General features: G+C 43.8%; 34 protein-coding genes, 3 tRNA genes and 1 pseudogene. 17 read left to right on the top strand and 21 right to left on the bottom strand.

The genetic code is table 11. The features are described 5' to 3' along the window. The first annotated feature begins 193 nt into the window (after nucleotides 1-193). The 3 genes from RDP42_RS08475 to RDP42_RS08465 are packed head-to-tail and all read left to right on the top strand — an operon-like array spanning nucleotide 194 to nucleotide 1831. Nucleotides 194-1141, top strand: coding sequence for an SPFH domain-containing protein (locus tag RDP42_RS08475; RefSeq protein ID WP_308763323.1), 948 nt, complete (start codon nucleotides 194-196; stop codon nucleotides 1139-1141). A gap of 38 nt (nucleotides 1142-1179) precedes the next feature. Continuing rightward, nucleotides 1180-1383, top strand: a complete 204-nt coding sequence (locus RDP42_RS08470) for an Arc family DNA-binding protein (protein WP_308763322.1) — start codon at nucleotides 1180-1182, stop codon at nucleotides 1381-1383. Then, entirely contained in the window at nucleotides 1376-1831 is a 456-nt protein-coding gene (locus RDP42_RS08465; RefSeq protein ID WP_308763321.1) for a hypothetical protein, read from the top strand. The genes RDP42_RS08470 and RDP42_RS08465 overlap by 8 nt, the downstream gene beginning before the upstream one ends. Nucleotides 1832-2004: 173 nt before the next feature. On the opposite strand, the gene RDP42_RS08460 is transcribed toward RDP42_RS08465, so the two are convergent. Both RDP42_RS08460 and aroB read right to left on the bottom strand, forming a co-directional pair. Next, a tRNA-Pro gene (locus RDP42_RS08460) sits at nucleotides 2005-2079 on the bottom strand. A gap of 119 nt (nucleotides 2080-2198) precedes the next feature. Then, the gene (gene aroB, locus RDP42_RS08455; RefSeq protein ID WP_303915177.1) at nucleotides 2199-3260 is read right to left on the bottom strand and encodes a 3-dehydroquinate synthase; all 1062 of its coding nucleotides are present in this window, start codon (nucleotides 3258-3260) and stop codon (nucleotides 2199-2201) included. Nucleotides 3261-3360: 100 nt separating this feature from the next. Between aroB and RDP42_RS08450 the strand changes: the two genes are divergently transcribed. The 3 genes from RDP42_RS08450 (at nucleotide 3361) to cls (ending at nucleotide 8287) form a co-directional block, all read left to right on the top strand. Then, the gene (locus RDP42_RS08450; RefSeq protein ID WP_308763320.1) at nucleotides 3361-3768 is read left to right on the top strand and encodes a hypothetical protein; all 408 of its coding nucleotides are present in this window, start codon (nucleotides 3361-3363) and stop codon (nucleotides 3766-3768) included. An 85-nt stretch (nucleotides 3769-3853) separates the two neighbouring features. Beyond that, the gene (locus tag RDP42_RS08445; RefSeq protein ID WP_308763319.1) at nucleotides 3854-6751 is read left to right on the top strand and encodes a TonB-dependent receptor; all 2898 of its coding nucleotides are present in this window, start codon (nucleotides 3854-3856) and stop codon (nucleotides 6749-6751) included. Between the two features lie 102 nt (nucleotides 6752-6853). Continuing rightward, complete coding sequence (gene cls, locus RDP42_RS08440) at nucleotides 6854-8287, top strand: cardiolipin synthase (RefSeq protein ID WP_308763318.1); 1434 nt, start codon at nucleotides 6854-6856, stop codon at nucleotides 8285-8287. On the opposite strand, the gene RDP42_RS08435 is transcribed toward cls, so the two are convergent. Genes RDP42_RS08435 through RDP42_RS08425 form a run of 3 tightly spaced genes read right to left on the bottom strand, consistent with a single transcriptional unit; the run spans nucleotide 8247 to nucleotide 10318 of the window. Next, on the bottom strand, nucleotides 8247-8813 hold the full coding sequence (locus tag RDP42_RS08435) for an RsmD family RNA methyltransferase (RefSeq protein WP_303915165.1): 567 nt from the start codon (nucleotides 8811-8813) through the stop codon (nucleotides 8247-8249). The genes cls and RDP42_RS08435 overlap by 41 nt on opposite strands. Continuing rightward, nucleotides 8804-9628, bottom strand: a complete 825-nt coding sequence (locus RDP42_RS08430) for a DUF3822 family protein (protein ID WP_308763317.1) — start codon at nucleotides 9626-9628, stop codon at nucleotides 8804-8806. The genes RDP42_RS08435 and RDP42_RS08430 overlap by 10 nt, the downstream gene beginning before the upstream one ends. 3 nt (nucleotides 9629-9631) lie before the next feature. Beyond that, on the bottom strand, nucleotides 9632-10318 hold the full coding sequence (locus RDP42_RS08425; protein WP_204475444.1) for a hypothetical protein: 687 nt from the start codon (nucleotides 10316-10318) through the stop codon (nucleotides 9632-9634). A gap of 93 nt (nucleotides 10319-10411) precedes the next feature. On the opposite strand from RDP42_RS08425, the gene RDP42_RS08420 reads away from it, so the two are divergent. Then, nucleotides 10412-11833 carry an AAA family ATPase gene (locus RDP42_RS08420; protein WP_308763316.1) on the top strand — a complete coding sequence of 474 codons (1422 nt, stop codon included), beginning with the start codon at nucleotides 10412-10414 and terminating at the stop codon, nucleotides 11831-11833. A 65-nt stretch (nucleotides 11834-11898) separates the two neighbouring features. Here the strand turns inward: RDP42_RS08420 and kbl are convergent, their stop codons facing one another. Next, the gene (kbl, locus tag RDP42_RS08415; protein ID WP_308763315.1) at nucleotides 11899-13089 is read right to left on the bottom strand and encodes a glycine C-acetyltransferase; all 1191 of its coding nucleotides are present in this window, start codon (nucleotides 13087-13089) and stop codon (nucleotides 11899-11901) included. A gap of 131 nt (nucleotides 13090-13220) precedes the next feature. Here kbl and RDP42_RS08410 point away from each other — a divergent pair, with 131 nt between their 5' ends. Then, nucleotides 13221-14174 (top strand): NAD-dependent epimerase/dehydratase family protein, encoded by a 954-nt coding sequence (locus RDP42_RS08410; RefSeq protein WP_308763314.1) that lies wholly within the window; start codon nucleotides 13221-13223, stop codon nucleotides 14172-14174. A gap of 76 nt (nucleotides 14175-14250) precedes the next feature. Here RDP42_RS08410 and RDP42_RS08405 read toward each other — a convergent pair whose 3' ends face one another. The 9 genes and pseudogenes from RDP42_RS08405 to rsmI form a co-directional block, all read right to left on the bottom strand. Continuing rightward, the gene (locus tag RDP42_RS08405) at nucleotides 14251-15771 is read right to left on the bottom strand and encodes a right-handed parallel beta-helix repeat-containing protein (protein WP_308763313.1); all 1521 of its coding nucleotides are present in this window, start codon (nucleotides 15769-15771) and stop codon (nucleotides 14251-14253) included. A 77-nt stretch (nucleotides 15772-15848) separates the two neighbouring features. Continuing rightward, nucleotides 15849-17492 carry a RagB/SusD family nutrient uptake outer membrane protein gene (locus tag RDP42_RS08400; protein ID WP_308763312.1) on the bottom strand — a complete coding sequence of 548 codons (1644 nt, stop codon included), beginning with the start codon at nucleotides 17490-17492 and terminating at the stop codon, nucleotides 15849-15851. 37 nt (nucleotides 17493-17529) lie between these two features. Continuing rightward, nucleotides 17530-20541: a TonB-dependent receptor gene (locus RDP42_RS08395; protein ID WP_308763311.1), complete on the bottom strand. Its 3012-nt coding sequence runs from the start codon at nucleotides 20539-20541 to the stop codon at nucleotides 17530-17532. Nucleotides 20542-20696: 155 nt separating this feature from the next. Next, nucleotides 20697-23363, bottom strand: a complete 2667-nt coding sequence (locus tag RDP42_RS08390; protein WP_308763310.1) for a response regulator — start codon at nucleotides 23361-23363, stop codon at nucleotides 20697-20699. Beyond that, on the bottom strand, nucleotides 23347-24096 hold the full coding sequence (locus RDP42_RS08385; RefSeq protein ID WP_308763309.1) for a two-component regulator propeller domain-containing protein: 750 nt from the start codon (nucleotides 24094-24096) through the stop codon (nucleotides 23347-23349). The genes RDP42_RS08390 and RDP42_RS08385 overlap by 17 nt, the downstream gene beginning before the upstream one ends. A 45-nt stretch (nucleotides 24097-24141) precedes the next feature. Next, a pseudogene (locus RDP42_RS08380) lies at nucleotides 24142-24282 on the bottom strand (two-component regulator propeller domain-containing protein); the annotation flags it as partial. Further along, nucleotides 24276-24803, bottom strand: a complete 528-nt coding sequence (locus RDP42_RS08375; RefSeq protein ID WP_308763308.1) for a two-component regulator propeller domain-containing protein — start codon at nucleotides 24801-24803, stop codon at nucleotides 24276-24278. The gene RDP42_RS08375 and the pseudogene RDP42_RS08380, both read right to left, overlap by 7 nt. 190 nt (nucleotides 24804-24993) lie before the next feature. Next, nucleotides 24994-25848 (bottom strand): hypothetical protein, encoded by an 855-nt coding sequence (locus RDP42_RS08370; RefSeq protein ID WP_204475435.1) that lies wholly within the window; start codon nucleotides 25846-25848, stop codon nucleotides 24994-24996. A 25-nt stretch (nucleotides 25849-25873) separates the two neighbouring features. Then, complete coding sequence (rsmI, locus tag RDP42_RS08365) at nucleotides 25874-26548, bottom strand: 16S rRNA (cytidine(1402)-2'-O)-methyltransferase (protein ID WP_204475434.1); 675 nt, start codon at nucleotides 26546-26548, stop codon at nucleotides 25874-25876. Nucleotides 26549-26735: 187 nt separating this feature from the next. Here rsmI and RDP42_RS08360 point away from each other — a divergent pair, with 187 nt between their 5' ends. From RDP42_RS08360 to RDP42_RS08345, 4 genes are all read left to right on the top strand, one after another. After that, nucleotides 26736-27359 carry a thymidine kinase gene (locus tag RDP42_RS08360; protein WP_303915138.1) on the top strand — a complete coding sequence of 208 codons (624 nt, stop codon included), beginning with the start codon at nucleotides 26736-26738 and terminating at the stop codon, nucleotides 27357-27359. Between the two features lie 106 nt (nucleotides 27360-27465). After that, nucleotides 27466-27538, top strand: a tRNA-Lys gene (locus tag RDP42_RS08355). An 831-nt stretch (nucleotides 27539-28369) separates the two neighbouring features. Then, nucleotides 28370-28825: a ferritin-like domain-containing protein gene (locus RDP42_RS08350; RefSeq protein ID WP_308763307.1), complete on the top strand. Its 456-nt coding sequence runs from the start codon at nucleotides 28370-28372 to the stop codon at nucleotides 28823-28825. A gap of 90 nt (nucleotides 28826-28915) precedes the next feature. Continuing rightward, a complete protein-coding gene (locus RDP42_RS08345) occupies nucleotides 28916-29407 on the top strand; it encodes an RNA polymerase sigma factor (protein WP_308763306.1) in 492 nt (163 codons plus the stop codon). Nucleotides 29408-29475: 68 nt separating this feature from the next. Here the strand turns inward: RDP42_RS08345 and rplS are convergent, their stop codons facing one another. Further along, nucleotides 29476-29829 (bottom strand): 50S ribosomal protein L19, encoded by a 354-nt coding sequence (gene rplS / locus RDP42_RS08340; RefSeq protein WP_022352866.1) that lies wholly within the window; start codon nucleotides 29827-29829, stop codon nucleotides 29476-29478. A 224-nt stretch (nucleotides 29830-30053) separates the two neighbouring features. On the opposite strand from rplS, the gene RDP42_RS08335 reads away from it, so the two are divergent. From RDP42_RS08335 to RDP42_RS08320, 4 genes are all read left to right on the top strand, one after another. Beyond that, nucleotides 30054-30836, top strand: coding sequence for a 5'-nucleotidase (locus tag RDP42_RS08335; protein WP_308763305.1), 783 nt, complete (start codon nucleotides 30054-30056; stop codon nucleotides 30834-30836). A gap of 14 nt (nucleotides 30837-30850) precedes the next feature. Then, nucleotides 30851-31693 carry a metallophosphatase gene (locus RDP42_RS08330; RefSeq protein WP_308763304.1) on the top strand — a complete coding sequence of 281 codons (843 nt, stop codon included), beginning with the start codon at nucleotides 30851-30853 and terminating at the stop codon, nucleotides 31691-31693. A 14-nt stretch (nucleotides 31694-31707) separates the two neighbouring features. Next, nucleotides 31708-34677: a glycoside hydrolase family 3 N-terminal domain-containing protein gene (locus RDP42_RS08325; protein WP_308763303.1), complete on the top strand. Its 2970-nt coding sequence runs from the start codon at nucleotides 31708-31710 to the stop codon at nucleotides 34675-34677. A gap of 131 nt (nucleotides 34678-34808) precedes the next feature. Continuing rightward, nucleotides 34809-34976: a DUF362 domain-containing protein gene (locus RDP42_RS08320; RefSeq protein WP_007557742.1), complete on the top strand. Its 168-nt coding sequence runs from the start codon at nucleotides 34809-34811 to the stop codon at nucleotides 34974-34976. A 297-nt stretch (nucleotides 34977-35273) separates the two neighbouring features. Here the strand turns inward: RDP42_RS08320 and RDP42_RS08315 are convergent, their stop codons facing one another. The 5 genes from RDP42_RS08315 to RDP42_RS08295 form a co-directional block, all read right to left on the bottom strand. Continuing rightward, entirely contained in the window at nucleotides 35274-36467 is a 1194-nt protein-coding gene (locus RDP42_RS08315) for a pyridoxal phosphate-dependent aminotransferase (protein ID WP_204475426.1), read from the bottom strand. Nucleotides 36468-36553: 86 nt separating this feature from the next. Continuing rightward, on the bottom strand, nucleotides 36554-37255 hold the full coding sequence (locus RDP42_RS08310; RefSeq protein ID WP_308763302.1) for a Bax inhibitor-1/YccA family protein: 702 nt from the start codon (nucleotides 37253-37255) through the stop codon (nucleotides 36554-36556). A gap of 9 nt (nucleotides 37256-37264) precedes the next feature. Beyond that, nucleotides 37265-38479 carry a bifunctional 3,4-dihydroxy-2-butanone-4-phosphate synthase/GTP cyclohydrolase II gene (locus RDP42_RS08305; RefSeq protein ID WP_204475424.1) on the bottom strand — a complete coding sequence of 405 codons (1215 nt, stop codon included), beginning with the start codon at nucleotides 38477-38479 and terminating at the stop codon, nucleotides 37265-37267. Between the two features lie 14 nt (nucleotides 38480-38493). Beyond that, on the bottom strand, nucleotides 38494-40386 hold the full coding sequence (locus RDP42_RS08300) for an LptF/LptG family permease (protein ID WP_308763301.1): 1893 nt from the start codon (nucleotides 40384-40386) through the stop codon (nucleotides 38494-38496). A gap of 77 nt (nucleotides 40387-40463) precedes the next feature. Continuing rightward, nucleotides 40464-40847, bottom strand: a complete 384-nt coding sequence (locus RDP42_RS08295; RefSeq protein ID WP_303915117.1) for an START-like domain-containing protein — start codon at nucleotides 40845-40847, stop codon at nucleotides 40464-40466. A 317-nt stretch (nucleotides 40848-41164) separates the two neighbouring features. Between RDP42_RS08295 and RDP42_RS08290 the strand changes: the two genes are divergently transcribed. Beyond that, nucleotides 41165-41238 (top strand) — tRNA-Met (locus RDP42_RS08290). Nucleotides 41239-41241 lie beyond the last annotated feature (3 nt).

Raw genomic sequence — 41241 nt, 5'->3', positions numbered from 1 at the left:
GGGAAAGTCGGGGCGTTGTCATAAAAAAAGAGGGTATGCATTTTGACACACCCTCCTTTTCATATTTGGATGAGCCAACATTCACGGTTATAGATTGTTAAAGATAAGAAACAATAAGCTTCGGCATTTGGATTTTTACTTGAAGGATAATATATTTGTGATATCAAAATAATACCACTTAAATCTGATGGATATGGAAACGAAGGAAGTAAAATTCAGTGGCTTCAAGATGAACGGCTTTTTAGCTCTTTTCTTATTTTTATTTGTATGGGCAGGATTGACTGCATGGTGTTTTACCGTAGGAGAAACTCTTTTTTATGCATTGGGAGGAGTGATGGTGCTATTGTGGATCATTTTAAACTGCGGGTATATGCAGTTGGAGCCCAACGAAGCACGCGCCATGGTCTTTTTTGGAAAATATAAAGGCACATTTAAAGAAACAGGATTCTTTTGGGTGAATCCGTTCATGGACAAAAAGAAGCTGTCACTTCGTGCCCGTAACCTGGATGTGGAACCTATAAAGGTGAATGACAAGATTGGTAATCCTATTTTAATTGGGCTGGTATTGGTGTGGCGGTTGAAAGACACCTATAAAGCCATGTTTGAGATTGATGCACAGACCATGGCCAGTACGGGAGACGGGAAGTCGGCCAATGTGGGAAGTGCGGTGGCCAACCGTATGAATGCCTTTGAGAACTTTGTGAAGATACAGAGTGATGCAGCCTTGCGTCAGGTGGCTGGACAGTATGCGTATGATGATAATGAAACAGCAACCAATGAGTTGACACTTCGCTCGGGAGGGGAGGAAATCAATGAGCAGTTGGAGCAGAAGTTGAATGAACGTCTGGCAATGGCTGGCATGGAAGTGCTGGAGGCCCGCATCAATTATCTGGCCTACGCTCCGGAAATTGCAGCGGTCATGCTTCGGCGCCAGCAGGCTTCGGCTATCATCAGTGCCCGTGAGAAAATCGTAGAAGGAGCCGTTTCAATGGTTCACATGGCACTGGACAAATTGTCGAAAGAGGAGATTGTGGAGTTGGACGAAGAAAAGAAAGCCGCTATGGTAAGCAATTTGCTTGTGGTACTCTGTGCGGATGAGGCTGCCCAGCCGGTGTTGAACACAGGTACACTGAATCATTAAAAATTTGGTCGTTTAATTTTAAGTGAGGATAGATAATAGTGCCCAAAAAAGAAAATACAACCAAGAGCTTTGTGCTGCGGGTAGACGCTGCCACGATGGATGCGATAGAGAAGTGGGCAGCTGATGAATTCCGCAGTACCAATGGCCAATTGCAGTGGATTATCAATGAGGCCTTGCGTAAAAGCGGGAGATTGAAGAAAAGTAACCGGAAAAAATTAGAGGGAGAAGAAGCTGATGATTAATTTGGGATTTTATTCAGGGAGCGGTCGTGATGTCCGGTATCAGCGGAGCATGTTCGACTATTTGCTGACAGGAATCGCTTTTCTGCCGGTATTGGCGGGTTGGATATATATACTGTACCGAAGTGAACAGACAGGTGGACTGTTTTTTCAGGAAAACGGTGCGGCAGGTTTTGTGATGTTGCTTTTATTTTTAGTGCTGGGTTGTAGTATGTTTGTACCCGCCCGATACTATAGATTTGCCTTTCGGGTAACAGAGGCAAATGTGGGACGGCAATATGTGTTGGCTATCCGGTTATGCCAATTTTGGAATGTGGCAATTGGCTGTCTGAATTTAGGGAAGTTGCTTGCTAAGACCTGTGAGAATGCAATTTATATCTCTGTGTTCGGTGTGGTACTGATGGCCTTTACGTTTGTGGTTTATTCTGTATTGGCTTATAAAATGCGTTGAGGGGAAGGAAAGTATATTCCCCTTCCCTAAATAGGTGGTGGCTTTTGGGTCTTGTTGGTTTACTTCTTGGTTTACTTTTGGGTTTAATTTGCTCGATTAAACCGTCACTTACAGCGATATGCCTAAAAACAAAAAAGCATCAATAATCATCAGATTATCAATGCTTTTTCCAGTCGGGGTGACTGGATTCGAACCAGCGACCACACGCCCCCCAGACGCGTACTCTAACCGGGCTGAGCTACACCCCGAATTGCGGATGCAAAGGTAGTGCTTTATTCGGAATAAGCAAACTTTTTCCGCAATTATTTCGTCCAATTTTAAAATTCAATTTGACTGTCAGGAAAAGGCCCGTTGGGTTACAAGGGGCCTATCCCATCGTTTCGCGATAAAAATCCAGCAGTTCGTAGATTTCTTCCTGTGAGGCGGTCTGATTAATTCGGATATCCCCAATTCCTCCCAGCAGGGTAAAGTTGATTACACCGGAAGCTACATTTTTCTTGTCATGCTTCATCAGGTCGTAGAGAGTATCATAATCATCGCAGGTGAAGTACAGGTTGCCATAGTTTTCTTTGATGAACTGGATGGTAGTGCGCAATGCTTCTTTGGGAAAGCCACAACGGAGGTGGGAAAGATAGAGTTCGCAAACCATTCCCCAGGCTACGGCATAACCATGAAGCACTGGATGTTCCGTCTTTAAGGAAAAGCTTTCGAAAGCATGCCCGATGGTATGTCCGAAATTCAAAGCTTTCCGTATGTTTTGTTCGTAAGGGTCTTTTTCCACGATGTCTTCTTTCACCTGTACGGACTCTCCGATGAGATTTTGCAGTTGGGAGTAGTCGATGTGGTTCAAGTCGAATTTGAGCAATTCGCTCCAGTGTGCCTGGTTACTGATGAGGCCATGTTTCAGCATTTCCCCGTAACCGGAAAGCAGATTCTGTGGGTCAAGAGTTTTCAGAAATTCGCTGTCAATCAATACTTGGTCGGCAGGGTAGAAAGAGCCGATTTCATTCTTCAGGTCGTTGAAGTTGATGCCCGTCTTGCCGCCTACGGCTGCATCGACCATGGAGAGCAGGGTGGTCGGGATATTGATGCAGGCAATGCCCCGCTTGAAAGTGGCTGCGGCAAAGCCTCCTAAGTCGGTCACCATTCCGCCTCCCAGGTTAATCAGGAGAGTATGGCGTGTGGCTCCTCGGCTGCTGAGCTGGTTCCATACGTAGGCCAGCGTTTCTAAATTTTTATGTATATCTTCCGGACCGATGACAATCTGTTCAGCCTCTTTCAGGCAGGGAATGTCTTGCAGTAAGGGAAGGCAGAAACGGCAGGTATGTTCATCGGTAAGGATAAAGATCTTGTCGTATGAATGGGCGGATATCTTCTGGCTGAGTTCCGCGGTGAAATTTTGGCAAATGATAACTTCCTGTTTGCTCATAAGTGTATTTGTTTTAGCCGCAAATTTAGAAAAAAAGTTAGAAGATGTCGGATATTGCCTTACAATTAAGTATTTTTGTGCCAATAAAATAAATTAAGTTATGAAAGGAATTTTACCGGCTTCGTGCCGTTTGTTAGGGTATGTATTGCTGTTGCTGGCGGTATTTGTACCTTTATTGATGTATATGTTCGGGCAGGTGGACGACGGAAATCTGCTGTATGTGAAAATGGGAATGAAACTGGTGATTTGGATTTCACTATTTATGATTTTCCTGGCCCGGATGAAAGATGAGGAAGAGGAGGGAGCTTCTATTCGCCGGAAGGCGATGGTGATTTCGCTTTATTTGTGGGGGATTTATTATGTAGTGATGCTGGTGAAGTCGGCGTACGACGGGAATTTGCAGGAAGCAGATAATTCCGTGGGTATTGTATATATGGTAATCAATGTGTTTTGCAAGGAATTCTTGATGCAGAAAGCGAGAATAGAGAAGAATTTCAGACGAAAATAAATAAAAAAAGAAGATAGAGGGTTAAACCTTTTTCCATGATGATTGTCAAAGGTACAATTAATCAATGGAAGAAAAAGGAAAGGCAATGAAAAGATTTTTATTGGGATTGCTGCTGATGGTTGGGGTAGCCATCTCTGCTTTTGCACAAAGCGGGGGCAGCCGAGGTTCCGTTTCTGGAACGGTGATAGACAAGGGAGACAATTCGCCTGTGATTCAGGCTACAGTGCAACTCCTTTCAGTGAAGGACAGCTCGATGGTAGTGGGAAATGTGACGGACTTGAACGGTCATTTTTCTTTATCAGTACGTCCAGGTAAGTATTTGTTGAAAATTTCATACATTGGTTATTCGCCTTATTTCAAGCAAGTAGTTCTGTCCAGGAACAATCTGAGAGCGAATGTAGGTAAAGTACCATTGGAGGCGGATGCCATTATGTTGGCAGAGGCGGTGGTAGTGGCAGAAGCTCCGGAAGTGACGGCTGCAGAAGACACGTTGGTGTATAACAGTTCTGCATACCGTGTGCCGGAGGGCTCAGCTTTGGAGGAACTGGTGAAGAAACTGCCGGGAGCCGAGGTAGACGAGAGCGGAAAGATTACCATCAATGGTAAGGAAATCAAGAAAATCATGATTGACGGAAAAGAATTCTTTGCAGACGATCCGAATATCGCCATGAAGAATCTGCCGGTGAATATCATTGATAAGGTACGTGCATACGACAAACAGTCAGATTTGGCTCGGGTGACAGGTATTGATGATGGAGAGGAAGAAACCGTGCTCGACTTGAGTGTGAAACCGGGAATGAACAAAGGCTGGTTTGGTAATGTGGACTTAGCCGCCGGAACAAAGGACCGTTATAGTGGCAAGGTGATGTTGAACCGTTTTGTGGGGAACAATCAGTTTACTGTCATCGGTTCTATGAACAATGTGAACGACAATGGTTATCCCGGTGGTGGAGGTGGTTTCCGCTGGGGTGGACAAAATGGATTGACCAGTATCAAGATGGGTGGTTTTAACTTTAGCACTCAGAGTGAAAAACTGGAAACTGGTGGTAGTGTAAATTATAATTATAAGGATGCAGATATTATTAGCAAGCAGGCTTCGGAAACATTCGTTTCTTCTGCAAGTAGTTCGTTCAAGAACGCGCTGACGTCTAACCGGAACAAAACTACTTCGTTGACGGCTGATTTCCGCATTGAGTGGAAACCGGATACCATGACCACGGTAATCGTTCGTCCGCGTCTGACTTACGGAAAAGACAATAATGGAAGTGGCACCCATTCATATACCTTCAATCAGGATCCGGGATATTCTACCGATGAGATTCTGAATGCAGGGGATAACTTGTCTGATCTGATTCCAGAAGAGAATATCGTCAATACGATTCTCCGTAACAGCCTGCAAAAGGGTAGCGATTTTAATGTGGGAGGTTCGGCCATGATTAACCGTCGCTTAGGAAAGGCAGGTCGTAACATTACTTTCCGTGGTACTTATAATTATACGAACAGCTCGAGCGAACAGTTTTCTGAATCTAAAACAGACTATTTCCAGAAAACGGAAGCGGATCTTACGGAAAAAGACCTGGAGGAGGTTTTGAACCGTTATATCACCACTCCGACTTTGAACTACAATTACGGTGCACGCTTTACGTATAGTGAACCTATTTTCAAGGGTGGTTTCCTGCAGTTCAGCTATAATTTCCAGTACAAGCGTTCGAAGAGTGACAATTCAACTTATACGATGCCTGAAGACTGGGTTATTAGCCAGGGATTCGGGGGTGATTACATGGGAGAACTGGATACGCAGAATAGTAAGAGTGCCCAGTATACTTATTATAACCATCAGGCAGATATTTCATTGCGATGGATTCGTGAAAAGATGCGTTTGAATGTCGGAGCTTCTTTCCAGCCGCAGAAATCAAAATTGACTTACAAGAAGGATCAGTTGGATACCGCTACAGTGCGTCGCGTCTTCAACTTTACTCCGACCTTTGATTTCCGCTATAATTTTTCGAAGACGAGCCAGTTGCGAATCAACTACCGTGGAAGAAGCTCTCAGCCGAGTATGACCGACTTGCTTCCGATTGAAGATACTACCGACCCGTTGAATATCCGTCGAGGAAATCCGGGGTTGAAGCCGGCATTTACAAACACTTTCATGGCTTTCTATAATACTTTCAATACGAAAACGCAGCGGGGTATTATGACGCATTTCCGCTTTGAGAATGTGATGAACAGTATCAGTAACCGAAGTATTTATGACCAGTCGACTGGTGGAACGATTACCCAGCCGGACAACATTAACGGGAACTGGAATTTGTTTGGTATTTTAGGGTCGAATACGGCTTTGAGAAACAAGAAATATACCATCAATACGTTTACCATGGCTCGCTATAACAACATTGTAAGTTATATGAGCGACATGCAGTCGCAGGGCCTTTCAGACAAGAACAAGACTCGTCAGTTGTCATTGAGTGAACGTTTGAGAGGTACTTACCGGAATGACTGGTGGGAATTTTCATTGAATGGTTCTCTGGCTTACACTCACTCACGAAACAGCTTCAAGGAAGAAAACAACATGGATACTTACCAGTTCTCTTATGGGGCCAGTACGAATGTCCGCTTGCCGTGGAACATGTCGCTTGCTACTGATATTTCACAGAACTCACGTCGTGGATATGCAGATGCAAGTATGAACCGTGATGAATTGATTTGGAACGCACAGATTTCGCAGGATTTCCTGAAGGGTAATGCTGCTACGGTCAGCATCCAGTTCTATGATATCTTGCGTAATCAGAGTAATATCAGCCGTGTCATCAGTGCCGCTATGCGAAGTGATACAGAATACAATGCCATTTACAGTTACTGTATGATTCACTTTATTTACCGCCTGAATCTGTTTGGCGGTAAAGGGGCCGGTCCTCGTATGGGAGGTCCTGGAGGCCCTGGATTTGGTCCTGGAGGAGGACATGGACCGCGTAGATTCTGATGTCAGGAGATAAGAAGTACCGCAAAAGTTGTATCCGACTTTTGCGGTATTTTTTTTGCCTTTATCTAAATATCTTGTATTTTTGTTGGAAACCAAAGTTTGATGGATGTAGCAGTCTGGAATAGTATCTTTGTGGCCGCAGCCTATTTCCTCTATTTTGCAGTGATACTGACGACCATCTTTGTCGTGATTCTTGATAACCGTAGCCCGGTAAAGACCATGGCATGGATTTTGGTACTTTTCTTTCTTCCACTTGCTGGATTGATTCTCTATTTGTTTTTTGGAAGGAGTACGCGAAAGGAACGGTTGATAAGCCGGAAAGGATATGCACGTTTAAGTAAGCGCCCCATGGCAGCCTATCAGGCACAGTTATCGGTAGGAGGTGAACATGGGAAGCAGCGGCTGATGGATTTTTTCAATCGGGTCAATAATGCCTTGCCTTTTGCCGGAAATAAGGTAACGGTGTACACGGATGCAGTATCTATGTTGTCTGATTTGTTGAAGGCCATTCACCAGGCACAACATCACATTCACATGGAATTTTATATTTTTGAAGACGATGCAGTGGGCAGATTGGTTCGTGATGCCTTAATCGACCGTGCTCGTGCGGGAATAAAGATACGGGTTCTGTACGATGATGTGGGCTGCTGGAAAGTCCCGCATGATTTCTATGAGCAGATGCTTTGCGAGGGTATTGAAGCACTCTCGTTCTTGAAGGTCCGCTTCCCTCAGTTTACCAGTAAGGTGAACTATCGGAATCATCGGAAGATTGTGGTGGTGGATGGGAACGTAGGTTTTATCGGAGGCATGAATCTGGCTGAACGTTATGTAAAGGGATTGGGAAAAGGAGTGTGGAGAGATACACATGTACGATTGGAGGGAAAGGCTGTATATGGACTTCAGACAGCTTTCCTGACCGACTGGTATGCCATTGACCGTACCTTACTGACATCTGAAGCTTATTTCCCGAAGATTCCAGTTCAGGGCAGGGTATTGGCGCAGATTGTGACTTCCGACCCAGTGGGAGAGTGGCGTGACATCATGCAAGGATTGATGATGGCAATCTGTGGTGCCAGAAGATATTTCTATGTGCAGACCCCTTATTTTCTACCGAGTGAGGAGATTATGGCGGCTTTGCAGACGGCGGCCTTGGCAGGCGTGGATGTGCGGATTATGTTACCTAAGAGAGGGGATTCGTGGTTAATTCACAAAGGGTCGTTGTCTTATTTGTCGGAAATGATGAAGGCTGGTGTCAAGATTTATTTGTATAAGAAAGGTTTCCTGCATTCCAAACTCATGGTATGTGATGATGTACTTTCCACGGTAGGGTCAACCAATATGGACTTTCGCAGCTTTGAACATAATTTTGAAGCCAATGCCTTCTTTTATGATAAAGAGACGGCACTGGCTTTACGTGAGATTTTCCTGGCTGATCAGAAGGATTGCATCTTACTTTCGGCCAGAGTTTGGGAAAAGCGTTCCTGGGAAAATAAGGTTACAGAGTCGGTTGTTCGTCTGTTTGCTCCTTTGCTCTGAAAAACGAGAAATTGACGCTACCGTAGTGACGGTGCTCAAAGAAGCAGGGATGTTGTTCAAAACTGAGATTCTTGCCATGCTCCAACACAAAAATTCCTTCAGGTTTCAGCAGGTTGTACTGAAAAATCAGGTCAGGAATGCGGGCCAGGTTCTCCAGGGCATACGGAGGGTCGGCAAAGATAAAGTCGAACTGCATGCCGCATTTCTCAATGTATTTGAATACATCGGCTCTTAACGGAAGGCATTTGTCTGTCTTGACTTCTTTCATGACCTTGCTGATAAAGGCGTGATGCTGTGGGTCTTTTTCCACAGATATCACTTGGTCACAGCCCCTGGATACCAGTTCGATGCTGATGCTTCCGGTTCCGGAAAACAGGTCAAGGGCAGTCACTCCGTCTTCAAAATCAATGTAGTTGTTGAGTACGTTGAACAGGTTCTCTTTGGCAAAGTCCGTGGTCGGGCGTGCCTTGAATGTATGAGGGACGTCGAAACGTCTTCGTTTGTATATTCCGCTTATTACTCGCATGAAGTTAAAGATAGCATGTCAAATGGAATCTGCTTGATGTGGCTGAGGGGCAAATCGTTGAATTCCATTTGTGGATTAATGATATAAAGTTTTCGTATGTATTTCCGTAACACAGGAAGTAATTCTTCCCACTGGGCTGCTTGTGTATTGCTGTGGATGTATAAAGCATCTTTTTCCTGGTCAAATCCGGCTTGTTGCCACACATTGAGCAAATAGTAGCATGAGTCGTGTAGACTGGAAGTTGGATATGAGTTCAGTAAGGTCAGTTTTTCTTTTTCAAATCCAATCACTTCCATGCTTTCCGGGTGGAGAATGGCAAACAATTTCCGTCCTTCATTCTGCTTGCATTTATGTGAGAAGAATTCCGTGAGCGGACTGACGGAAGCAAACAGGCGTGCGTTGGGAAAATGTTCTGTCAGGAATAAGTGGGTCAGCTTATCCAGCCCGAAAAGAATCACCACATTGCTCTTGCCTAAGATATTGCAGAGTATCACCTCATTGCTTTGGGTGGGAAGATTCTGATAGAATAAAAGTTCGGTCTGTTCGTCTTCATATAATTCCAACGGAACAGTCGTGTAGCGTGAGGTATGGATCAGGATATTGACTTGCTTGAAAGGGTGTTTCAATTCTTCTGTTTCTGTCAGATAGGCTTTCACATTGGCCGCCATAGAACGTTGTGTATTGACAGGTGAAGAACTGAAATAGGCTTCACTCTCGTACAGAGGGTGATAGATAGAAAAAGAAAATCCATCCGTACTAAGACGGATGGATAATATATATTGCTCTGATTTATTAAAATCAATGGGTTGGGCCATAAATTATTCCCAGTTTCCAGCGTTGTTATTCGGCTGTTCGATGTCACCAACTTTCAGACCGCAGTATTTACCCAGTTTAGTCTGCATATCTTTCAAGTTAATCAGTTCCTGTTCGTTCAGACCTTTCAGATATACATCGTAAGAAACCTGTGCCTGGAACAAGTTCAAAGGAGCACCAGATTTAGTAGTGTCCTGACGGACAGCCATTTCAAATTTAGCACCGTTTCCATAAGGAACATAAGCCAAAGAGTCAGGATTGAATCCTTTTTCAAAGATTGTATCCATTACGGCTACCCACATGGTATCACGACGGAAGTTCTGCAGACCTTCTTTTTCTACTTCACTCCAGTTACCAGTCTTTTTGGCTTTATTAATCAATTCCATGGCTTTCTTTTCAGTCATACCATTGTTCAGCTGGTCATCAGTCAATGAACCCACTTTCATGATGAACGGAAGTTTTGCAGTCTTAACGAAAGCAATCAAGCTATCGAAGTTAGCTGTATAGGCTCCATTGTGAACTGAACGATATTCCTGCTGAGCTTTACGGATATCAATCAGACGAGCAATAATTGCTTTTTCTCTGACTTTCTTTTCATTGTCGAAATTGATAGGGCCCATAATACTGCCGTAGCATATATATACCAAGCAGATAACACAGATGGCCAACACAAGATTAATAACTGTTTTCATGATAATATTGTTTTTTTAGTTTATATTCGTAGCGCAAAAATAAATAATTTACTTGAACCACGTCAATCTTAGGTAAACTTTTTATACGGCTTTATGTTAAATAATGATTTATCGCAGCAAATTAAGCGAAATTTTTCCTATAAACCAACAGAAGAGCAGGAAAATGCGGTGAAAAGTTTTGCAGATTTTATGTTATCAGCTTCTGAAGATGCTGTTTTTCTGATGAAAGGGTATGCGGGGACGGGTAAGACCACATTGACGGCCGCGTTGGTACAGACGCTCGATCAGCTGCAGTGGAAAACAGTGTTGCTGGCTCCCACAGGAAGGGCTGCGAAAGTATTCTCTTCTTATGCGGGGCATCCGGCTTATACGATACATAAGAAGATATACCGCCAAAAGGTGTTTTCCAACGAAACCGATAACTTTGTAGCCAACCAGAACCTGCATCGTCATACGTTGTTTGTGGTAGACGAGGCTTCCATGATTTCGAATGAAGGGCTGTCTGGAGGGCATTTTGGCAGTGGCCGTTTGCTGGATGACTTGGTGCAGTATGTATATAATGGTATGGGATGCCACCTGATGCTGGTGGGGGATACAGCACAGCTGCCTCCGATAGGGGAGGAAGAAAGTCCGGCTCTTTCAGCAGCTATGTTGCAGGGATATGGATTGGATGTGACTGAATGTGTACTTACAGAGGTGGTGCGTCAGAGAGAGGCATCGGGTATCTTATGGAACGCGACTGCGTTGCGGGCACATATCGTGGAAGAGGATTTCTTTGAGTATCCGCGCATTCGTTTCAATGGATTTCCGGATATTTGCCGTGTACCGGGGGATGAATTGATTGAAGCCATCAATGATTGTTATGATCATGTCGGTCTGGATGAAACCATTATTATTTGTCGTTCCAACAAACGCGCTTCCTTGTATAATAAAGGAATACGAAACAGTATTTTGTTTCGGGAGGATGAGTTGAATGGGGGAGATGTGTTGATGATTGCAAAGAATAATTATTTCTGGGGAACCGATTGTAAGGAATTTGATTTTATTGCCAATGGCGATGTGGCAGTGGTACGACGGGTACGTCGTATTCGAGAGATGTATGGATTCCGTTTTGCCGATGTGTTGCTGTCCTTTCCTGATTATGGAGACTTGGAGCTGGAAACGAAAATCTTGTTGGATACGTTGCATTCAGAATCTCCTTCTCTTTCGAAAGAAGAAAACGACCGGTTATTTTATACTATCCTGGAAGATTATGCTGATTTGCCAACGAAGCGGGAACGGATGAAAAAAATGAAAGAAGATCCTTATTATAATGCGTTGCAGGTGAAGTATGCGTACGCTGTGACCTGTCATAAAGCTCAAGGTGGGCAATGGAAACGGGTGTTTCTGGATCAGGGATATCTGACGGAAGGGATGCTTTCACCCGATTATTTCCGCTGGCTTTATACCGCTTTTACTCGGGCGACTGAGAAATTGTATTTAGTGAACTGGCCGGCAGCTCAAATTGAAGAATAGGAAAGGCTGTCCTTTCATTCTGAGAAAAGACAGCCTTTCGAAAGTGTGATTTTTTAAGTAAAAGGTTATTTAATGACGTTCAGTTCTTTTCCTACTTTGATGAAGGCTTGGATGGCCTTGTCCAAGTGGCATTGTTCATGACCGGCAGAAAGCTGTACACGGATACGGGCTTGTCCTTTCGGTACTACCGGATAATAGAATCCAGTGACAAAGATGCCTTCATCCTGCATGCGGGCTGCAAATTCTTGTGAAAGTTTGGCATCGTACAGCATAACTGCGCAAATGGCACTCTGTGTAGGTTTAATATCGAAGCCTGCTGCAATCATCTTGTCACGGAAGTAGTTGACATTGGCTATCAGCTTATCGTGCAAAGCGTTGCTTTCTTTCAGGATACGGAACATTTCCAAGCTTGCTCCTACGATGGCTGGAGCCACAGAGTTGGAGAACAAGTAAGGGCGAGAGCGTTGACGTAACATGTCGATGATTTCTTTCTTTCCGGTAGTGAATCCACCCATGGCACCACCAAAAGCTTTTCCAAGGGTACCGGTGAAGATATCAATTTTGTCGTACACATTGAACTGTTCTGCCACACCGTGTCCCGTAGGCCCTACGACACCTGCTGAATGAGATTCATCCACCATAACCAGTGCATTGTATTTCTCTGCCAGTTCGCAAATCTTGTCCATCGGGGCTACGTTGCCGTCCATGGAGAATACGCCGTCGGTAGCGATGATGCGGTGGCGTTGTGCTTGTGCTTCCTGCAGGCAACGTTCCAAGTCGGCCATGTCGGCATTGGCGTAGCGGTAGCGTTTGGCTTTGCACAAGCGTACGCCATCGATAATGGAAGCATGGTTCAGTGCATCAGAGATAATGGCATCTTCTTCTGTGAAAAGCGGTTCGAACAGACCTCCGTTGGCGTCAAAGCAGGCGGCATATAAAATGGTATCTTCTGTGTGGAAATAGTCGGAAATAGCTGCTTCCAACTGTTTGTGAAGGTCTTGTGTACCACAGATGAAGCGTACAGACGACATACCATATCCGTGAGTATCCATTGCTTTCTTGGCAGCTTCAATCAGACGTTTGTTGTCGGAAAGTCCCAAGTAGTTGTTGGCGCAAAAATTAAGTACTTCCTCTCCTGCATTTACTTTGATGTCTGCACGTTGTGGAGTGGTAATAATGCGTTCATTCTTGTATAAGCCGGCAGCTTCAATGTCGGCAAGTTCCTTTTTCAGGAAGTCTCTAAAATTGGTATACATATATTGATATTAAGGTTTTACTAATGCAAAGATGCAATTTTTTTATTTAGAAAAAAAGAAGATGGGTATTTTTATTTTATCTATAATAAGTTTTGTATATTTGCCATGTAATTTTAAAATCTAACATGTAGATGAAAAACATTTTAATAATTGGGTCTACCGGACAAATTGGTTCGGAACTTACCATGCTTTTGAGAAAGAATTATACAGGTAATGTAGTAGCTGGATATATTCCTGGAGCTGAACCTAAAGGCGAGTTGAAGGAATCTGGTCCTTCAGCCATTGTGGATATAACCAATTCGCAGCAAATAGCCGATGCGGTAACGAAATATCAGGTGGATACCATCTATAATCTGGCGGCCTTGCTTTCAGCCGTAGCTGAAAACAAACCTCAGCTGGCTTGGAAAATCGGATTGGGCGGTCTGTTCAATACGTTGGAAGTGGCTCGTGAAAAGAATTGTGCCGTCTTTACGCCGAGTTCTATCGGTTCGTTTGGTCCCGGAACTCCGAAAGACAAGACCCCTCAGGACACCATACAGCGCCCTAAGACTATGTATGGTGTGACAAAAGTTTCTGGAGAATTGCTGAGTGACTATTATTTCACCCGTTTTGGAGTGGATACTCGTTCGGTTCGTTTTCCGGGATTGATTTCTTATGTGACTCCTCCGGGAGGTGGAACTACTGACTATGCGGTAGATATTTATTATTCGGCGGCTAAGGGAGAGAAGTTCGTTTGTCCGATAGCGGCAGGTACTTATATGGATATGATGTACATGCCGGACGCATTGCGGGCGGCTATTGAGATTATGGAGGCGGATCCGGCCAGACTGGTGCATCGTAACTCATTTAATATTGCTTCCATGAGCTTTGAGCCAGAAACAATTTATCAGAATATCCGGAAATATGTCCCCGACTTTGAAATGGAGTATCAGGTAGATCCTTTGCGCCAGGCTATTGCCGATTCATGGCCTAATTCTTTGGATGATACTTGTGCCCGTGAGGAATGGGACTGGAAGCCTGAATATGACTTGGAGGCGATGACTAAGGATATGCTGGCCAAGTTGAAACAGCGTTTCGCTTATTGATGCTTCCTGCGACGTGAAACGATTAATCCCCTCATTCTTTCGTTTATAAATAAAAAGAATGAGGGGATTATTTATTTTAGTTCTTAATAAATAGTGTATTGAAAAAAGTTTCAATGGATGTAGGCTTCACGTAATGGAGTGTATGTCCTTTTATGGTTATAGAATCCATAAGAGTGTATAAGCCTTTATGTCCGTCAGCAGATAGATTCAGGATTTTTTCTTTGTATATGTTTTCAATTTCTGGGCTGTAAGTATTTCCCGGTAGATTCTTGAATTCACCTATATAGGCATTTTGTTCGAATATATTGTGGGTGGAAGACGTGAAGTCAAAACGGCTGGGTTCTGCTGCGTAGAAGATATTCTGTCGGAAGCAGGTACTGTCCGCATATCCTTCCCATGAATCGGAGGTTATCATGGTTCGGTCTGTGACGATATCGGGCTTAGGGTTAGCATGTACGATGTTTCGCTCAATTAAGGTTCTTTTGACAGGTCCAGCTATGTGAATGCTGGGTGAAAACATTCCTTGTCTGGTCTTTTTAGGACGTATGCCATCGCCAATGCTTATGTTATACCGGACAATGCTGCCAATATTCCCACAGCTGTAATCTTCAGCATCTCCATTATTACATATTAGGACCATTCCTCCATAATTGTCGTGACTGTAGTTGTATTGTATGAGTGTGTTCTGGCAATTATAGTCGGAATCGAATCCTTGTGCATCCCAAGGTGCTTTGTGATGACATACCTCATTGTATTGTATGATGGTGTTGTCACAACTCCATGGCCAGATACCGGCCGCTGCTTCTGTCATGGGAAGGGTATCAGGAGAGTTGCACATTAGGTTGTATTCTATCAGAGTACTGTCGCATCCGATAGGGACGATGCCATCACCTGGGACTTCTTCAATAAGATTGTTACGGATGATAGTATGGGTGTTGGGATACCAGTTTTTCCGGTCATAATATCCATCCCAGATCATGGCATTGCGTGCACAACGTAGAATGTGGCAGTTCTCAATAGTCAGGCTGTCGAAACGTGAACGGATACTGTCACCGCCGTTGACAATCAGAATTCCACTACCGCCTCCTTCTTCTTTGACGAGAGAGCCGTTGACATCCCGTACGGTAATATTATTAATTCTAATGTTATGTGATACACCATAATCTACGCATTCTACTTTTAATCCTGTACGTCCAGCCAATGCTTTTTCTCCTGTATTGATTATCTCCAGGTTTTGGATAGTCAGATAATCTGCATTGGAGATACATACAGCGTACATGGAAGAGTCATTTCCTATGATACGAGGGTTTTGTTTTCCTTCACCATAAGCGTCAATGACGACAGGGGTTTGAGCATTTCCTTTCCCGGTTATTCTCAGTTCTCCCCTGAAAGTTTCTCCACGTTTGAATAATAATTTGGCTCCTTTTTCCAAAGAAAGATTTTCTATTCGTTTCAATGTCTTCCATGCATGATCTGCAGAAAGTCCGGAATTCGTATCGTCTCCATTTGTGGCATCCAAATAATATATGGGAGGAACAGAAGTACATCCGACTATACATAGGGATGCAATTATAAATAGATTTTTGATTATTTTCATAGATTGTATTAGATTGAGAGAAATAAAAAAAGTCACAGGAAAAGTGCTATTTACCTGTGACTTTTATTTAAAATAATTTATTTCAAGTTTCCGTTCAGATCAGCATCAAATGAAGGAATTGTAGCATAGTTGCGCGAATCATCCCAGCTTCCTTTCACTTCCACACCTTCTGTCAAAGATACGCCTGGAGCGACTTCTACTGGAGTATTTGCCTGGCGTGAAGCAAATGTGTTTTTGAGGTCATCCATACGGAGCTGGTCATTGGCCCGAACTACGAGGGCTACATAATATCCTGTAACTTCATATCCGTGTTCTTTTAAGCATTTGTTTGCAAATGTTGTCGGGTCATTGGCATAATTTTCTGCTTTGTCCATTCCTTCACCGTATGCGCGGTCCAGAACTTTCTGTAAACATTGCTTGGCTTCTTCATTTACGGAGCCGCTACGTGCTTGTGCTTCAGCATACCATAGCAGAACTTCACTGTATGAAACCAAATATAATGTTTGGCTACAGATACCGTTGTTCATTGTGTACTCCCGGTCATTATAGTCATTCATTGCGCTACCATCTGTACCTCCTCCATATAGTAAGGTGCGGAACATCGGATGACATTCACTGAGAATGAATGTACCTTTATCATCTTTCTGATACCAATCAATCAGCTTATCTTTATAGGTGTTCTTTTCAACCAAGATCTTACCTCCGTCACTTCCATAAATAGCATCTTTTCGAGGTCCTTCTGGCATTTCTTTCCAATATTTGATTTCTCCTACGGCATCGCCCCATCCGCCGTTGGTGACAGATTCGTATGCCTGACAAACAGAGTTCCAAGAGTCTAATCCCGACCATCCCCATGGGTTGTCTTTGTTGAATTTGACAGCTACTACACCTTCTTGTGAGTAGGGGTTGGATACATACATGAACCGGTCTTTGTAGTTAGGTTCCAGTTTGTAATAGTAGTTGCTATTGTTCACACCATCTATTACAGCTTTAGCCATTTGGGCTGCTTTGCTATAGTAAGAGGTTTCATTCAGTGGGTAGCCCGCCCGAGCCATATAAACGGCGGCCAATACCGCTTGTGCAGCACCTTTGTTTATATAGTTGTTCAGTCCGTCTGCAACCCGTGGAGAAGAGGTATAGGCATAAGGTAAAATACGTTCAGCCTCTTCCAGGTCGCTGCATATTTGAGCATAAATCTGTGCTATTGTAGATCTTTTGACATTGAAATCCAAATCCGTGGTAAGAATCAAAGGAATTTCTCCGTACCAGCGTACCAGTTTAAAGTAAGCTACAGCTCTCCAAAAGAGTGCTTGTCCTTTTCCAATATTAATTTCGTCTTCAGTTGTAGGAACTTTTTCTACGTTATTAACAATAAAGTTGGCAGCTTTTATGATTGCATAGTTGGTGTTCCATGCACTCTTTGAATCGGCATTGTTATCATTCACTTTGTAGCTGTCGAATTCCCGATATACATCTTTGTTTCCACTTGTGAGTGCGGTCAAGTCGTCTCCCATCCAGTTAGGAGATAAGGTATGTGTACCGTTAATGGAATATTGCACTTGGGCATATAGTACGTTGATGGCACCATCCAGGTCGTTTTGTGAGGTAAAGTAATTTTCGGGTACCATTTGTCCCTTCGGGTCTTCGGTCAGGAAGTCACTGCAAGAGGTCATGGCCACTGCACAAGCCATTAATGCGCTTATAAATATCTTTGTTTTCATGATAATCGATTTATTAAAAGTTCTATGCTTTGTGATATTAGAAATTCATCTTTACACCAAAGGTAAAAGTTCTAGGAGTAGGATAACCACCTATATCTACACCGCTGCTCACATCCACACTCTTTGAAGAGTCGTCTGTAAAGGCTGAGGCTGTAGGATCCATACCTTTATATTTGGTAATGGTAAACAGATTCTGGCAGCTGACAGACAAGCGGATGTCTGCAAATTTAGTCTTAGATTTTGGGAAAGTATATCCAATACTTAAGTTTGCCAAACGTACATAGCTGGCATTTTCTACCCATTGAGTTGAGTTTGCATAGTTAGTACCTCCGTTCAGTAAGGATGCAAATTTGGCATTGTTCGGATTGACATCCCAGTTATATTCGTATGCTTCTTTTGTGTTGATGAAGGAAGCATCCGAGATGGAAGTAGACATGGCGTAGCGTACCAGATTCAGACGGTCCATTCCAAAGGCTCCTGTCAGGAACATGCTTAAATCCCAGTTCTTATAGTTTACTGTATTGTTCCATCCAAAGGTGAAGTTCGGATTTGCGTTACCGATTACGGTACGGTCGCCAGCATCGATACTTCCGTTATTGTTCAAATCTGCATATACGTTTTTACCATCTTTGCTGATTCCTTCCCATATATATCCATAGAAAGAACCAATGCTGTAGCCTGGCATGACGATAGTAGATTCATCGGCCATCTTGTCTGCCGGAGTTTTTCCGTAAATATATTCATTAGTTCCTAAGCTTTTTACTTCATTCTTCAGGTAGGTACCTGTCAAAGTGGAGTTCCATTGCCAGTCTTTTGTCTGAACAAGGCGGGCATTGATAGAGAAGTCGATACCTTTGTTGTCAATACGTCCTACATTTGCAAGGTAATTGCCACCTCCATTATATCCAGGAATAGGTTCCTGCATCAAGCAGTCGACTGTACGTTTGTAGAAATAGTCGAATGAGAATGACAAGCGCTGGTTCCATACAGCAAATTCCAGTCCCAAGTCAAATTGTTTGGTCTTTTCCCAGGTCACATCAGGGGTTGGCAGTGATGTAGGCCAATAGCCATAATACAATTGAGAAGAAGTTCCATAGTTGGTATAAGCTTGTCCTAACAATCCAAGAGTAGAGTATGAACTGATACCTTGATTACCAATTACACCATAGCTGGCACGTAGCTTCATGTTTTGTAAGGCCTTAAAGTCTTGCAGGAAAGGTTCATTACTGATATCCCATGCTACTGCGATAGACGGGAAGTACCCCCATTTATCTGTGCTGAATTTGGACGAACCATCGGCACGGAATGTAGCTGTCAAGGTATATCGGTCGTTGTAGTTATAAATAACACGTCCTACGCCAGATAACAAAGTTTCTCTTGAGTAACTGTTTCCTAATGTTTTTGTGCTTGCCATGTTTACATTCCACCATCCTACGGCTTCTGTTGAAAGATTGTTTCCACCGATATTCATGTTACGATATTCAGTAGAAGTAGCTTCCCATACAGCCGTAGCAGTCAGGTTGTGCTTGCCGAACTTTTTCATGTAAGTGAAATTATTCGTTGATTGCAGCATCATCCGGAAGGCATCGCTGTTTCCCATACTGCTGATGGCTGTGGGACCCGATTTAGCAGAAGAGAAAGAATAAGATTTGTTATCTTGGTAATCGAAAGCGTTTGTGGTCGTAAATGTCAATCCGTCGATAATCTTGAATCGCAGAGACAGGTTACCGGTGGCCGCATAAGTACGCAGTTCATTGTCTGTGGCCTCGATGGCTGCCAGCGGGTTACCTCCAGTTGTGTTTTTACCTACATTATATTTTCCATCTTCAGTGAACATGTCCATGGTTGGGTCATAATTCAATGAATTGAATATCGGATTTCCTTTACTGGCAATGTAGGTGTTTCCGTTTCTTACGCCATGAGTGAATTGTATGTCGGTGGTAACTGTCAGCCATTTTGTTACGTCTGAATTTAAGTTGACACGTGCGGAGTATCGTTCATTGTCGGAATAACGCAGTACACCTTGCTCGTTCACATAGTTTGCAGAAACGTAATACTGTGTTTTCTCACTACCTCCTGAAAGGGCCAGTTTGTAGTTCTGTACCAAGCCGGAACGGAACATTTCATCCTGCCAGTTTATCCCTTTCTTTCCTGTCTTGAGGGCTTCCAGTTCGCTGTCAGAGTAACCGTTTCCTGGGTACCAGAAATTATATGCTTCAGCATATTCGTACGGGCTGAGCATATCATAGTGTTTATATACGTTAGATACTCCTACTGATGCATCAAATGTAATTTGAGTTTGTCCGGCCACACCTGTCTTTGTTGTAACCAACACGACTCCATTGGCACCTCGAGAACCGTATATAGCAGTAGAGGAGGCATCTTTTAAAACCTGAATAGATTTGATATCGTCAGTGTTTAATCCGCTTAGACCTCCTTCACGAACGATACCATCCACTACATATAGAGGTTCATTACTGAGGTTTACAGAGTTGGCTCCACGGACGCGGATTCGGATGTCTCCACCGGGTACTCCACTATTTTCTACCTGCACGCCGGAAACACGGCCTTGGAGAGCTTCGGAGATACGGGTTACAGGCTGGTCCTTGAATGACTTGTTGTCCATGACAGCCACGGAACCTGCCAAGTCGGCTTTACGGACGGTTCCGTATCCTACTACGACAACTTCGTCTAGTGTTTCAGTATCTTCTTTTAAGGTGAGCTTCAGTGATAATCCATTGCGGTCAACTTTTACTTCCTGGCTTTTATAACCTATATAAGATATGTTTAATGTGGCTCCTGCATTGACTTCGAGTACGAATTTTCCATCAAGGTCTGTGATTGTTCCATTGGATGTGCCTTTTTCCACAATACTGGCTCCAATAACTGGTTCTCCATTCGTGTCAGTGACAACTCCAGAAACTTTGTAGGCGTTGTTTTGTTGAATACCGGTTGTTTCGTTGGTAATGTTAGCTTCAATGTGGGTAGAATAGGATATGAGCAGTCCTAAAGCTAACATTTTACTTACATTTAGTTTTCTACGTTTCATAATATTAATGTTTAAGTTTGCTTTCTTTAATTGAGCATGCTCAAAGTTAGTTTTATGAAGACGATGGGGTGGTGAAAAAATAGCAGAAAAGGATAAAAACTAAAATTTCCTCCTTTTCTGCTATTTTTTCCTCCATTTCCGGTGTGGCTAATTCTTTATTCGTTGTCGTTTTCCTTATTTGTGGTATATTCTTTAGGTAAAAAACCAAATTTTTTCTTGAAGCATTGGCTAAAGTATTTAGGGTCATTGAAGCCTACCGAATAGGCCAGTTCGGAAACTCGTATTTTTTTCTTTTCTTCCAATAGGCGGAATGCAGCTTGCAGGCGTATGCTTGATATGAATGCCAGCGGTGTCATATCGGTCAGTTGTTTCAGCTTTTCATTTAATGTACTTCTTGACATTTGCATTTCCTTGACAAATGTCAAGGTATCGAAATCCACATCGCTTAAATGTGCATTTACACATTCGACTGCTTTCTTTAGAAATTCTTCATCTTGACTTGTATAATCCACATGCTTGGCCTCGAAAATCAGTTGCTTTTTGGAATTACCGTTGTGAGATTCACTTTTCTTCAGCAGGTTATCTATTTTGGCAAGTAAGACTGAAATATTCAAAGGCTTACATATATATCCGTCAGCTCCCGCTTCGTATCCTTCTATTCTGTCCATATCGCTGGTTTTAGCGGTTAACAGGATGACTGGAATATGTTTTGTTTCGAATTTCTCTTTTATTTTCTTGCATAGCTCAAATCCGTTCATTCCTGGCATCATGACGTCAGACACGATTATATCTATATTTTTGTCTTCCAGTTGGAGCAAAGCTGTTTCGCCGCAAGAAGCCTCTGTAAGGTCAAAATGATCTGTAAGGATACGTCGCATTACATTCCGTAGGTCATCATTGTCTTCCACCAATAATAAGGACGGTTTTTCTTTATTGGCGTTATGTGCCGGAAATGTTTGGATAGCATTAGCAGATGAATGGTCTGTTGTTTCCTGTGGTATGTTTGATTCTATGGTTTCATGACTTTCGTTTTCTTCGTCAATTTCTTCTTTGCTATATGCCTCTTTGTTTATGGGTATTAATACGGTGAATGTGTTTCCGTTTTCTTTGTCACTTTCTACTTTGATTTGTCCGTGGTGCAAAAGAGTGAGGTCTTTGGTTAAAGACAATCCTATTCCTGTTCCAATGGTATGGAATTTACGATACTCTCCTTCATAAAATCTTTCAAACAAATGTTTCAGTTTACTTTCAGGTATTGGTTCTCCTGGGTTGCTGATACTTATCTGGAAAAGATTTTGTTCGCGATGATAAGCTTGGGTTATAGTAATTGTCTTATTTTCTGTAGTATATTTGGCAGCATTGGATAAAAGGTTGTAGATGATTTTATCTAATTTGTCATGGTCAAAATACCCTTGATATTCTGTCTCCATATTTTGGAATACGAAGTGTATGTTTTTTTTTCGGACCAGTGGAGTAAAAGCCTGTGCGGAGTGTTGAAGGAAGCTGGTCAGGTTTCCGTAAGAAACTTTCAGTTTCTGACGTCCGTTTTCCACTTTCCGGAATTCCAGTATTTGCTGTATTAATCGTTTTAGCCGCAATAGGTTATCTTCTATTTCCGGTAGTGAGTTTCGGGTTTCTGGAAAATGTATTTTTATTTCATCAATTGAAGCAGATATGATAGATAATGGGGTAAGCAACTCATGGGTGATATTGGTGAAGAATTGTAGTTTGCTGTGATTGATTTCTTCGTTTTTCTGCCGTTGTATATTGGCCAACTCTACCATTTGTTGCAGGTGGATTCTTTTACGTATGATTCTGTAGGTATACCATACCAATAAGGAGAGTAAAATGGCATAGATGCAATAAGCCCACCAAGTTAACCAAGGAGGAGGCAAAATGGTAATGGTTACAGAACGTACGTTGTTCGACCATAATCCATTGGGATTACTTCCTTTTACATAGAAAGTATAAGTACCTGCAGGAAGGTTATTATAAAATGCAGCTGGTTGATAACCTTCTGTAGAAATCCATTGATTATCATATCCTTCTAATTTGTATTCATATTTATTCAGTATGGGGTTGATATAGTTTAATACTGAAAATCCGATACTGAAATTATTCTGTTTGTATGAGAGAGTGATATGTTGTGTATATTCCAAGGATGAATCCATTATTTTTTGTAGTTCTGTGTCTGTCATGTGTGAAATGGATGTGTTGTATATTTTCAGGTCGGTTAATACCACAGGATATGAAACTGTATCATAATTGATTCCTTCCGGGAAGAAACTGTTTATGCCATGTACCCCTCCGAAATACAGTTTGCCATCTTCACCTTTTGCACAAGCATTTCGATTGAAGATGTAGTCTTGCAGTCCGTCTTCGGTAGTGAATACTTGTATGTTTTTTTCTTTTTTCGTTTTATCAATATGAATCATTTCAGAAGTCATGGTAACCCATAGCCCTTTCAGGTTATCTTCAAGTATGCAAGATACTACTTCTCCTTTTTTCATTGTATTGGGCAATGCATTCTGAAAACAATCTTTGTGAGCATTGTAAACATTTAGTCCTTTCCCGTTGGTGCCTGCCCAAATGGTATTCTCACTGTCAATGTACAATGCCATAGCTCCCACTGCCTCTGCGTTTCCTAAATTGATGCTGTATTGTTTGGTTACAAATTTATGGTTCTTAGGAGTGATTTTCCAGATACCTGAATTAGGGGTTGCAGCCCAGATATTGCCGTCTTTGTCTTCTTGTAAGCGGAAAATAGATTCTTTGGGTGGGATATATGCATTGTTTTCTATCAAGTCATTCAGTGCGTACATTTTTCTTTGGGGGGGTGAGTAAAAAGATGCCACTGCGCGTGCCTAACCATATATTCCTTTTGTTGTCCTCCAGTACGGAATAGATACACACGTCCGTCAGTTGTGGATAGGAGTCTATATTTATCTCCTCTACCTTTTTCCCATCAAGAATCCAGAGCCCGTCATCCCATGTGGCAAAGCAGTATTCTCCTTTTTCTTTAAGACGGATGATTTCGTTGACGGTGGATACAGGAGGTAAATTCCTGAATGCCGGCATTTGATTATATGGAATAACCTCATGGCTTTGATTGTTGTATTTTACGAATCCGAACCCCATGATACTGATCCAGATCCAGTTTTTGTCAATGGGGCAAATGGCCCGCACTGACGCACTGGGAAAGATGTCACGTATGCTTCTGAGTGAGTTCAGACTGAATCTCCGGGTGTTTGTATTTGCTACCCGGATTCCCCCGCCGAGCATCCCTACCCACATTAGTCCGTCGGCGCTGGAAAGTAATGCATCTACTTCATTGAAAGGGAGGTGTCCGCTTTTGTCGCTTGGATAGTAATTGGTAAACATCCCGTTTTCCGATTCCATGATACTGAGTGCACTTCGAGAGCCAATCCAGAGTTTTCCGGTGTTTCTGTCTTGAGTGATGGCATAGATGATGTTATCGGCGATGCTTGAAGGGTTGTTTTCATCATGCGTGTACCGGACAAATCCATAATGTTGCATGTCGTATGGATTCTGCATTTTTAATAAACCATATCTCCATGTTCCAATCCATATATTTTCATTCTTATCCTGAAAAATGACATGTGCGGAATTGCCGGGACATACATTGTGATAGGTATAAAGCCGTTGCTGTGTAGGGTCATAGCGATAGAGTCCTTGGCTCCATGTTCCAATCCAAATATGTCCTCTCTTATCTTCTAATATGGATTTGACGTCAATGTTTGTGTCAAACTTATATTGGGTAAAGTTGGTTCATTTTCTTTTTTGATGAATAAGCCTTTATTGGTTCCTACCCATACTGCTCCTTTGTGTGTACATGTGACTGTCTCTACATTTGTCACTTGAGGGTGTGGAAGTGAAATATTTTCTATTTTATCATTCCTTTTATTCAGTTTGTATAATCCGTTGTGTGTGCCAATCCATAAATTGCATTCGTAATCTTCTGCAATTGCATTGATGAATCCGTCAATCGATTTTTCACTGCCATCAGGTTCGGCGTGGTATACTTTTGTGGAATAACCATCATAACGTACCAGTCCGTTATAAGTGGCAATCCAAATATAGCCTTCTTTGTCTTGAAAAAGATTTCTGATTTCATTTGTAGGGAGTTGTATGAGGTTTCTTAGCGGACTGAAATTAATATATTCTTGGGTCATGTTAGGAGTCCCCCATCCCAAAATGGAAATTAAAGCAAATATTTGAAGTAAAAGAATATGTCGTTTCATGGTATTATGCAAATAATAAATACAAATTTAGAAATACTATTTGTTAATACAAAAAAATGGAAGAATAGAGTTTTATCGTTTTATTTATCCGGAGAGGGGATATTGGGTGTACATGGGGTTTAGATATAAAGTAAAAAATCCTCTTATTCCAGGTGGAAATAAGAGGATTTTATGTAAAGTGATTTTGACTTTATCTCACTTGGATTACCAGATAGCGAGAAACGCTCCAGAATTCATTCGGATTGTTGATTTTCAAGGTCAATTGTCCTTTGTCATCCTTTGCCAGTTCATATGAACTTTGAGGATGAGTAGTCAGCAGTTCAGCACGTTTGGAGTAAAGTTTGATTTCTTTAACCTTGCGGATGTCTATCTGAGTGAAATAATCCTTATTGAATTCATTGTCTTTCAATACATCACCTTTCTTCAGGATTTTCTGATCCTTCAGTTCTGATTTTGTGCCGTATACATACCAAGCAGTGTTCAGTGCTTGATCTTGTGCTTCAACTGTCTTTGTCTTAGATTCGTTTTCTGCACTCAGCTCGTCTACATTTTTGTTCAAGTCCATTACGGCTTCGTCGAGTTCGGCAATGCGGATGTTCTTGGCGGCCAACTCAGCCTGCAAGGTTTCAATCTGCTGCTGTTTGGCAGCCAGTTCCGCAGTTAGATTTTTAATTGCTTTTTTCAGTTGTGCTGACTGGTAGTTGCTTTTCTTCAGCTGTGCCTCCAGTTTGGCAATCTGTTCACGGTTTGATTTCAGTTTTTCACTGATAAAGCGGATGTCTTCTTTTATTTTGTCGGCAGACGACTGGCTCTCGAGAGTACCTTCTTTCAAGTCTACACGGTTTTCAGCTTCGTTGATTTCACGGAATCCTTCCTGGATTTCATTAAAAGAGCCCATAATCTCATCCAGCTCTGCGTCGCGGTTGGACAGTTCAAGCATCAGTGAGTCGTTTTGGGCTTGCAATGAGCTTTTTTCCTGGCTGGAATTGTTACATGCTGTCAATAATGCGGCAGCACATAAAGCAGATAAAACAACCTTTCTCATAACTTTATTGATTTAGAATTATAATTTAGTTTTCTTTTCCTCCAAGTATAATGACAATTTCTCCTCTTGGTTCAGTTTCTGTGAAGTGTGCAATGACTTCCTGCAAGGTGCCCCTAACACTTTCTTCATGTATTTTGGAAATCTCCCGGCATACAGATACAGGGCGGTCGGCTCCGAAAATCTCGGCAAATTGAGTCAATGTCTTTACCAGCCGGTAGGGAGATTCGTAAAAGATCATGGTGCGGGTTTCCTCTTTCAAGGCATTCAGCCGGGTCATGCGACCTTTCTTCTGCGGAAGGAAACCTTCAAAGCAAAAACGTTCGTCCGGCAGACCGGAAGAAACTAATGCCGGTACAAAGGCAGTGGCTCCAGGCAGGCATTGTACTTCTATGCCGTTTCTGACGCATTCCCGTACCACCAGGAAGCCCGGATCGGATATACCCGGAGTACCCGCATCTGATATTAAGGCTACGGTTTGCCCTCCCTTAATGCGGTTGACAATGCTTTCTACCGTCTGGTGTTCGTTGAACTTGTGGTGTGACTGCATGGCATTCTTGATTTCATAATGCTTCAGCAGGATACCCGATGTACGTGTATCTTCAGCCAGAATTAAATCCGCTTCTTTCAGTATGCGGATAGCGCGGAAAGTCATGTCCTCCATATTGCCTACCGGAGTAGGAACAACATATAGTTTACCCATCTTCTTCTCTTATATGTGATAAAGCAAAGGTAAAAAGTTTTCGTTTTCACGCGTCTGATTCCTCAAAATTTAACAGAAGTTTTCTCTTTGTATGGTCTTTTCGATGCTATTTTATAAAAAAACGCCGATTTTTCGGTGATTTCAACACATCGTTGTAATTTTGCATTTGTTTATAGAATGAAGTAATATGGTAGTATTTTCAGAAGATCATCGGGAGGAGACCTGCCGGAGAGGAAGGATAGAAGTGATATGTGGTTCCATGTTTTCGGGGAAGACAGAAGAGTTGATCCGGCGTTTGCGGAGGGCCACCTTTGCTCATCAGAGGGTGGAAATCTTCAAGCCGGCGATAGATACCCGTTATTCAGAAGGGGATGTGGTGTCACATGATAACAATAGTATAAAATCGACTCCCATCGATTCTTCTGCGAGTATTCTTTTGTTTACTTCGGAAATAGACGTCGTGGGAATTGACGAAGCTCAGTTCTTTGATGAGGGATTACCGGAAGTCTGTAATGAACTGGCCAATCAGGGAGTCCGTGTGATTATTGCCGGATTGGATATGGACTTTAAAGGAATTCCTTTTGGCCCGATGCCGGCTTTGTGTGCCATTGCCGATGAAGTTACGAAAGTGCATGCCATTTGTGTAAAATGCGGCAACCTGGCTTATGTGTCGCATCGTACGGTATCGAACGATAAACGGGTGCTGTTGGGTGAAAAGGAGGAATATGAGCCATTGTGTCGTTGTTGTTACCAAAAAGCACTGAAATCGGAAAAGCAACAAACGTTTGATAAACAGGAAGATATGAAATGATGTGAAATTTTTTCGGAAAAAATATAGAGTCAATATTTGGTAGTTATGATAAAAACATCTACCTTTGCACTCGCAATCGGGAAATGACCGATGCAATAAGGGGATTGATTCGCTAGCTCAGCAGGTAGAGCACAACACTTTTAATGTTGGGGTCTTGGGTTCGAGCCCCAAGCGGATCACTGGAAAAAGAGAGCACGAAGAGTGGCTCTCTTTTTTTGTTTTAAAAATTTGGAGTCAATTCATATTCTGATGCAATAAGGATAAAATAATAGTGTCGTTTTTTTGTGCGATTTAAAAAATTTGTATATTTGTCTTACTCTGAAAGAGAAAGAAAATATTAGAAGCGTTTTGACATTATCCACAAGTTCAGGAAATCCCCAATTTCGAAACGATAACAATGGATAATACAAAGACGCTCCACGAACTATTTATATTTGCACTTCAGCATCAGAAATGTATGTATATATAGGCGTGGGGCTTTATGTATTACTCGGTTATCAAGTATGGGGATACTTCTGAACAGGTAATGCTAAAGTTCCCCACGCTTCACCTTTTATAATAACGGCTTTTAGGGGAAGTAAGCTGACAATTGGATTGGACATGAAAGCATTTTTTGTGGCAGACGCTGACTCCTGTTGTAATCAGATTGCTCTTTTCTATTTTTTCTTCGTTTTTTTTGTGTTGTCTTGAATTTTTCAGACAAATTCTGTGCCATTTCTCCTTTTTATAATTATGCGTGGTGGAATGAGGGGAGGTTGTAGGCCATCTCCCCATGACAAAAGTAAGATTTGGGACATGATTCGCTGCATGCTGGAGGATATTCGTACTGCCAGAGCCTTGTTGTATACCGACGATTTTGACAAGATCCTCCAACGGTTGAAACAGATCGAAAAAGAAATAGATATTTTGTCTGTCTTGTTAGGTAGAGTCTGACAAAATTTCCGTATTCTTATTATCTTTGTTGACAGTATGTCATTATTGGTTGTTAATTCAATGCAAAATGGAAAATTATGGATAAAATAATAGAAGAGGTTGTCAATGAGCAACTTAACAGTGAGGTGTGGTCTTCTGGGCTTTATACGGCTTTTCAATTGTATTTTAGTGAGCAAGGTATGCCGATGCTTTCCTCTTGGTTGGAAGTGCAGGTGCAGAAGAAGGCTGGACGCATTCGTAAGATGGCTGAGTATCTATTGTCTGTGGGCGGTGAAGTGTGTGTGGAAGCACAAAGTTTCAAGCCGGAGCACTGGTCGAATCCGATGGGAGCTTTGGATGCTTTCTTCTCACATGAGCAATATTTTCAGCAGCAAGTGACAGATTTTCTGAACTGGGCTCATGAGGTAGACGATGCTTCTTTGCGTTGTCTGGCCTTTGATTTGTATGCAGATGAAGTGCAAGTCAGTGATTTCATATTGGAATTGCTGCAAATATTCTCGAAAGGGTGGAGGAGGATGTTGCCTTTGGAATAAAAAGATGAAATTGCAATAGAAACATTTAAAGTTGAATAATAATGATGTGGCATATCATATATTATAAAAGAGAATAGGTCTTGAGCTGATATGGAAAGTTTTGATTTTGAGGAGGAGCTGATAGCCTTGCAGGGAAAGCTGCGCAGTTATGCGTATTTGTTGTTTCCCCAAAAGGAGGATGCTGAAGATTTGATACAGGAAACCTTGTTGCGAGCACTGGAGAATAGAGAGAGGTATAATGAAAATGCTAATTTTAAAGGTTGGTTGTATACGATTATGCACAATACTTTTATTAATATTTGCAAGTCCAAAAAATATTATCTGTTTATGAGTTTGTCCGATAACAATGTAGATGCGGAGATGGCACGGGCGATGGAGTTTGCGGATGATGAATATGGCTTTAAAGAGGTTTGTCAGGTAATCGATGAGCTGCCTGAACATCTTCGGATAGTCGTTGCAATGAGGTTGAAAGGATTCAAGTACCTGGAGATTGCGAATCATACCGGAATTCCGATTGGGCTGGTAAAGAGTCGGATCTTTTATGGGAAAAAGAAATTGAAGGAGATGCTGGATGAGTCATAAAATAAAAGAGCGTACCGGGATGACCGATACGCTCTTTTATTTTGTCTTTTTTCAGGGAATAGACTGAATTACGCGTTAGCACGCTTTTCCTGAATTCTGGCTTTCTTACCAGTAAGTGCACGCAAATAATACAATTTAGCGCGACGAACTTTACCCACTTTGTTGACAGTGATGCTGTCGATAGCCGGAGATTCCAATGGGAAGATACGTTCAACACCCACTGTGCCTGACATTTTGCGTACAGTGAAACGTTTCTTTTCACCGTGACCTGAAATTTTGATAACAACACCGCGGTACAACTGTACACGTTCCTTGCTACCTTCAACGATACGGTATGCTACTGTAATAGTATCACCAGCTTTGAATGAAGGATGCTGTTTGCCAGTAGCAAATGCTTCTTCTGCAATTTTAATTAAATCCATTTTCTTTTTTAAATTAAATTGTTTATCGTTACAACGCAACATATCAAGTAACTCTTCTTTGACAGCGATTGCGCGAAAGCGGTGCAAAGATAGCGCTTTTTTATGATGCAGCCAAATGTTTCTTGCGTATTTTATTAAAAAATGAGAACTCTTCCGGATAGCTTTTGTCATTCTTTTGTCAGTGTTTCTTTTTTCGTTACTTTTGACTCCAAATAGATTTGTGTATGAATTGTTTAGAGAAGAAATTAGTAAAAGGTATGGTCCTCGGAGTCTTTGCCGGATGGTTGCTAACTGGTTGTAGTTCGGGCTATTCACTGGTGGAAGTAGAAGGCGGACGGATAGCCATTACTGATAAATATGACCGGAATCCGGATCCGGAGGCTTTGAGTATCTTGAAACCCTATCAGCAGAAAGTAGACAGTATCATGTCGCCGATCATCGGGCATTCGGCAAAAGATATGAGGTCGTATCGTCCGGAATCCCCGTTGTCGAACTGGATTGCCGATGTACTCCGCCAGGCGGCTTCCAGGGCTAATGGCAAGCCTGCGGATGTGGCGGTCATGAATATGGGAGGTATTCGCAATGCGATGCCGGAAGGCGAGATTACTTACGGTACCATTTATGAAATCGCTCCTTTTGAGAATGCCTTGTGTGTATTGACTATGGATGGAACTACCTTGAAAGAACTTTTCACGGAAATTGCGGCGGTACATGGCGAAGGACTCAGTGGGGCCTCATTAAAGATTGACAAAGAAGGAAATCTTTTGGAGGCAAAGGTCAACGGACGACCGATTGAGCCAAAGAAACTTTACACGGTGGCTACCATTGATTACTTGGCCGAAGGAAACGACCGGATGATGGCTTTCCGGAAGGCAAAGTCAAAAACACTTCCCAAGGATGCGTTGCTGCGTACGTTGCTGATGGATGCAGTAAAGCAGTGCGAACAGAAGGGTCAGTTTGTGTCGGCCCAGGTAGAAGGGAGAATCAAAGTGAGTGCGTCCAATTGAAATAGAAGAATGATATGAAAAAGATATATTGCTTATGGCTGATGTGTATGCTGGCAGGTGTGGTGGCAGCTCAGTCGGTAAAAGAACTGTATATATTCCACACAAACGACATGCACAGCCGCATCGAACCCTATGCTTCTTACTTCCCGGATTCCGTGGTGGCAGGGAAAGCGGGTATCTTGCGCCGGGCTGCCTTCGTGAAGGAACAACGGAAGGAACACAAGGATATGCTGTTGTTCGATTCCGGCGATTTTTCTCAGGGGAGTCCTTATTATAACCTGTTCAAGGGAGAAGTGGAAATCAAGATGATGAACGAGATGGGGTATGATGCCGGCACCATTGGAAACCATGAGTTTGATTTCGGCCTCGACAACATGGCCCGTCTGTTCAAGATGGCCAAGTTTCCTATTGTGTGTGCCAATTATGATGTGACCGGAACCGTACTCGAAGGACTGGTGAAAGAATATGTCGTGCTGGAACGCGACGGCATCCGTATCGGGGTGTTCGGATTAAGTCCGGAACTCGACGGACTGGTGGCACATGCCAATTACGGAAATGTGAAGTTTGAAGACCCGGTGGCAGAAGGTCAGCGGATGGCTGATTTGTTGAAAAATCAGGAGCATTGTGACCTCGTGATTTGTCTGTCGCACTTGGGCTGGGAAGGTGAACCTTACTCGGATGTGGAGCTGATAGAGAACACCCGCCATATTGACCTTGTGCTGGGTGGACACTCTCATTCATTCTTCGACGCACCGAAATTCTATAAGAACTTGGATGGGATAGAGGTCCCCGTGCAGCAGATGGGAAAAAGTGCAGCCTTTGTGGGAAGAATGATTGTCAAGATGCAGAAGAACTAAAAAATGAAGATGGAATGATAAGAAAAAGTTTGTGGAGCCTGGTGTGGTGCTGTCTGATGGTCACGGGCCTCTTCGCACAGGAGCCGGCTCTCTTGAAACAGATGCATGACACGGAGGCTTGCCGGAAATGGGTGGACAAGCAAATGCAGCGCATGACCTTGAAGCAGAAGGTGGGCCAGCTGTTTATTTATACGCTCCAGCCGGTGACGACCCAGTACAATAAGAATGTGCTGCGGAAAGCCATAGAAGACTACGCCATCGGAGGATTGCTGTTTACCGGAGGAGAAACCGGAAAGCAGGTCCAGCTCACGAATTTTGCTCAGTCGTATGCATCGGTGCCGTTGATGATTACGTTCGATGGAGAATGGGGATTGGGCATGCGTTTGGAGAATACACCCTCGTATCCGTATAATCGGGTTTTGGGATGTGTGCAGAATGATTCCTTACTTTATGCTTATGGAAAAGAAGTGGCCCGCCAATGTCGTCTGATTGGAGTACAGGTCAATTTTGCTCCTGTGGCCGATGTAGATAACAATCCGAATAATCCGGTCATCAACTTCCGGTCTTTCGGCAGTGAGGCCAGGCAAGTGGCCCGGAAGGTGGTGGCCTATGCCACCGGTCTGGAAGCAGGGGGTGTGATGTCGGTGTGCAAGCATTTTCCGGGGCACGGAGATACGGAAATCGACTCACATAAAGCGTTGCCTGAACTGAATTTCGACCGTGGCCGGTTGGACAGTGTGGAGTTGTATCCCTTCCAGAAAGCTATTGAAGCGGGCGTCGGTGGAGTGATGGTAGGGCATTTGCATGCACCTGCCTTGGGTGAAAAGCCGGCTTCCATTTCGGAAGAAGTGATTATGCATACGTTGGTCGATGAATTGCATTTCCGTGGACTGGTGGTGACGGATGCCTTGGAAATGAAAGGAATTGCAGGACATGAGAATGTCTGTGCCCAGGCGTTGGCAGCAGGCAACGATGTGCTGCTGGCTCCCCGGAATCTGAAGAAGGAAATCGACGGAGTGATGTCTGCGATTAAGAAAGGTACCCTGACGGAAGAAGAGATTGACCGGAAATGCCGGAAGGTGCTGACCTTTAAATATGCCTTGGGACTTTCTTCCTGGAAGGAAATTCCGACCGAAGGCCTTGAAGAAAAGATTGCCACTCCGGAAGCGTTGGCACTTCAGCAGAATTTGTCGAAAGCGGCGGTGACGGTGGCGAAAGATTCGCTGGCCCTGCTCCCGCTCGATTTGTCTGTGTCGGGAACGGTTTTGTTGAGCGTGTCTTCTTCTTTGTCGGAAGCTTATCCTTTCTATCATCAGTTGCATCAGGATTTTCCGGTCAGCTGGCTGCATGCGAATGTAGATTCGCTGGAGGCAATCGGGACTCGTTTGCGTCCGGCACAGCGGGTACTGGTAGCACTGCATTCGCAGAATGTGGAACCGTATGTGCCGCTGCTGGAAAAGTTGGCTACCGACAAACCGCTGGCTTTGGTTTGTTTTGGTGACATGAAGGTACTGGAAAAGATGCCTGAAGTGGTTCGCCATGCCTCGACGGTCATCCTGGCCCATGCGGATGAGGACTACGTGCAGCGTCATGTGGCCGATTTGTTTTTAGGCAATGCGTATGCCGACGGACGACTCTCCATTCCGTTGGCCGGACTGTTCAAGGCGGGAGACGGATTGACGGTAGACCCGGATACTCCCCGTAGGTATGATCCGGAAGACGTAGGGATGAATGCCTCCATACTGGCGAATATTGACAGCATTGCGGAAGAAGGAATCAGGTTGGGAGCCTATCCGGGCTGTCATGTCATGATTCTGAGGGAAGGACTTCCGGTGTACAACAAATGTTTTGGAAACTATACGTATGAAGGCGGGATGGCGGTGAAGGAGAATAGTCTGTACGACCTGGCTTCACTGACCAAGGTGACGGCTACGCTGTTGGCCGTGATGAAACTTTATGACGAGGGAAAGTTCGGGCTGACCGATCGGGTATCGGATTATTTGCCTATATTGAAAAAAACGGACAAGTCTCGTCTCACCATCCAGGATTTGCTGTTCCATGAATCCGGATTGCCGGCCTACCTTCCGTTTTATGAGGAGGCCATCGATATGAAGTCTTGTAACGGAGCCTTGTTCCGTAAGAAACCGGACAAGACCCATACGCTGAAACTAGCAGAAAACATGTATGCCTGCCCTGATTTCCGGTACAACCCGCAATGGGTGTCACATACTCCGTCGGCAGACTATCCGCTGCAAGTGTCCGACAGCTTGTTCCTGAACAAGGAATTCTGCCAGGAAGTGGTGAAGCAGATTGTAGAGAGCCCGTTGAAAGGGCGTTCGTACCGTTACAGCTGCCTGAACTTCATGCTCTTGAAAGAGATGGTAGAGAAGATTACGGGTACTCCGATGGATGTGTACCTGGACAGTGTGTTCTATGCTCCGATGGGGTTGAGGCATACTGCCTTCCTGCCTTTGCGTAAGTTCAAGAAAGAACAGATTGTGCCCTCTGTCAAGAACGATTTGCTGCGTGGAGGACCGTTACAAGGATTTGTGCAGGATGAGGCCGCTGCCTTTATGGGCGGAGTTTCGGGAAATGCTGGCTTGTTCTCTACGGCTCACGATGTGGCTCGGATTGCCCAGATGTGGCTGGATAAGGGTATTTGCGGCGACAGAAGATATTTGAGCCGTGCCACATGTGAACTGTTCACCACGCTGAAGTCGCGCAACAGCCGCCGGGGTCTGGGATTTGACAAGCCCAATGTGGAAAATCCTGAAAACAGTCCGTGCACACCTGAAGCACCTGCTTCCGTATTTGGCCATACTGGTTATACGGGCACTTGCGTATGGGTGGATCCGGACAATGAACTGGTTTTTGTGTTCTTGAGTAACCGGACGTATCCTTCTGCCTTGGGAACGAACAACCTGGTGAAGTACAACATCCGCACCCGAATGCAACAGGCAATGTACCAGTCGATAATGCGTTGATTTTATTTAGACGAATTATAAATTGTAACGAATTAGATAGAAAATGTAAAGTGGATGTGACAACTGAAAGGAAAAAGATTAACTTTGCACTATCAAATTAGGACTAATAATAACTTAACTTTTTTACAACAATGGCTTACGTAATTAGTGACGATTGTATCGCTTGCGGTACTTGTATCGATGAATGCCCGGTTGGCGCAATCTCAGAAGGTGATAAATATTCAATCAATCCGGACGCTTGCACAGAATGTGGAACTTGTGCTGACGTTTGTCCTTCTGAAGCAATTCACCTGGGATAATCGAATCGTCTGTATGACACAAAATAAGGGAATCCTGCTAAAGGATTCCCTTATTTTTTTGCCTTTATCTGAGGAATATGGTAGTCAAATTAGGTCCTGCAAAAAACGCCTTTGCGTTTCGGTTAAAACGCAAGTACATTTCAACTAAAACGCAAGTACGTTTTGCTTCAAACGCAAGTACGTTTTGCTTCAAACGCAAGTACGTTTTATCTGAAACGCAAGTGCGTTTTTGAAGCATAAAAAAACAGCCCCGAAAAATCTTCGGAGCTGTCATGTAATAGTCTCTTTTTCTGTCTCTTATTTCAAACGAGCCAAAGTTTCCTTGATACGACGCATAGATTCTACGATGTTCTCGTCGGAAGTGGCGTAGCTCATACGGATGCATTCAGGCGCACCGAAAGAAGTACCGCCTACGCAAGCCACGTGGCCTACTTCCAGCAAGTACATAGCCAAGTCATCTGCATTGTTGATCACGCGGTCGCCGTCTTTCTTTCCGAAGAAAGAATCGCATTTCGGGAACAGGTAGAAGGCTCCCTGCGGCACGTTCACTTCAAATCCCGGGATTTCTTTGGCCAGTTTCACAATCAGGTCACGACGGCGTTCGAATGCTTTGCGCATTTCTTCTACCGGAGCCTGAGTGCCTGTGTAAGCAGCTTCAGCGGCTTTCTGTGATACAGAGCAAGGTCCTGAAGTGTACTGTCCCTGCAATTTGTTCACCCCTTTTACAATCCATTCCGGTCCGGCGATGAAACCGATACGCCATCCCGTCATAGCGTATGCCTTTGATACACCGTTGACGATGACTACGCGGTCTTTGATGTCAGCAAACTGAGCGATGCTTTCGTGTTTGCCGATATAGTTGATGTGCTCGTAGATTTCATCCGCAATGACAATCACACGTTCGTGCTTGGCGATGACTTCTGCCAGTCCTTTCAGTTCTTCCTTTGAATAGACAGAACCTGTCGGATTGGACGGAGAGCAGAGAATCAGCGCACGTGTTTTCGGAGTGATGGCAGCCTCCAGCTGAGCCGGAGTAATCTTGAAGTCCTGTTCGATGCCTGCACGAACGATGACCGGAGTACCTTCGGCCAGTTTCACCATTTCCGGATAGCTTACCCAGAAAGGAGCCGGAACAATCACTTCGTCACCTTTGTTGATCAGTGTGAGGATGGTGTTGCAGACAGACTGCTTGGCACCGTTTGCACAGCTGATTTGTGCGGCGGTATATTCCAGACCGTTTTCATTTTTCAATTTTGCCACGATGGCGTTGCGCAGTGCCGGATATCCGGCTACAGGTGAATAACGAGAGTAGTTTTCGTCAATGGCCTTTTTAGCGGCTTCTTTAATATGGTCCGGAGTATTGAAATCCGGTTCTCCCACACTCAGGTTGATGACGTCAACCCCCTGAGCTTTAAGTTCACTACTTTTCTGTGACATAGCCAATGTAGCCGAAGGCGACAGGCTGTTCAAACGATCTGAAAGTTGGTTCATTTTATTGTGTTATTAAAGTTGGAAATTTTCTTTGCAAAAGAAGCTAATTTCTTCCACATATAAAAGAAATTAGCTTCGAAAAAGGTTTATTTTCTGTCTCCGAGTATGCGGAGGAGATAAATGAACAAGTTGATGAAGTCGAGATACAGGGTCAAGGCTCCCATCAGGGCTATCTTCTGTGTGGTCTCGTTCACTTCAATGTCGTCGTGCGACAGGAGTTGCTTGATTTTCTGTGAGTCGTAGGCGGTAAGTCCCACAAACAGCAGTACCCCGATGTAAGAAATAATCAGGTCCATCATCGAGTTGTGGAGGAACATGTTCACCAGTGAGGCGATAATCAGTCCGATGACTCCCATCAGGCAAAGGCTTCCGATGCGGGTAAGGTCTTTCTTGGTGATATAGCCAAACAAGGCGGTTACCCCGAATGTACCAGCCGTCACGAAGAAAGTGGTGGCAATGGAGCTGAGGGTATAAACCAGGAACAGCACGGACATTGTGACTCCGTTCAGTACCGAATAGGCGATGAACAGGAGGGTAGCCGTGGTGAAGCTGATTTTATGTATGCGGGCAGAGAGATACATCACCAAGGCTACTTCTGCAATCAGCAAACCCCAGAACAGGATGGAGTTCTGCATCATGGTCTCAATGAGGGTGTATGATTTAGCCACATACATGGCCACAAAGCCTGTGATGACCAGCGCCAGCGTCATCCAAATGTATACACTGCGAAACAAAGCCGTTTGTGCGGCTTTGCTGGCAAAGCTTTTTACTAAATTGTTTGTTTCCATAGGTCTTGATTATTTATTGAAATGTAAGGTATGTCCCATTCTGTCTTTTTTGGTACGCAGGTAGCGTTCATTGTACTTGTTGGGCGTCACTTCGATGGGCACGTTTTCTACGATTTCCAGTCCGTAGGCTTCCAGTCCCACACGTTTCACCGGATTGTTGGTGAGCAGACGCATCTTGTGGATGCCGATTTCACGAAGAATCTGTGCACCTACTCCGTAGTCACGTTCGTCAGCCTGGTGTCCCAAGCAAAGGTTGGCATCTACTGTGTCCATTCCTTCTTCCTGCAGCTTGTAGGCTTTCATTTTTTCCATGAGGCCGATGCCGCGTCCTTCCTGGTTCAGGTAGATGATGGCTCCCTTTCCTTCTTTTTCGATTTGCTGCATGGCCTTGTGCAACTGTTCGCCGCAGTCGCAGCGCATGGAACCGAAGATGTCGCCGGTAGCGCAAGATGAATGTACACGTACCAGTACCGGTTCGTTTTCAGAGAAAGTACCTTTGATCAGCGCCACGTGCTCCAGTCCGTTGCTTTTCTGACGGAAAGGAATCAGACGGAAGTGTCCGTATTCGGTCGGCATGTCTACTTCCACTCCTTTTTCTACCAGTGATTCCTGTTTCAGGCGGTAGGCAATAAGGTCGGCAATGGAAATCAGTTTGAAGCCATATTCGTCGGCCATCTTCTTCAGTTCCGGCAGACGGGCCATCGTGCCGTCTTCGTTCATCACTTCCATCAGGGCAGCGGCAGGGTAGAGTCCGGCCAGGCGGGCCATATCCACGCAGGCTTCCGTATGTCCGGCACGGCGGAGTACACCTTTATCCTGTGCATACAGCGGATTCACGTGTCCCGGGCGTCCGAAAGTTTCCGGTTTGGAAGTCGGGTCGGCCAGTGCGCGGATGGTAGCCGCACGGTCGGCAGCCGAAACACCGGTTGTACAGCCTTCCAGCTTGTCGATGGTCACAGTGAACGGAGTGCCCAGTACAGACGTATTGTTAGACACCTGATGTGGCAGATCCAGTTCCTCACAGCGGGATATAGTGATAGGGGCGCAAAGTACACCTCTTGCATGTTTCAGCATGAAATTTACTTTTTCCGGGGTAATCAGTTCGGCAGCTACCACCAGGTCGCCCTCGTTCTCGCGGTCCTCGTCGTCTACGATGATGACGAATTCTCCTTTGCGGAAATCTTCGATTGCCTCTTCAATTGTATTCAGTTTGATTTTCTCCATAATGATATGATAGTTTAGAATGATTTTTTAATTCTTTCCTGTATGTCACGGCTGGTCTTGACAATGGTTTTCAGATCCTTGTCCAGACGTACCCGGTAACGCCAGATGTTCAGCCAGATGAGTAGTCCCGCTGGAACAATGATACCAATCAGCAGGTTGAGCCAGCGGTTGTCCGACACGCTCTTATGTGCTTTGATGGATAAGAACGGATAATTGTTCAGAAAGTTCAGTACCACTCCGTCTTTGGTGTTGGACAGTTCTTCTATTAACACTTCCATCTGCTGGCTGATTTCCTTGATGGCATCGTCATGCTTGTTGTTGGTAAACACCTGATAATAGTTGGGAGGTCCCAACAGCTTGTGGGTGTTTCCGTAGGTCTCACACTTCCGGCAAAGGTCGTTCAGGTCCTGATAGATTCGGTCGTAGTCAGGGTTATGGATGATGACTTCCTTCTTGAAGATGTGGCGCGATACCCGGATGCCCAGTATTTTTCGGAAGAAGGCTGCATATACATCAATGTTGAATACCACGGAATCCTTGTTGGATTTGTAGGTGAGGAATCCGCCCAAAGGTGCCAGGATGAGGGTACTCATCCAGGTACCCAGCACAATGTTCATTTCTCCACTTTTAGCCACACGGGTTGCTCCAGAGTCAATGATGTAGTAGAGCACAAAGATCAAGACTGAAATCACGACCGGCATACCCAGTCCACCTTTACGGATGATGGCTCCTAATGGGGCACCAATAAAGAAGAAGATGATACAGGCCAGTGACAAAGTGATTTTCTTGTGCCAGTCTGATTGGTGACGGCGGATGTTTCCGTCGGCCTCTCTTGTCATGTAGCTTTTCATGCTCCATTCTGAAATGAGTGAAGAAAGCCGCATTTCAGTGGTGTTGAGGGCCTTTAACCGCTGTGCCGATGTCATGCTGTTCAGTATACTGTCGGTATTGATAATACTCAGATGTTCTGTCTGGATTTTGGTGGAATCCGTTTTGGTAAGCAGTGGTTTTCGATACGTCGTTTTCATGGCGTCCGAATACATGGCATGACCCACACTGTCGGCATACATGTTCAGAGAGTCGATGGCCAAGGAGATTTCACGCATGTTCTTGATGTCCGAACGTTGGTTCAGGAAGTTGCCATCCACCATCTCAAAATTGGTGTCGAAAGCAATCAGGGTATGCTTTTCCTTGAATGTTTCTCGGCGGTAGGGAACGTTGCGTGAGATGACCGATTGGGATTTCAGATTCTCAAACTGCTCTCCGTTGTACAGATGCAGGTACAGGTGTTTTTTGTCGGCAGTCAGTTCCAATTTTCCTTCTGCTGCCCAAATGATGTGGGCATTCTCAAATCCATCGGAAAAATTGTATATCAGGACGTCTTTCAGGATACCTGTTTCACGGTCCTTGTGCTTGACGTAGATGTTATATCCTTCAATGTCACTATAGAACACTCCTTCCGGAATGTCCACTTCCGGTGATTTTTGTTTCATGGAAACCAGCAGGGTCCAGAGTTCCTTTTGGGCCTTCGGACCGATTACGTTCTGAAAAAAAAACGACATGACTCCCAAGAACATGCAGAAAAGCACGACCGGGCGGATAATGCGGAGCAGGGGAATACCTGCTGCCTTCATGGACAACAGCTCATAACGCTCTCCAAAGTTTCCGAATGTCATCAAGGCAGCCAGCAGGATGGCCAGCGGGAGAGACAATGGAATCAAAGTCAGTGCTGATAAAAAGAAGAATTGAGCCAATACGCTCATCTCTAAGCCCTTTCCAACCAGTTCGTCGACATATCTCCATAGAAACTGCATCATGAAAATGAACAGGCAGATAAAGAATGTCCCCGAAAAGAGCAGTAGAAAACTCTTTAAGACGAATATATCAAGTTTTTTTATGCGTAGCATTCCTGTTTAATATTATCAGCATGCAAAAGTAGCACAAAAAACGGACAGCAAAATAAAGTTTTGTATATTTTATAGATTTATACTCCGAAAACTCTTTTCAAGGTTTCTATTTGAGAGTCCCAAAGGCTGCGTACGTCTTCTTCCTCTCCGGGTTCAGCAAAGTCTGTAATTTCCAGTGTATGGTCGGTTGTCAGTTCGTTGTAATGGATTTTCATTTCGAAATAACTTTTGGCCTCGTCGTCATCCAGCCAGTGAAAGCGAATGAAAAATTCCGGGCGGCTGTTGACTACGATAGCTTGCCGTGTCTCCGTTTTTCCCCAGTGAAACGTATAGGTTTTTCCTTCTTTTGTCACTTGGTCGGCAAACCAGCGCTGCAAGCCGGCGGTCGTACTGATGGCATTCCATATGATGACACTGGAAGAAGGATTCAGTGGATATTCTATTTGTGTTTTTCTTTTCATGACGTTTTTAGTGTTTTTATTTGTATTTTTTGCAACGGCGGCAAATTAAAGTATTTTTTTGTTCACTCCATAATGATTGAAGATATTTTTTTATGAATTCTAATCGTCCCAAATTATTTTTTTGTGGCATAAAATAAATACTTTACATCGAAAGGTTAATTGGGGTAAATGGTGGAAATTGCTTGTTTATAGTGCTTTACTGGCGGATAAAGTCGGACAATATGTGGCTTCTTCCCGAAAAAAGAGTAAAAAAGGGAGGATAAATTTGCTCAATTCAAAAACTTGCTCTATCTTTGCACCCGCAATCACGAAATGATGGCGGGATAGCTCAGCTGGTTAGAGCGCATGATTCATAATCATGAGGTCCCCGGTTCAATCCCGGGTCCCGCTACGA

The organism is uncultured Bacteroides sp. (assembly GCF_902472605.1).
GTDB lineage: Bacteria > Bacteroidota > Bacteroidia > Bacteroidales > Bacteroidaceae > Phocaeicola.
This window is presented reverse-complemented; position numbering and strand designations above follow the sequence as displayed.

Coding starts and splice junctions, on each gene's coding strand:
- RDP42_RS08475 (WP_308763323.1), top strand. CDS start 194: ATGGAAACGAAGGAAGTAAAATTCAGTGGCTTCAAGATGAACGGCTTT.
- RDP42_RS08465 (WP_308763321.1), top strand. CDS start 1,376: ATGATTAATTTGGGATTTTATTCAGGGAGCGGTCGTGATGTCCGGTAT.
- aroB (WP_303915177.1), bottom strand. CDS start 3,260: ATGAGCAAACAGGAAGTTATCATTTGCCAAAATTTCACCGCGGAACTC.
- RDP42_RS08450 (WP_308763320.1), top strand. CDS start 3,361: ATGAAAGGAATTTTACCGGCTTCGTGCCGTTTGTTAGGGTATGTATTG.
- RDP42_RS08445 (WP_308763319.1), top strand. CDS start 3,854: ATGAAAAGATTTTTATTGGGATTGCTGCTGATGGTTGGGGTAGCCATC.
- cls (WP_308763318.1), top strand. CDS start 6,854: ATGGATGTAGCAGTCTGGAATAGTATCTTTGTGGCCGCAGCCTATTTC.
- RDP42_RS08435 (WP_303915165.1), bottom strand. CDS start 8,813: ATGCGAGTAATAAGCGGAATATACAAACGAAGACGTTTCGACGTCCCT.
- RDP42_RS08430 (WP_308763317.1), bottom strand. CDS start 9,628: ATGGCCCAACCCATTGATTTTAATAAATCAGAGCAATATATATTATCC.
- RDP42_RS08425 (WP_204475444.1), bottom strand. CDS start 10,318: ATGAAAACAGTTATTAATCTTGTGTTGGCCATCTGTGTTATCTGCTTG.
- RDP42_RS08420 (WP_308763316.1), top strand. CDS start 10,412: ATGTTAAATAATGATTTATCGCAGCAAATTAAGCGAAATTTTTCCTAT.
- kbl (WP_308763315.1), bottom strand. CDS start 13,089: ATGTATACCAATTTTAGAGACTTCCTGAAAAAGGAACTTGCCGACATT.
- RDP42_RS08410 (WP_308763314.1), top strand. CDS start 13,221: ATGAAAAACATTTTAATAATTGGGTCTACCGGACAAATTGGTTCGGAA.
- RDP42_RS08405 (WP_308763313.1), bottom strand. CDS start 15,771: ATGAAAATAATCAAAAATCTATTTATAATTGCATCCCTATGTATAGTC.
- RDP42_RS08400 (WP_308763312.1), bottom strand. CDS start 17,492: ATGAAAACAAAGATATTTATAAGCGCATTAATGGCTTGTGCAGTGGCC.
- RDP42_RS08395 (WP_308763311.1), bottom strand. CDS start 20,541: ATGAAACGTAGAAAACTAAATGTAAGTAAAATGTTAGCTTTAGGACTG.
- RDP42_RS08390 (WP_308763310.1), bottom strand. CDS start 23,363: ATGTACGCACTGAATGACTTGATAGAAAACAATGCATATATCCCACCC.
- RDP42_RS08385 (WP_308763309.1), bottom strand. CDS start 24,096: ATGCAGAATCCATACGACATGCAACATTATGGATTTGTCCGGTACACG.
- RDP42_RS08375 (WP_308763308.1), bottom strand. CDS start 24,803: ATGAAACGACATATTCTTTTACTTCAAATATTTGCTTTAATTTCCATT.
- RDP42_RS08370 (WP_204475435.1), bottom strand. CDS start 25,848: ATGAGAAAGGTTGTTTTATCTGCTTTATGTGCTGCCGCATTATTGACA.
- rsmI (WP_204475434.1), bottom strand. CDS start 26,548: ATGGGTAAACTATATGTTGTTCCTACTCCGGTAGGCAATATGGAGGAC.
- RDP42_RS08360 (WP_303915138.1), top strand. CDS start 26,736: ATGGTAGTATTTTCAGAAGATCATCGGGAGGAGACCTGCCGGAGAGGA.
- RDP42_RS08350 (WP_308763307.1), top strand. CDS start 28,370: ATGGATAAAATAATAGAAGAGGTTGTCAATGAGCAACTTAACAGTGAG.
- RDP42_RS08345 (WP_308763306.1), top strand. CDS start 28,916: ATGGAAAGTTTTGATTTTGAGGAGGAGCTGATAGCCTTGCAGGGAAAG.
- rplS (WP_022352866.1), bottom strand. CDS start 29,829: ATGGATTTAATTAAAATTGCAGAAGAAGCATTTGCTACTGGCAAACAG.
- RDP42_RS08335 (WP_308763305.1), top strand. CDS start 30,054: ATGAATTGTTTAGAGAAGAAATTAGTAAAAGGTATGGTCCTCGGAGTC.
- RDP42_RS08330 (WP_308763304.1), top strand. CDS start 30,851: ATGAAAAAGATATATTGCTTATGGCTGATGTGTATGCTGGCAGGTGTG.
- RDP42_RS08325 (WP_308763303.1), top strand. CDS start 31,708: ATGATAAGAAAAAGTTTGTGGAGCCTGGTGTGGTGCTGTCTGATGGTC.
- RDP42_RS08320 (WP_007557742.1), top strand. CDS start 34,809: ATGGCTTACGTAATTAGTGACGATTGTATCGCTTGCGGTACTTGTATC.
- RDP42_RS08315 (WP_204475426.1), bottom strand. CDS start 36,467: ATGAACCAACTTTCAGATCGTTTGAACAGCCTGTCGCCTTCGGCTACA.
- RDP42_RS08310 (WP_308763302.1), bottom strand. CDS start 37,255: ATGGAAACAAACAATTTAGTAAAAAGCTTTGCCAGCAAAGCCGCACAA.
- RDP42_RS08305 (WP_204475424.1), bottom strand. CDS start 38,479: ATGGAGAAAATCAAACTGAATACAATTGAAGAGGCAATCGAAGATTTC.
- RDP42_RS08300 (WP_308763301.1), bottom strand. CDS start 40,386: ATGCTACGCATAAAAAAACTTGATATATTCGTCTTAAAGAGTTTTCTA.
- RDP42_RS08295 (WP_303915117.1), bottom strand. CDS start 40,847: ATGAAAAGAAAAACACAAATAGAATATCCACTGAATCCTTCTTCCAGT.